This is a genomic window from Rothia sp. HMSC066H02 (assembly GCF_001814995.1).
Classification (GTDB): domain Bacteria; phylum Actinomycetota; class Actinomycetes; order Actinomycetales; family Micrococcaceae; genus Rothia; species Rothia mucilaginosa.
On sequence record NZ_KV818688.1, the window covers coordinates 1 to 57,671 of the forward strand.

At 60.0% G+C, this 57,671-nt stretch carries 54 protein-coding genes (1 of these 54 running past the window's edge); 49 read left to right on the plus strand and 5 right to left on the minus strand.

Annotated elements, in window-relative coordinates; genetic code table 11:
- The 29 genes from HMPREF2999_RS09555 to HMPREF2999_RS07455 all read left to right on the plus strand — a co-directional run.
- The coding region (locus tag HMPREF2999_RS09555; RefSeq protein ID WP_210399545.1) for a hypothetical protein at positions 1-559 on the plus strand (559 nt) is incomplete at its 5' end.
- A 2-nt stretch (positions 560-561) separates the two neighbouring features.
- Entirely contained in the window at positions 562-885 is a 324-nt protein-coding gene (locus HMPREF2999_RS07310; RefSeq protein ID WP_246823099.1) for a VRR-NUC domain-containing protein, read from the plus strand.
- An 83-nt stretch (positions 886-968) separates the two neighbouring features.
- Positions 969-1,556 (plus strand): DUF7341 domain-containing protein, encoded by a 588-nt coding sequence (locus HMPREF2999_RS07315; protein ID WP_141757057.1) that lies wholly within the window; start codon positions 969-971, stop codon positions 1,554-1,556.
- Between the two features lie 217 nt (positions 1,557-1,773).
- Entirely contained in the window at positions 1,774-2,097 is a 324-nt protein-coding gene (locus HMPREF2999_RS07320; protein ID WP_070676444.1) for an HNH endonuclease, read from the plus strand.
- A 192-nt stretch (positions 2,098-2,289) separates the two neighbouring features.
- Positions 2,290-2,601: a hypothetical protein gene (locus HMPREF2999_RS07325; protein WP_070676442.1), complete on the plus strand. Its 312-nt coding sequence runs from the start codon at positions 2,290-2,292 to the stop codon at positions 2,599-2,601.
- Positions 2,564-4,012 carry a terminase large subunit domain-containing protein gene (locus HMPREF2999_RS07330; protein WP_083315098.1) on the plus strand — a complete coding sequence of 483 codons (1,449 nt, stop codon included), beginning with the start codon at positions 2,564-2,566 and terminating at the stop codon, positions 4,010-4,012. The genes HMPREF2999_RS07325 and HMPREF2999_RS07330 overlap by 38 nt, the downstream gene beginning before the upstream one ends.
- Positions 4,009-5,484, plus strand: coding sequence for a phage portal protein (locus HMPREF2999_RS07335; protein WP_070676440.1), 1,476 nt, complete (start codon positions 4,009-4,011; stop codon positions 5,482-5,484). Before HMPREF2999_RS07330 ends, HMPREF2999_RS07335 begins: the two co-directional genes overlap by 4 nt.
- Positions 5,485-5,510: 26 nt before the next feature.
- On the plus strand, positions 5,511-6,848 hold the full coding sequence (locus tag HMPREF2999_RS07340; protein WP_070676438.1) for a VG15 protein: 1,338 nt from the start codon (positions 5,511-5,513) through the stop codon (positions 6,846-6,848).
- Positions 6,841-7,176 carry a hypothetical protein gene (locus HMPREF2999_RS07345; protein ID WP_070676436.1) on the plus strand — a complete coding sequence of 112 codons (336 nt, stop codon included), beginning with the start codon at positions 6,841-6,843 and terminating at the stop codon, positions 7,174-7,176. Before HMPREF2999_RS07340 ends, HMPREF2999_RS07345 begins: the two co-directional genes overlap by 8 nt.
- 137 nt (positions 7,177-7,313) lie before the next feature.
- Positions 7,314-7,838 carry a hypothetical protein gene (locus tag HMPREF2999_RS07350; protein WP_070676434.1) on the plus strand — a complete coding sequence of 175 codons (525 nt, stop codon included), beginning with the start codon at positions 7,314-7,316 and terminating at the stop codon, positions 7,836-7,838.
- 31 nt (positions 7,839-7,869) lie between these two features.
- Positions 7,870-8,775 carry a phage major capsid protein gene (locus HMPREF2999_RS07355; RefSeq protein WP_070676432.1) on the plus strand — a complete coding sequence of 302 codons (906 nt, stop codon included), beginning with the start codon at positions 7,870-7,872 and terminating at the stop codon, positions 8,773-8,775.
- 26 nt (positions 8,776-8,801) lie between these two features.
- A complete protein-coding gene (locus HMPREF2999_RS07360; protein WP_070649335.1) occupies positions 8,802-9,248 on the plus strand; it encodes a Gp19/Gp15/Gp42 family protein in 447 nt (148 codons plus the stop codon).
- Positions 9,249-9,546: 298 nt separating this feature from the next.
- Complete coding sequence (locus HMPREF2999_RS07370; protein WP_070676428.1) at positions 9,547-9,795, plus strand: hypothetical protein; 249 nt, start codon at positions 9,547-9,549, stop codon at positions 9,793-9,795.
- Complete coding sequence (locus HMPREF2999_RS07375; RefSeq protein ID WP_070676426.1) at positions 9,792-10,226, plus strand: hypothetical protein; 435 nt, start codon at positions 9,792-9,794, stop codon at positions 10,224-10,226. Before HMPREF2999_RS07370 ends, HMPREF2999_RS07375 begins: the two co-directional genes overlap by 4 nt.
- Before the next feature lie 30 nt (positions 10,227-10,256).
- Positions 10,257-10,787 (plus strand): phage tail tube protein, encoded by a 531-nt coding sequence (locus tag HMPREF2999_RS07380; protein WP_070676424.1) that lies wholly within the window; start codon positions 10,257-10,259, stop codon positions 10,785-10,787.
- 167 nt (positions 10,788-10,954) lie between these two features.
- Positions 10,955-11,278, plus strand: coding sequence for a hypothetical protein (locus HMPREF2999_RS07385; protein ID WP_070649345.1), 324 nt, complete (start codon positions 10,955-10,957; stop codon positions 11,276-11,278).
- Positions 11,279-11,313: 35 nt separating this feature from the next.
- Positions 11,314-11,688, plus strand: a complete 375-nt coding sequence (locus tag HMPREF2999_RS07390) for a DUF5361 domain-containing protein (RefSeq protein WP_070676422.1) — start codon at positions 11,314-11,316, stop codon at positions 11,686-11,688.
- A gap of 21 nt (positions 11,689-11,709) precedes the next feature.
- Positions 11,710-15,075, plus strand: coding sequence for a tape measure protein (locus HMPREF2999_RS07395; protein ID WP_070676420.1), 3,366 nt, complete (start codon positions 11,710-11,712; stop codon positions 15,073-15,075).
- 20 nt (positions 15,076-15,095) lie between these two features.
- Entirely contained in the window at positions 15,096-15,950 is an 855-nt protein-coding gene (locus tag HMPREF2999_RS07400) for a phage tail family protein (protein ID WP_141757058.1), read from the plus strand.
- 10 nt (positions 15,951-15,960) lie between these two features.
- Positions 15,961-16,866 carry a hypothetical protein gene (locus HMPREF2999_RS07405; RefSeq protein ID WP_141757059.1) on the plus strand — a complete coding sequence of 302 codons (906 nt, stop codon included), beginning with the start codon at positions 15,961-15,963 and terminating at the stop codon, positions 16,864-16,866.
- Between the two features lie 2 nt (positions 16,867-16,868).
- On the plus strand, positions 16,869-17,975 hold the full coding sequence (locus HMPREF2999_RS07410) for a hypothetical protein (RefSeq protein WP_070676414.1): 1,107 nt from the start codon (positions 16,869-16,871) through the stop codon (positions 17,973-17,975).
- A 20-nt stretch (positions 17,976-17,995) separates the two neighbouring features.
- Positions 17,996-19,246, plus strand: a complete 1,251-nt coding sequence (locus HMPREF2999_RS07415; protein WP_070676412.1) for a hypothetical protein — start codon at positions 17,996-17,998, stop codon at positions 19,244-19,246.
- A gap of 11 nt (positions 19,247-19,257) precedes the next feature.
- The gene (locus HMPREF2999_RS07420) at positions 19,258-19,452 is read left to right on the plus strand and encodes a hypothetical protein (RefSeq protein WP_070676410.1); all 195 of its coding nucleotides are present in this window, start codon (positions 19,258-19,260) and stop codon (positions 19,450-19,452) included.
- Positions 19,453-19,936: 484 nt separating this feature from the next.
- Entirely contained in the window at positions 19,937-20,911 is a 975-nt protein-coding gene (locus tag HMPREF2999_RS07425; RefSeq protein WP_168165998.1) for a spherulation-specific family 4 protein, read from the plus strand.
- Between the two features lie 1,134 nt (positions 20,912-22,045).
- Positions 22,046-22,420 (plus strand): hypothetical protein, encoded by a 375-nt coding sequence (locus HMPREF2999_RS07435; RefSeq protein WP_070676404.1) that lies wholly within the window; start codon positions 22,046-22,048, stop codon positions 22,418-22,420.
- A gap of 8 nt (positions 22,421-22,428) precedes the next feature.
- Complete coding sequence (locus HMPREF2999_RS07440; RefSeq protein ID WP_070676402.1) at positions 22,429-22,914, plus strand: DUF2746 domain-containing protein; 486 nt, start codon at positions 22,429-22,431, stop codon at positions 22,912-22,914.
- Positions 22,915-22,954: 40 nt separating this feature from the next.
- Positions 22,955-24,289, plus strand: a complete 1,335-nt coding sequence (locus tag HMPREF2999_RS07445; protein ID WP_070676400.1) for a right-handed parallel beta-helix repeat-containing protein — start codon at positions 22,955-22,957, stop codon at positions 24,287-24,289.
- 9 nt (positions 24,290-24,298) lie between these two features.
- The gene (locus HMPREF2999_RS07450) at positions 24,299-24,880 is read left to right on the plus strand and encodes a peptidoglycan recognition protein family protein (RefSeq protein ID WP_070676398.1); all 582 of its coding nucleotides are present in this window, start codon (positions 24,299-24,301) and stop codon (positions 24,878-24,880) included.
- Entirely contained in the window at positions 24,873-25,106 is a 234-nt protein-coding gene (locus HMPREF2999_RS07455; RefSeq protein WP_070676396.1) for a phage holin, read from the plus strand. The genes HMPREF2999_RS07450 and HMPREF2999_RS07455 overlap by 8 nt, the downstream gene beginning before the upstream one ends.
- A 351-nt stretch (positions 25,107-25,457) precedes the next feature.
- Here the strand turns inward: HMPREF2999_RS07455 and HMPREF2999_RS07460 are convergent, their stop codons facing one another.
- A complete protein-coding gene (locus HMPREF2999_RS07460) occupies positions 25,458-25,928 on the minus strand; it encodes a hypothetical protein (RefSeq protein ID WP_070676394.1) in 471 nt (156 codons plus the stop codon).
- Between the two features lie 289 nt (positions 25,929-26,217).
- Complete coding sequence (locus tag HMPREF2999_RS07465; RefSeq protein ID WP_070676391.1) at positions 26,218-26,781, minus strand: hypothetical protein; 564 nt, start codon at positions 26,779-26,781, stop codon at positions 26,218-26,220.
- A gap of 350 nt (positions 26,782-27,131) precedes the next feature.
- On the opposite strand from HMPREF2999_RS07465, the gene HMPREF2999_RS07470 reads away from it, so the two are divergent.
- From HMPREF2999_RS07470 to hemW, 3 genes are all read left to right on the plus strand, one after another.
- The gene (locus tag HMPREF2999_RS07470; RefSeq protein ID WP_070676389.1) at positions 27,132-28,154 is read left to right on the plus strand and encodes a PAC2 family protein; all 1,023 of its coding nucleotides are present in this window, start codon (positions 27,132-27,134) and stop codon (positions 28,152-28,154) included.
- Between the two features lie 96 nt (positions 28,155-28,250).
- The gene (gene lepA / locus HMPREF2999_RS07475) at positions 28,251-30,092 is read left to right on the plus strand and encodes a translation elongation factor 4 (protein ID WP_371260001.1); all 1,842 of its coding nucleotides are present in this window, start codon (positions 28,251-28,253) and stop codon (positions 30,090-30,092) included.
- A gap of 178 nt (positions 30,093-30,270) precedes the next feature.
- On the plus strand, positions 30,271-31,557 hold the full coding sequence (hemW, locus tag HMPREF2999_RS07480) for a radical SAM family heme chaperone HemW (protein ID WP_070676387.1): 1,287 nt from the start codon (positions 30,271-30,273) through the stop codon (positions 31,555-31,557).
- Positions 31,558-32,231: 674 nt separating this feature from the next.
- On the opposite strand, the gene HMPREF2999_RS07485 is transcribed toward hemW, so the two are convergent.
- Together HMPREF2999_RS07485 and HMPREF2999_RS07490 are read right to left on the minus strand one after the other, a co-directional pair.
- Positions 32,232-32,651: a DUF4870 domain-containing protein gene (locus tag HMPREF2999_RS07485; RefSeq protein ID WP_044150421.1), complete on the minus strand. Its 420-nt coding sequence runs from the start codon at positions 32,649-32,651 to the stop codon at positions 32,232-32,234.
- Positions 32,652-32,914: 263 nt separating this feature from the next.
- Positions 32,915-33,784 (minus strand): DUF3097 domain-containing protein, encoded by an 870-nt coding sequence (locus HMPREF2999_RS07490; protein ID WP_070676385.1) that lies wholly within the window; start codon positions 33,782-33,784, stop codon positions 32,915-32,917.
- A 234-nt stretch (positions 33,785-34,018) separates the two neighbouring features.
- Between HMPREF2999_RS07490 and dnaJ the strand changes: the two genes are divergently transcribed.
- The 12 genes from dnaJ to HMPREF2999_RS09645 all read left to right on the plus strand — a co-directional run bounded on the left by dnaJ (position 34,019) and on the right by HMPREF2999_RS09645 (position 48,083).
- Positions 34,019-35,155, plus strand: coding sequence for a molecular chaperone DnaJ (gene dnaJ / locus HMPREF2999_RS07495; RefSeq protein WP_049346212.1), 1,137 nt, complete (start codon positions 34,019-34,021; stop codon positions 35,153-35,155).
- Between the two features lie 158 nt (positions 35,156-35,313).
- Entirely contained in the window at positions 35,314-36,081 is a 768-nt protein-coding gene (locus HMPREF2999_RS07500) for a 16S rRNA (uracil(1498)-N(3))-methyltransferase (protein ID WP_070676384.1), read from the plus strand.
- 82 nt (positions 36,082-36,163) lie between these two features.
- The gene (locus HMPREF2999_RS07505) at positions 36,164-37,291 is read left to right on the plus strand and encodes a PhoH family protein (RefSeq protein ID WP_070676382.1); all 1,128 of its coding nucleotides are present in this window, start codon (positions 36,164-36,166) and stop codon (positions 37,289-37,291) included.
- 3 nt (positions 37,292-37,294) lie between these two features.
- Complete coding sequence (gene ybeY, locus HMPREF2999_RS07510) at positions 37,295-37,816, plus strand: rRNA maturation RNase YbeY (RefSeq protein ID WP_005505992.1); 522 nt, start codon at positions 37,295-37,297, stop codon at positions 37,814-37,816.
- A gap of 9 nt (positions 37,817-37,825) precedes the next feature.
- On the plus strand, positions 37,826-39,292 hold the full coding sequence (locus tag HMPREF2999_RS07515; RefSeq protein WP_070676380.1) for a hemolysin family protein: 1,467 nt from the start codon (positions 37,826-37,828) through the stop codon (positions 39,290-39,292).
- A gap of 125 nt (positions 39,293-39,417) precedes the next feature.
- Positions 39,418-40,575, plus strand: coding sequence for a GTPase Era (locus tag HMPREF2999_RS07520; RefSeq protein ID WP_193389055.1), 1,158 nt, complete (start codon positions 39,418-39,420; stop codon positions 40,573-40,575).
- Positions 40,576-40,715: 140 nt separating this feature from the next.
- Positions 40,716-42,155, plus strand: coding sequence for an LCP family protein (locus HMPREF2999_RS07525; RefSeq protein ID WP_070676379.1), 1,440 nt, complete (start codon positions 40,716-40,718; stop codon positions 42,153-42,155).
- 400 nt (positions 42,156-42,555) lie between these two features.
- Complete coding sequence (gene leuA / locus HMPREF2999_RS07530; protein WP_049337604.1) at positions 42,556-44,304, plus strand: 2-isopropylmalate synthase; 1,749 nt, start codon at positions 42,556-42,558, stop codon at positions 44,302-44,304.
- A 184-nt stretch (positions 44,305-44,488) separates the two neighbouring features.
- Positions 44,489-45,391 carry a hypothetical protein gene (locus HMPREF2999_RS07535; protein WP_070676377.1) on the plus strand — a complete coding sequence of 301 codons (903 nt, stop codon included), beginning with the start codon at positions 44,489-44,491 and terminating at the stop codon, positions 45,389-45,391.
- Between the two features lie 244 nt (positions 45,392-45,635).
- On the plus strand, positions 45,636-46,484 hold the full coding sequence (locus HMPREF2999_RS07540; protein ID WP_044145830.1) for an undecaprenyl-diphosphate phosphatase: 849 nt from the start codon (positions 45,636-45,638) through the stop codon (positions 46,482-46,484).
- A gap of 158 nt (positions 46,485-46,642) precedes the next feature.
- Positions 46,643-47,959 (plus strand): cysteine--1-D-myo-inosityl 2-amino-2-deoxy-alpha-D-glucopyranoside ligase, encoded by a 1,317-nt coding sequence (mshC, locus tag HMPREF2999_RS07545; RefSeq protein ID WP_070676375.1) that lies wholly within the window; start codon positions 46,643-46,645, stop codon positions 47,957-47,959.
- A gap of 1 nt (position 47,960) precedes the next feature.
- Positions 47,961-48,083 (plus strand): hypothetical protein, encoded by a 123-nt coding sequence (locus HMPREF2999_RS09645; RefSeq protein WP_256370714.1) that lies wholly within the window; start codon positions 47,961-47,963, stop codon positions 48,081-48,083.
- Between the two features lie 118 nt (positions 48,084-48,201).
- On the opposite strand, the gene HMPREF2999_RS07550 is transcribed toward HMPREF2999_RS09645, so the two are convergent.
- Entirely contained in the window at positions 48,202-51,576 is a 3,375-nt protein-coding gene (locus tag HMPREF2999_RS07550) for a type ISP restriction/modification enzyme (protein ID WP_070676373.1), read from the minus strand.
- A gap of 275 nt (positions 51,577-51,851) precedes the next feature.
- Here HMPREF2999_RS07550 and HMPREF2999_RS07555 point away from each other — a divergent pair, with 275 nt between their 5' ends.
- The 5 genes from HMPREF2999_RS07555 to pafA all read left to right on the plus strand — a co-directional run.
- Entirely contained in the window at positions 51,852-52,940 is a 1,089-nt protein-coding gene (locus HMPREF2999_RS07555) for a tRNA (adenine-N1)-methyltransferase (RefSeq protein WP_070676371.1), read from the plus strand.
- Between the two features lie 144 nt (positions 52,941-53,084).
- Complete coding sequence (gene arc / locus HMPREF2999_RS07560) at positions 53,085-54,911, plus strand: proteasome ATPase (RefSeq protein ID WP_070676369.1); 1,827 nt, start codon at positions 53,085-53,087, stop codon at positions 54,909-54,911.
- A 114-nt stretch (positions 54,912-55,025) separates the two neighbouring features.
- Positions 55,026-56,837 carry a depupylase/deamidase Dop gene (gene dop, locus HMPREF2999_RS07565; protein ID WP_070676367.1) on the plus strand — a complete coding sequence of 604 codons (1,812 nt, stop codon included), beginning with the start codon at positions 55,026-55,028 and terminating at the stop codon, positions 56,835-56,837.
- A 194-nt stretch (positions 56,838-57,031) separates the two neighbouring features.
- Positions 57,032-57,226 carry a ubiquitin-like protein Pup gene (locus tag HMPREF2999_RS07570; RefSeq protein WP_005506016.1) on the plus strand — a complete coding sequence of 65 codons (195 nt, stop codon included), beginning with the start codon at positions 57,032-57,034 and terminating at the stop codon, positions 57,224-57,226.
- Positions 57,227-57,255: 29 nt separating this feature from the next.
- A protein-coding gene (pafA, locus tag HMPREF2999_RS07575; protein ID WP_070697759.1) for a Pup--protein ligase crosses the window boundary here: on the plus strand, positions 57,256-57,671 show its start. The gene runs 1,057 nt beyond the window's last position; 416 of the gene's 1,473 nt are visible here — the first part of the coding sequence; its start codon is at positions 57,256-57,258; its stop codon lies off the right edge, out of view.

The window sequence follows — 57,671 nt, forward strand, 5'->3', positions numbered from 1 at the left end:
TTCGCAGGTTATTGATGAACCCTTGCCGGCGGTGTACACCAACAGCTCTTTGCCGACCATCAGTGCGCAGCAGATGATTGACGAATTCTCTGCGCAAATCGATGCAGCCGAACTTGCCCTCATCAACGAGCAAGCATCCGCTGCAGAGGTCGTTGAAGAGCCAACCCCGGTATCCGGTGCACCGGATACCGGGGGAGACTCCAACGGCCATTTCGTCGTACCCAAAACCACCTCTCAAGACCCCTCACAGGATTGGGAGGAATTGGGAGGTGATTTGAATCAGGAGGGTGACGGATTCGAATCCGCCGGGTCGGGACGGGACGGGAACGGGCAGGGCACCGCTCGCGGTAGCGAGCAGAGTGCCCCTGTAACTGACCCTTCCGCTGGGACTCAGGCGGCGAATTCCTCCCAATTACTCCGAATCGATTTGAATCATGAGGGTGACGGATTCGGATATGCCGGGTCGGGTCGGGACGGTAAAGCCGATAAGAACCTAACCACTTCAGAATCGAAACGCCCTCGTCATCGCCGAGCTCGACCCCGCCGAACCAGGAGGTAAGCGTGAAAGCGCAAGACTATTTGATGCTCAATGCACGAACCATGACTGAAGCTCAATTCCAATCAGCAATCATCACCCTGGCAACCCGCCTGGGATGGATGCACTACCACACCCATGACTCCCGCCGGTCGCCGGCTGGTTTTCCTGACCTGGTACTCGTCCATCCCATCAAGCGGCGAACCATCTTCAGAGAATTGAAGGCGATGAAGGGGCGAGTTTCCGCAGCACAAATCCAGTGGCTCGATGCGCTCGCTTCGGCTGGCCAGGACGCTGGAGTGTGGAGACCAGACATGTGGACCGCAATCGTGAAGGAGCTGAGTCAATGACTGAGCAAGATGTCGCTGAGATGCGCCGCCGGGTGCGAGCCATCCTGAATGTCTTGGCCTTTGCCCATGTTCGAGCTGAGGATATGGGGGCATCAGCTGAGGCGCTCGAAGATGCTCCGCTGGAAATGGCGTTGCTAGATCAGCTTCGGCAGGCGGTCGTGGAGCAGGGTACCGAGCACGGGAAAGGTTCTTCATCTGCCGGGGCGCGCTCGCCTCTGGATGTTGCGGCGTTGGATTTGTGGACTGCGGTGGGTCGTTCTGCTGCGGAGACTGCGGCAGCTGTTGGGGTGCCGGCGGGGAAATCTCCAGCTGACACTATGCGTGCCGTCATGCCTCATATCGCTCATACTAGTCTTCCTGTTCTGGTTTGGATTGGCGAGGAATGGAGCGAGTGGCAGTCAAAGATTCAGGAGTATCTGCAACCTACCCGCCGCACGCCGATAGACCGTGCGTGCCCTGTCTGCCACCAGAAGCTCCGAATTTGTCGAGATGAATTCGGTGCAACAGTACAGAAGCCATGCCTGGTAGCTGTCTGGGACGTTGAGGGGGAGCAGGTTCAGCGCGTCGAATGTTCGGCTTGCTCGGCAATCTGGCCGCGTGCTTTCCTGTGGAATCTGCTGTCTGCGGATGAGGAGGAGGAGACGCTGGTTAGACTGTCCTCTGGCGGGTGACGCTGGTAGTTGCACAAGGGGGGATGATGACGCTAGACTGTCTCGCTTACCACTGGTGTGTCCTCTGCCTAGCAGGGGGGGGGTGGTAATGAAGCGGGAGACATGTTCAGTCGTGTCGGATTCTTCCTCTGGTGGGGGAGGAGGGAAAGCAATAGCCTCCCCCACCAGGTACCAGCCCGCAAGCTACAAATGAATAGTGGAAGAAGGAGGAAGCGTAATGGCAACCAGTCGTACCGGTACCGCCCGCTGGAAGAACCTCCGGAAGCAGGAACTCGCCGCAGCTTTTGAACGCGGCGACATGCGCTGTCCTATTTGTTTCGTTGCCTATGATTGGCACAGGTCGAAGCAACCGAATAGTCCCGAGCTTGACCACGTGACAGCTCACGCTGAAGGTGGCAAAGATGTTGTGGAGAATACCCGCGTCATCTGCCGCCAATGCAACCAGAGACTCGGCGGAAAGCTTGGAGGTAAACGCTCTCAAGCTCGCAAGACGATTAGAGTTGCTGAACCGATTCGACCGAAAACAACGCTGATCCTTTAGCCCCAACCACACACCCCAGCCGGTGACCTCTCACCGCTATAAGGGGGACATTATCAACCGGGGCAAACCACCTGAAGCAAACAGGACCAGGGGGGTACCCCCTCCCCCGGAGGGTGAGTTCGCGCCCTCCGGCGATAGCGATATATCCACAGCAAATTTCCACATAATACGGGTTCGACAAGGAGTGATACCTTGAGTAAAGGCAAGCCTAAGCAGCTCGAACCTATCGATTTTGAGGGAGCCACCCAAGAGGAAGGCTCCCTTTCTCATGCCACCGCAAACGGCACCCGCCTCGACAGGCTCCGTGCCCTGCGCAGCAAGCTTGCCGCGCATATTGACAACCCGAACACACTGGCCCGTGACCTAGCCGCGCTCGCACGCCGATTCCAGGACCTCGACAAGGACATCGAGGAACTCGAACAGCTAGAGCAGCAGTACGGGGCAGAGATTGAAGGAGAGCACCATCATGAAGAAGATGCCCCCTTCGACCCGTCCACTCTCTGAGGTCGCCGCACAGCTCAAGATACCTGCTGGAATTGTGGCGACCGGTTGGCCGTCCATTGCTCGGCAGCTAATCAAGATGGCCTACCCGCTCGATAGTTGGCAGGTGGATATTGGCCGACTGGTTTTCGCGAAGCGCAAGGACGGGTTCTATGCCGCAGGCGTGGGTGGCGCCGCACTGAGCCTGCCTCGACAGGTCGGTAAGACTCATATGATTGCTGGCTTTATCTTCGCTGCATGCATCGCTTCTCCAAATACGCTCGTCCTCTGGTCGGCGCACCGCGCTCGCACCCACAACGAAACTTTCCAGTCTATGCAGGGCATCGCGGCTCGCCCGGCGGTTGCCCCGTTCATCTCCCATGTCCGCCGCGGCGCCGGCCAGGAGGCCGTAGAGTTCGCGAATGGTTCACGAATTCTCTTCGGCGCGCGCGAATCCGGCTTTGGTCGCGGCTTCGCGAAGGTGGACATCATTGTGCTGGATGAGGCGCAGATTCTCACCGAGAAGGCGCTCGACGACATGCTCCCTGCGACCAACGCCGCACCGAACGGCTTGGTGCTGATGATGGGCACCCCGCCGAAGCCGACCGACCCAAGTGAGGTGTTCACACGCCACCGTGCCGAAGCGCTCGCTGGAGACCGCGACAAACTCTATGTGGAGTGTTCAGCAGACCCCGGAGCCCGAGCCGACGATAAGAAGCAATGGGCGAAAGCCAACCCGTCATTCCCGACCCGAGTTAGCGCCGTCGCAATCGAGCGCATGCGCAAGAACCTCACCCCCGATTCATTCAGGCGTGAGGCACTCGGCATCTGGGACGAAGCCGCCGCAACCCAGTCGGCTTTCACCCCCGAAGCATGGCACGCCTGCGAGGGCGAAGCACCCAAGGAAGGCCGCACCGTATTCGGTGTGCGATTCTCGCCCGACGGTATGGAGGTCGCGCTCGCTGTGGCGCGCCGCCCGGATACCGGCGGCCCAATCTTCATCGAAGGCCTGCAATCTATGCCTCTGTCTCACGGCACCGGCTGGCTCGTAGACTTCCTCGCTGAACATGCCTCCCGCGCCGCCCAGATTGTCATCGATGGTAAGGCCGGCGTCGGCTACTTGACGAACGCGCTCCGTGAAGCTGGCGTGAAATCCAAGACGCTCATCTGGCAGCCCTCGCTAGACCAGGTCATCGTTGCTCACGCAATGGTCGACCAGGCAGTCATCGGCAAGGACCTCACTCATAGCAACCAGCCTGAGCTCACTCAGCAGGTGCTCTCATGCACCCGCCGAAAGATTGGCAACCGAGGAGGTTTCGGCTGGCAAGCAGCAGAAGGTGGCAGTGTCACGATGTTTGAAGCCGCCACGCTGGCTTATTGGGCTGCACGCACTACCAGGAGAAACCCCGCACGGAAACAAAGGATTAGCGTATGAGTGACTTCTTCCCTATCCCCGCCGATGGTGGGGATATTTTTACGCCCACCGAGTTGGCGCAGCTACGGCTCATGCGAGACCAGCTACAGGCCAAGCGCGCCAGGAACCGGGTGCGACAGAACTATTACGACCAGCGTGTAGGGCTCAAAGATTTGGGTATCTCGATTCCTCCGCAGCTGCGGAATATCGATTCGGTGCTCGGGTGGCCTGCCAAGACCGTGGATGTGCTCGCTGACCGTATCCGATTTGAGAAGTTCATCTCGACTCATGAGAGCAATATCGACCCGTTTGGTTTGAATGAGTTGGTGGCGCAGAACGATTTTCAGGAGGTGTTCGCCCAGGCGGCATCCTCCGCTCTGATCAATTCGTGCGCGTTCATCACGGTCACACAGGGCGATACTGAGGCGGGCGAGCCGGAGGTTCTTTGGCTGCCGCGTAGCGCTCACTGGGCTACCGGATTGTGGGATCAACGCAAGCGCTCGCTCGCCGCCGGGTTGTCTGTGACTCGTACGGATACGGACGAGTTTGGGGACGTGACGGTGCGCGAGGTAACCGTGTACCTGCCGGATAAGACGGTGGTGCTCGGGTTCCCTGCGGCTGGTGAGCGTGCTGAGGCTACCGCTGTTGTGCTGCCGAACCCAGTGGGGCGTCCTTTGATGGTTGCTCTGGTGGTGGGGGCTGACCTGCGCCGCCCGTTTGGGCGCTCGCGGATTACGCGGGCGGTCATGTCGCTAACGGATTCGGCGGTGCGTACGATTGTGCGTTCCGAGGTTGCGGCGGAGTTTTTCTCGACGCCGCAGCGCGCTATTTTGGGCGCGGACCCGGAGGCGTTGGAAGCGTCGAAGTGGGACGCGGTCATGTCGAAGATGCTCGCGATTAGTAGGGATGAGAACGGTGAGTTGCCGCAGATTCAGCAGTTCTCACAGATGTCGATGCAGCCGCATACTGAGCAGTTGCGGCAGTGGGCGGCGTTGCTGGCGGCGGAGTCGTCTATCCCGTTGGATGAGCTTGGTTTTCCTTCTGATAACCCTTCGAGTGATTCGGCGATTCAGTCGCAGCGCGACCCGTTGCGGCTGGCGGCGGAGCGCTGTATCAGGGGGTTCCAGTCTGCGTTGCGTCAGGTTGCTGTGCTGACGGTGGCTTTGCAGCATGGGTGGGAAACCGCCCAGGAAGTAACAAATGTACAGGCGCACTTCGCGCCGACGGTGCATGTATCGGATGCGGCTGCGGCGGATGCTGTGCTGAAGCAGGTGCAGGTCATGCCGTGGCTCGCGGAATCCGGCGTGGTGTTGGAGAAGCTCGGATACAGTGCGGCGACGGCGGAGCGGCTCATGAACGATAAGCGCCGCGCTGAAGGCGTCCAGGCTCTTGGGTTCTATAAGCAGTACAAGGAACGCAAGGATGCTGAGAAGGCGCAGCAGCAGGAGAAGCTCGCGAAGCAACCGCTGGGTGAGTTTGAAGTAACAGAATAACGGAATGATGGCGAGGTACCCCCGGTATGGATATGCAGGATATTAGGTACCTCGCCGAAGGTTTGAACGGTATCGTGGCGGAAGCTACAGATCTGTTTGAGGCACGCATCAGGGAGCTTGTTGAGCAGGGTGCACCGTGGGAACTGGTGCGTGAAGAAGCACGCCGCATGTTCATCTCACTGGTGGACGGATACCGTGTGCAGGCTGAAGCTTCGGGGGAGGAATGGTACCGGTATCTGCGGGAGCTCGCTGTGGGGGAGGCCGCTGGGTTGCCTTCTGTTGAGGTGCCGATGGTGGAGCACAGGAAGCTGAGCTCTGCTGTCTGGTGGGCTTCGCAGTGGCTGGAAGAGCCGAACGTGGATGTGGAGCGTGCACTGGCGGTGCTATCCGAGCGACTCGACCAGTTCATCAAGCATGCCGGGCGTGAGAAGGTCACGCAGCTTGCGATGGCTGATCCGGTGGCGAAGCGTTTCGGACGCGTGCCGGTGGGTTCCACCTGCACCTGGTGTGAGATGCTCGCTTCGCGCGGGTTCGTCTACACTAGCCCTAAGAGCGCCGGTCTGTTTATGCGGTTCCATTACAAGTGCGATTGCCAGGTGGTGCCCGGGTTTGAGGGCAAGAACCCGGTGGAGGGTTACGATCCTGGCGTGTATAAGGCTCGGTATGATGCGGCTGTTGCGGCGTTGCGTGCGGAGTCGAAGCCTGGAACACGCTTTGTTGATCGGCACGTGGCGGTGAAGATGGGGGAGATGTTTCCCGAGGTGTACCGCCGTAAACCGGCGGATCAGGTATGGGCTGGTGAGGATATCCCTCTTGGAGATGGTGTTGCTGCGCGTATGGCGGCAGAACACACCAAACAGGATGCTCGAGCATTACAGCGCTGGGCAGAAGGTAAACAGCCGGGTGGGACACCGGATTATGTGCGGCTGCAGAAGGCGATTCTGGGTGAGGTTCCCTGGACTCCTGAGCTGAAGAAGTTTCGTCGTGAGCTGGATAGCGCAATTGACCGGTCGGTGGCTTTGGAGCCATTTACGGTCTCGCGGTGGGCTCCGTTGGAGACTTTCGGCGTGGGCAAGGTTGAGGACCTGTACTCGCTTCGGGGTTCTTCCATGGAACATAGACCGTATATCGCTACTGCTGATAAACCTAGTGGGGTAAAAACTGGCAGCGGACGAGTTCAGATGCGCGTGTATGTTCCCGCAGGGTCTGGGCTCGCACCGGTATGGGAACACACAGAGAAATATCGGGGGCAGCGGGAAGTTCTGTTATTACGCGGTGGTATGCTTGACATAGTAAAGGTCAGGCGTATGCCTGACGGTTCCCCACTGGTTTTTGCATATTATCAGGAGATTCCCCATGAGTAGCGCGAACGCAGAAAAAGCCTACGATTATCGTGAAGACCCCGATTATTGGCGTGCCCCGTTCGATTTTACGAAGCCCACGTTTGATGTAAATACTCCGGAGGGGTGGAAGCGAGCTGAGTTGAATGGGCGTTATTTTAATGCTCCGGCTGCGCGCCCCGGTGCCGAGTATGAGTGGGGTTTAGCAGAGATTAAGCGTAGGTATGAAGCTAAGGAATTCCCCTTCGACGATAGCGAAGTAACCCTTTTGTATCGTGAGAAGGTAGCTAATGGTGAGTTGCCGGATGTTTATGCCGGCACTCCATACGATTTGGCGCTTCTGCCTTTCTAACGTAGTTTTCCCTTTCCGCCCGGGGTTTTGGGCGGCATAACCGAATATAGAACATATTTTTTACAACACCACCCGTGTAGACGAGTTTTCGTCTGCACCGGGTGGTGTTGGTGCTTAACGAAGCAAGGAGCAACCCTATGAGTGAGAACACCACAGTCGAGACGGCAGAAGCCTCCGAGCAGCCGCAGGTAACCCCCGCGGATGTCGCGGCGGCGCAGCACGAGCACATGGAGGAACCCGCGTTCCGCACCATCACCTCACAGCGCCAGCTTGACGCCATTATCGCCGAGCGACTCAAGCGTGAACGTGCAAAGTTTGCCGACTACGCCGACCTGCGCGAGAAGGCTGCCACCGTGGACGAGCTGACCACTCGTGCCGAGCAGGCAGAAGGGCGTCTAGCCGAGCTCGAGCACGCGGAGAAGGTGCGCGGATGGCGTGAAGCCGCCGCCACCGAGTACGGTGTTCCCGCTTCCGCCCTGCGCGGGGAGACGCAGAAGGAGCTAACCGAACACGCGGCGCTCCTGTCTGAGCTGCTCCACGGCGGTGCTACCGGTGGTGCGGCGGGTAACCGCACCGTCATCAAGACCGAGGGTGAAGGGGCGGGGCTTGCGCTCAATGGCGACCCGCTACTGGACAAGCTCAAGGGCGTCCTCGGCATCTAGCTAATCCTCTTCTAGGAAAGGAAAACACGTTATGGCTATTACCGCCGCAACTAAGACCAGCGACCTCGCCGGGTTTATCCGCCCCGAGATTGCACAGGCATACTTCGCAGAGGTTCAGAAGGCCTCTGTGGTGCAGTCTCTGGCACGTCAGGTGCCGCTCTCTGTCTCTGGTGAGGCTATCCCCGTCCTGACTGAGAAGCCCACCGCCTCCTGGGTGGAAGAAGGCGCTAAGAAGCCCACCACCCAGGCGGGGCTGACCATGAAGACCATGACCCCTAAGAAGATTGCCGCCATCGCGGTGGTCTCCGCCGAGGTCGTCCGTGCGAACCCCGGTAACTACATGGAAGTCCTTCGTCAGGAGATCGCTGAGTCGTTTGCTCGCGCGTTCGACGTTGCCGTTATTCACGGCACCTCGAACCCGTTCGGTGTTGGTACTAACCTCGCCTCCACCAGCAAGACTGTGAAGCTTGGTACTTCTCCCGCGAATAAGGGTGGTATCTTTGCTGACCTGAACTCGGGTCTGGATCTGCTGGTGAAGGACAAGAAGAAGCTCAACGGCTTCGTGTTCGATGACGTTGCTGAGCCGCTGTTTAATGCCTCGGTGGATGCTAACGGTCGCCCGCTGTTCGTGCCTGAGCCGACCGTGGCAACCGCTGCTGTGCGTTCCGGTACCGTGCTGGGTCGTCCTGCTTCGTTCGCTGATACCGTGGCGAACGGTACCACTGCCGGTTCGGTGGTCGGTATCGGTGGTGACTTCTCGAAGGCGCTGTGGGGCACTGTGGGTGGCATCAACTTCGATGTGTCCACCGAGTCCACCGTGACTATCGGTAACCAGCTGGTCTCTCTGTGGGAGAACAACCTGGTCGCGATTCGCGCCGAGGCAGAGTTCGGTTGGCTCATTGAGTCCAACGCCCACTTCGTGAAGTACACCCTCTAACCTGGGTTGGAGGTGTGTGACCTGTGATGATGGATGATTTTCCCGAGGTCACCGTGGAGGCGTTGCGGGCGCGTTGGCCGGATATGCCGCCGGGCTCCGAAGAGCATGCTCGTGTCCTTCTTGAGGATGCGGGCGTGCTCATCCGTGCGGCAGCGCCCGGCTGGTTCAACCTGCCGGCAGAGGCTATCACGATTGTGGCGTGCCGGATGGTCAAGCGCGCCATGGCTGCAGGGGCATTCGTGGAGGGTGCGTCATCTTTGACGCAGACGGCGGGGCCTTTTAACCAGCAGGTTAGCTTCGCGAACCCGAACGGGGATTTGTATCTATCCCGTGCTGAGAAGAAGCTGCTCGGGGTCGGGTCGCAGCGCGCCACCACCATTGACCTATTCCCTGCCTCCGGTTGCGGGATGGGAGGTGAAGGGCATGGGGTGGCTCAAACCCCGGTTCACGGTTTCACACTCGGCCTGGACTGAAGAAACACCTGATAGTTGGGGTTCCCATACTCGGGGCTGGAGTGCTGCAGTGCAGGTTGAGGTGTTTGGGTGGGCTTCACCGGGCGCGGATTCTGAGATTCGGGATACCGCTACCGGAGTCCACCGTGATCTTGACCTGTACGCTCCAACCGGGTTCACCCGCCCTCGCGACAGGGTAACCGTGGACGGGGTGCTGTACGAGTGCGTCGGCTGGCCAGAAGACTACACGCACGGCCCCTTCGGATTCGAGGCGGGTTACCGTATCAACCTTAAACGAGTGGAAGGCTGACAGACGAGTATGGGCAAGACGAAGGTGAAGCTGACGTTGGCAGGATTCTATGGTCTACGCACCAGCCCGGAGATGCTTGCCGCCCTGAACACGGAGGCGGCGAAGGTTCAGGCTCGCGCCGGTGCCGGGTTCGCGTCCTCCGCGAAAGCTGGCGCGAAAACAGCGGTGGCGCGTGTCTACCCAACCGGTGCCGCTGGTGTCCGGGCGGAAGCTAAGCACGGTGCCCTGTCCAAGGCCGTAGGCGGGTGGAACCGATGACACCGCAGATTGGTTCTGGCCGTTTGCATGCTCCGGATGTGTTCGCAGCGCTCCGCAAGGAGGCAAAAAGCTTGTGGGGTTCCCCGGTGTATGTAGCAGAGCCGCCAAACCCACGCCCGGCCGGCGTGTTCGCGGTGCTCACCCCTTCGGGTGGTGCCGAGGGGTCCCCGGCGCATGGGCAACGAGCATTCATTGCCGATGTGTGGGGTTCCACCGCGCAGGATGCATACAACGCTGCGGAGATGTTGCGAGGTGCGCTGCGTAGCATCGTGAACCAGGAGATCCTCGTAAGTAATGGACAGAGCGTGCTCGTCTACGGTGTGGATCCTGTGGGGGGTGTGGTGTGGATGCCAGACCCCGATGATAAGATTCCGCGATTTCGGATGAACTTCACGGTGACGTACCGGAACACGTGGATAGACCTGTTATAGCCCCTGTTGTGGGGCAGGAAGGAGCACGTTATGGCGCTTGTTGCTGATAATGTGCGTGTCGCTGTTACCGGCGGCGTTTACGTTGGTGCCATCGGCACCGCAACCCCGGCTAACGCGACCGCCCCGGTGGACGCGAAGCTGAAGGACCTCGGCTACATCAGCGAGGACGGGGTGACTCAGAGCATCGACTCTGACACCAGTGAGATTAAGGCCTGGCAGAACGGTGACGTGGTGCGTGTCATCCAGACCTCGCACAAGGTCACTTTCCAGTTCACGCTCATCGAGACGAACGAGGAAGTCCTCAAGCTGTTCTACGCGGATACCACTGCGAACGGGTCGCTGGTGCGAATGACCGGCGCACAGTCCCCGCACCAGACGTTCGTACTGGACGTACTGGACGGCAAGAAGGTTCTGCGTATCGTCATCCCCGACGGTCAGGTAACCGAGCGTGGCGAGGTGACCTACAAGAACGGCGAGGCTGTCGGCTACCAGGTGACCGTCACCGCGTACCCTGACTCGCAGGGTGTGAAGGCGTACAAGCACCTGGGCACCAAGCTCTAAGAGGCTGGTTTAGGTTTGCGGCACGCCCCCTTCTTCTGGTTGTGCATTGTGGTTGGCTCCCTTTGAGGGTTTCTGGAGCCACAGGCCGCGCACACCAGAGGGGCGTGCCGCGCTCGCTTCCCCAACGAAACCCTACCCGATACTTTTGATTTGGAAGGAAACCCCTCATGTCGGAGAAGAACTACGCGTTTACCCGCACCAGTGACAAGAAGGCTGCAGGTGGCGCGCCGGTTGTGAAGGTGAAGCTGCGCGGCAAGACCTGGCAGGTAGACCCCGCCGCGCTGGATGATGCGGAGCTGATGGAGCAGCTGCTCGCGATTGACGAAGGCAACCCCAAGGGTATGTTCTCCGCGGTGGAGTCATTGCTCGGTGCCGAGGCAAAGCAGGACGTGTTCGAGACGCTCCGCGACCCTGAGACCGGGCGTGTACCCATGACCTTGTTCACCGGGTTCTTTACCGACATGATGAACGCTTTGAACCCAAACTCCTAAAGCTCGCGGCTCTCCTGCGAGAGAACCGCGAGCTTGTGGAGATTGACCTCATCCGCTACTACCATGCCCCGTACGCCGCCCTAGCCGCGGAGTATGGGGCACAGTTGGTGGCGGCGATGGTCGTGAACCTGCCGTCAGATTCGGCGACCATGCGGCATTACGCGCAAGGTTGGGGGCTGGAAGCCCAGCTACTGGCCGGGGTGTTTGACCGGCTGGTCGAGGCGAACTGGCAGCGCAGTGCAGACGGGCAGAAAGGCCGGAACAAGCCGAAGCCTCTGCCTCGCCCCGGTGTGCAGGGCGCTGGTGTACGTGTCGGTTCGGGCAGTATGAGCCTGGACGAAGCGAAGTACTGGCTGGCGCAGCGGCGAGCCGGCGGTGGTGCCGTGGTGGGGCAGGAAACAATCAAATAACCGGATAGAGGAAGTGATGATATGGCTGGCGGGTATGAGCTTGCGAAGGCATACGTGACTGTGCTCGCCTCGACCAAGGGCGCGGGCGCACAGATTGTGTCTGAGATTGGTGATGCTGGCGACCGCGCAGGTTCGCAGGCAGGTACTAAAGCATCCTCAGCGTTCGGGCGTATCTTCTCATCTTCCGTTGCTCCACTGGTGGCGAAGGCTATCGGCGGAATCAGCATCGGCTCGGTCTTTGGCACCGCGTTTACGAAGGGTTTTAACCGCCTGAAGGCTATTGATGTAGCGCAGGCGAAGCTCCGAGGCCTGGGTAACGACGCTGATGCGGTGTCGGTCATCATGCAGAATGCATCTGCATCGGTGAAGGGCACGGCTTTCGGCCTGGACGCAGCGGCAACCGCCGCAGCTGGCGCGGTTGCCGCCGGTATCCAGCCGGGCGAACAGCTTGAAGCTGTCCTGAAGTCGGTCTCAAACTCTGCCGCTGCGTCTGGCTCCAGCATGGAGGAAATGGGCGGAATCTACGCTAAGGTTGCGAGTGTCGGCAAGGCACAGAATGACGTCCTCGCACAGGTCGCAGACCGAGGAATCCCGATCTACCAGGCATTGGGTAAGCAGCTTGGCGTGACGGCAGAAGAAGTTTTCAAGATGGCCTCTGACGGCAAGATCAACTTCGAGCAATTCGAGAAGGCGATGACCTCCGCCGCCGGTAACGTCGCATTCGAAATGGGCAACACGCTACCTGGCGCGTTCGCCAACGCACAGGCCGCGCTCGGTCGCTTCGGTGCAAACATCCTTACCGGCATATATCCCGCGCTCACCAAATTCTTCCTGGCATTCCAGCAGTGGATGAAGCCGGTCGAAGCATTCGGTAAGGTTATCGGCGCACAGATTGGGGCGGGTATCACCAAGGCTGGAGAAGCCATTAGCGCCTTTGCTGCGGGCTTCAAGTCCACCATGGGCGATGGTAAGAGCTTCACGGTCACCTTCGAGATTATCCGTGAAGAGATTGCCCGGTTTGCCTCCGCGTTCCAAACCCAAGGCGCGGGCATTGTCGGTGTAGCCCAGAAGGTAGGGGCATTCCTTGGGACCGTCTTACCTCCTCTGCTGCATTCCTTCGTCTCGGTTGCACTGAATATTATCCGAGTGGTGGGCTCCCTGGCGGTTGCGTTCAAATCCGTACTCCCCAGCTTCAGTGGAGCAGGGGACGGCGCAAACGCAGCAACGAGTGCATTCGATATCCTCGAGTCTTCTATCCGTCTACTCTCAACTGGCCTCTTCCAGCTCTCCCAGTTCATCGAAAACCATCAGCAGGGAGTCGGCCGGCTCGTCCTCGCACTCGGGACCGCCGTCACCGCATACAAAGGCGTGACAACCGCAATCGGGCTGGGAAAGAGCGCCATCGAATCCTACAACACCGCTATGGGCGCCATTTCGTCGGCCAAAGACACCGTCATGGGCGTAGCCGAAGGATTCAAAATGCTAACCAGCGGAGCAGGCTCCGCCCGAGAAATCGCAGAACTCGGAAGGAACTACCAGCTGGGTGCAACCGCCGCCTCCGTCTACGAGGTCGCAGTCCGCGCAGCAGCTACAGCACAAACCGCCTTCAACACCGCCGCCGCAAACATCGCAGGCAACCTCTCCAAAGCATTTGGTCTGATGAAGGCTAATCCCTTTACCTCTCTGGTCGGTGCTATCGGCATCGTAGCAGGTGCGCTCGCCTACTTCTTTACTCAGACGGAGACTGGGCGCGCCGCGTGGGAATCGTTGATGCAGGCTATCCAGCCCGCACTGAACACAATCCTGCCACTCATTGGCCAGCTGGGCGAGAAGCTCATCCAGTCACTGCAACCGGCACTTCAGCTCATCATCCCCGCCCTGCAGCGGTTCGCAGTCATGGCAACCCAGCTATTCACTGAGGTTGTCCAGGCTGTCCAGCCAGTCATTGACAGGCTTATCCCGCTCATCGGTCAGGCAATCGCGGCACTCATGCCCATTCTGACGCAGATGGGTGCGGCGCTCATGGCGTCCCTGGGACAGATTGGCCAGCATCTGGCGCCGTTGCTCCCGATGATTGTCCAGTTCGGCACCCAGATCATGCAGGCGCTCGCTCCGGTGGGAGAACAGCTGATGAATCAGCTTGTCCCTGCGCTCGCTCAGCTGGGAGCTGCGGTCATGGCGATGCTCCCGCAGATTATGGAGATTTTCCGTCAGCTGGGGGAGATGTTGCTTCAGCTCGTGCCGGTGTTTGGTCAGATTGTGGCGGTAGTCGTGGATTTGGGTACTCAGGTGCTCGCTGCGCTGCTGCCTGCAATTCAGAGCCTTCTGCCAGTGCTTGCGGCAATCGTGGGGGCGGTGGCAGGTGTTGTCGTTGTCCTCGTGACCTCGCTGATTCCTGTCTTCGCCTCCGTGGTGCAGGCAATCGTCCCTCTCATCACGACGCTGATTGACATTCTGGTGCCTGCAATTCAGGCGGTCCTGAATGTGGTCACGACCGTGGTGCAGGCAATCGTCCCGATTGTCCAGGGCGCCCTCAATATCGTCGTCGGCATCATCAAGACGGTGACCGCAATCATTAAGGGCGACTGGAGCGCCGCGTGGGAGGGCATCAAGCAGATTCTCTCCGGTGCCTGGGAAGTCATCAAGGGCATTGTCGTTGGTGCAATCAACATCGTTAGCTCCATCATCACGAACGCTGTGAACCTGATTCGTAGCATCTGGGATGCCGCCTGGAACGGTATCGGACGAATCGTCTCAACCATCTGGGAAGGCATTAAGAACGGCGTGGCTGCAGGCATCAACACCGTGGTCGGATTCTTCCGCTCGATGGGCACCGACATCATCGGCGTGGTGCGGGGCATCCCTGGTCAAATGATCTCTATCGGCCGCGACATCGTGGGAGGTATCGCATCTGGTATCCGTAACGCCGCCGGCGCGGTGATGGATGCCGCCCGCAGTGTCGTCAACGCTCTGCCTGATTTCGTGAAGTCTGCTCTAGGAATTCACTCGCCGTCTCGTGTCATGCGTGACCAGGTGGGCGTGTGGATTCCCGCGGGCATCGCCGCCGGTATCGACAAGACATCCGACATGGCTGTGGACGCGGTGCGGTCGATGACGGACGCTGCTGTTGAGGCGGCACAGGATGGGATGGGTTCTCTCTCGATGGCGCTCACCCCGGGCGCCGTCAGTGGCGGGTTCAACATCGGTGGAGTTGCCGCTGGTGTGGGTCGCGCTTCGGCACGCGCTGCTGTGGCGACCCCTGCTGTTGGTAGGGCGTTGCATGTGCATGTGAATGCTGGTGAGGAGATGGCTCCCGAGCGGTTCGGTCGGCGTGTTGGTGAGGCCATGTCGCACCAGCTGAGCGGTTTGGAAGGAGCGTTGCTTTGATAGGTAAGGATGGGCTCCGCGTGGAGCTGACCGGGGCGCACGGCACCCTGGTACTCACCACCTTTGAAGAGCCGGCAGGAGACTTGGAAGTGTGGGTAACCGACCTGGCGGGCTGGGTCGGCGGCGTTGGAGTTGAGTCTGATGATGCGCAGCGTAAGCTCGGGCACGGCATGGTTCACGCCCCGGCGCGCCGTACCGGGCGCACGCTCACGCTCAAAGGTAGCGCTGTGTCGAACACGGGCGTGCAGGTGCGCGAGCTTGCCGACCGGTTCGTTTCATCCCTGCTGTGGGATGGCCGGCTCGGCACGCTCCGGGTCGCCACGGACACACTCGACCTAACGGGAGAGGTCCGGCTGGATGGGGACGTGAAGGTAGAGTTCCTTGGGGATTCCGCCTTTCTGTTTGAGGTGCCACTTTTTGCACCCGAGCCGTGGCTGTACGCGCCACCGCGCACCTATCAGCTTTACCCAGCCGGCGCGGGGGTTGGTTTGCGATTCCCGCTGTTCGTGCCTGAGCAACCTACACGCGGTGTGCTCTCGTTTGGCTCGCAGGCCCCGATGACAACCTCGATCGTAAATGAAGGCAACGTGGATGCCTACCCGGTTTATACGGTGCGTGGAGATTGGTCTAGCGGGTTCCGCATCACTGCGGAGAACCGGATTATCGAGTACCCGTACGCGGTATTGGCAACCGCGCCAGTCACAATCGATTGTGCCCGAGGCAGGTTGCTGATTGGTGGCGTGGACAGGACGAGTGAGCTGGTGTCGCGCGAGTGGCACAAGATCCCGCCGCGTGCCGGGTTCGTGCCGGTTGTGCAGGCGCTCGCGCCGGCGACCGGTTGGGTCGATGTAACCGCACGCTCAACATACATTTAGGAGAGAACATATGAGTGTTGGTTTTGGAATGGCGCCGGACGCGCAGGGGAACGGAACCACCCCTGACGACCTCCAGGCGGTGCTCGCGGCGCAGTACCCCGAGCCGGGCATTATCTCCGGCTGCACTGTGGCTACCCGCTCCAGCATGGAATACACCATCGCCCCGGGCGCAGTCGTGGTACATATCGCGCCGAGCCGTGCGGTGCTAGTGCCGGTGGTCGGGCAGACCATCACCACGCGCCCTGCTCCCGCGACCGGCGCTCGCACCGACTACGTTTATGTGGAGCAGCAGACCCAGCCCGTGAACGGATCCATTAGCGCACGAGTCGCGGTCGGTACCCAGGTGCCGGACAACGCGGTGGTAATCTCCAAACGCGAAATTAAAGCGGGCATGACTGGCACGAACGCCGCACCAGAGACCGCCAACGTGACGTTCGCCCGCCCCATCGGCGGCACCCTCGGTGTGCTGTTCTCGCACAAGACCGAGACGGACGTGGTACACGACAAGACGGACGGCGTGATTACGCGCGGCAAGGGCATGTTCTTCCTGCCCACCGACCGTACCCTCGATATTCGGCTCACCTCGTCCATTTCCAGCGTTGCCGCCAACGTTGCGAAGGGAACGCTCTCCACCTCCGCAGCTTCCAGTTCCCCGTCCGACCGGGGCAGCGTGAACTATGACATTTGGATTGACAATAAGTTGGTGCTACGTCGCGAGCGAGTCTTCACCAACGTGTGGGACACCGTCGATTATTCGGACGTGGTGGTGCTGCCGAAGGGCTCGCACACTATCCACTACACCGTGAGCCTGCGTGTGTGGGGTTGGGAGAAGTGGACCACCCGCTATGAGGGCTTCGGAGCGAAGTACCCCTCGGATGTTCTGCGGGTTATCGATATGGGCGTGGCGAAGGAGTAGCTGTGGGATTCAGGCTGTACTGGCTGGATACGGTGACCGGTGCGGTCGGTTCCCCCATCCAGGACGTGACCGCATGCTCCTGGGCAATAAGCCTGAACAAGGTCGAGGAGCTTACGTTCACGATTCCGAAGCGGAGCTTGGCAGGGCACCAACGCACAACCTATGAGCCGCTCACAGGCGGCGTGCTCCTCACCCACACCGGGCAGGACGGCACCGAGTACCCACTTATTGCCGGCCCCATCATCGATTGGGGCACCGAAACCGGCACAAACCTGGAACTCAAGTGCGCGGGTGTGCGTGAGCTGTTCGAGCGCCGCACCATCTGGGACACCCTAACCTACAAGACCATGAGCCTGGGCGAGATTGCCTGGGCTCTTGCTGTTCACGGCATGAACCGCCCCGGTGGCGGACTACCGGTGGTGCACGGCGTGCAGGGTGGGCTCGGGGCACAGACCAGAGAACGTACCTATGAGCGGTGGAACGTCTCGAACAACCTCATCGGCAAACGCTGGAGCGAGCTGTCGGCGGTTATTAACGGCCCCGATATTATGCTGCGCCCTCGCTGGAAGAGTGAGGCGCACACTCATATTGAATGGGTGTTCATGCACGGGGTTGAGGAATACCCGTTCATCGCGCAGAAGTTCACGCCGGACTTCGACACAACCGCGCTCGCCGCAGCCGACATTGAGGTGAAGGTTACCTCCACTGGTAAGGACATCACGCACCGCATCTGGTGCACCGGTGCAGGAGAAGGCGAAGGTACCGCCATCGCTTGGGCGGAGAACCTTACTCAGGTGTGGCGCGATCATGCACCGTTTGTGGAGGGCATCATCACCGATGCAGACCAAGCCGACACGTTCGTGCTGAAGCAGAAAGCCGAAGGCGCATTGGTGGCGCGGGCAAAGATGATTGACCAGGTCACCATTGAGATGGGCACCGACAGGCTCGGTGCACCGCTCGGATCGTGGTTTGTGGGCGATACCGCCACCGTCACCCTGGCAGGTTGGTTGTCGGTGCCAGATGGGACGCGGCAGATGCGCATCATCAAGATGACCGGTACCCTCGCCGGGTCGGTGACGCTGGATTTTCAAGAAGCATCCTGGCAATAAAAAAGACAGGGAGGTAACCGGTGGTTGATTATATTGACCAGCGCCCTACGCCCGCGCAGGCGGTGGACACGCTACGTGCGCAGCTCATTAGGGCGCGGACACCCGCGTCCACGCCGCACGGTATTAAAATCGCGCGCCAGAATGAAGCGACCCTGTACCTGGATTCCACTGGTTCGGCGCGCCGCTGGGACGGGGACACGCTCGCGAACTTCGATGAGCGTCTGTCCGAGGCGGGCAAGGTCGTCGTGCAGGCGCGGCAAACTCTGCAGAAGGCAGAGCTTGGGCTGGTCGAGGCGGAGTCCCGCATCCAGGCAGTGGAGCAGCAGACAAGTAAAGACGCCATCACCAAAAAGGCGGTGGCGGGGCTTAAAGGTTTGTCGGAGCCGTGGATTGGGCGGGACATGATTGTGCCCGGCACGATTGATGTGCGGCGTTTGAATGTGACGCAGGAGTTGGCTGCGCAGGTGGTGCGCGCGATGAGTGCGGAGACGAAGAATCTGGTGGTGACCGAGGACGCGATTTTGAACCGAGCCACGATTATCGAGGGGCTGGTGACTTCGAAGGTCGCGGCGAAGCTGGTCACGAGTGGTCTGCTTCAGACGACGGAGGCGGAGCGGCGCGGCCTGAAAATCAATTCGTCAGGCATCGCCGCATACAACCACTTGGGTGAGCAGACTGTAAAGATTGACGCCAATGGTGTGGAGAACGAGTTCCGCGGTACCTTCCACACCTCCGACAAGTCCAAGCCTGGTCTCTCGATTTACACCACCCCCGGTCGCGGTCCAGCGGGGAGCATAGACTCGGTCATCGAGATGCGCACCGGCGCGAGCGATGCCACTACACCCTCGGGTGTGGTGCGCATGAATCCGCAGGGTGCGCTCACCCTTGGTGTGCAGCCCTCGGGTACGAACCCCGCCGATGTGAAGGGGCTCGTGGTGCTCCCTGACGGGGATGTGACCGTGCAGGGGCGCATGATTATGAACCAGGGCATGTACCTGCGCACTCTCATCGAGCAGTCCGAGACGACCATCTTCATCGCTGTTGGGCCGCTGGAGATCCCGCGCCACTCTGCAGTGCGGAGGCGCATCACGTTCCGTGAGCAGGTGCAGCTCCCTGTGGTGGTTACGCAAGCCGGTAACTCGATCTGGCCGATTGTGTCGAACGTCTACTCAAGTTCCAGAAGCCACGTTGAGGTGATTGTGCACAACGTGACGAATGAGCTCATCCGGGATGCGTGGGTGGATGTCGTCATCCTGCCTATCAAACGATAAGGAGAAACCTAGTGACTTTGGAGCAGTGGCAGGCTAAAGCCCTGTACCTTCAGCAAGAGAATGAGAAGCTGCGGCGCGAACTGCTGGATGAGCGGATTCTTGCCGGTGTCATCCGCCTAGAATCCCCTGAGACCACCCCGGCACCACCGGAGCCGGTGGTAGGTGAGGTTATCGACCCAGGCGCACGGGTGGGCGATGAGCTCTAAAATCGAGGTGAACTTCGGCAAGACCGGGTACCCGCCCGGCACCACCGGAGCCGTCGCGTTCATCCCCTCACACCCCGGCGTTGAGCTAGGTACCGCCGAAACGACCGGGTGGCTCGGGGCAGGGCAGCAACTCTATGAGGATGCCACCGAGACGGGCATGGTCGAGCTGGCTGTGCCAGAATCTGGTGCAGTGTCCTATGACGTGGTCGCTTACCTCAAAGACGGCGATGGCGTGATGCTGGAGGGGCAGCCCGTACAGCGTCTCACCATCCAAGCCGGAGACGGCCCCGTGACGCTGCAGGACGCGCCACTGCTCGTCCAGGCAGGGGAGACCGTAACGACGCAAACCTACGCACGCCCCTCCTGGGCGTCCAGTCCGGTAGAAGCACCCGCTCCAGCGCCGGTACCGCGCCCGGATAAACCCGGTAGTGATGATGGAGGGCATGTTGCCCCGGTTGCGCCTACGGTACGTCCCATCCTGGACATGTCCGAGGTCCGCGACTATGTAGATAAGCAGCAGCGCATTCTGGATGCGAACCGCTCCTACCGGGCACGGATGCGCTCGATTGTGCCGCCCACCTATTTTTATCCCGACTACTGGAAGCCGGTCGCGGAGCAGAATTGGCACACCATGGCGCAAGCCTCCGAAGTCTGCCCGTTCCTCATCATTAACCCGGCGTCTGGCCCTGGAGAAGGCCCCGGCTCCCCGCAGCACAAGGATTTCACGAATCAGCTCAAGCTCAACAGGGGTGAATACGGGCAGAAAATATACGGCTACATTCGGACGGGCGCATCGATTGGGCAGCCCCGCGACCTGGAGACCCTGTTCGATGAGGTGCGCAAGTACATCGAATGGTACGACGTGGACGGCATCTTCTGGGATGAGGCGTATAACGGCTGGGGCGACCAGGCAGGCAAGGAAGAATTCCACCACCGCATCGCCGACCGCTTCAACGCGCTGTACCCGTGGATGCCCACAATCGTGAACCCCGGCGCGAACACCACCGCAGGGATGGTCGGCACTGGCTGGCACATGATGACCTTCGAGAACGAAGCATCCCTGTATCTAACTGATAAATACCTCGTGCAGGAGCATTATAAGGGGCAGCCGAGGCAGATGTTCTGGCACTGTATCCACGACATCGCAGGGTTTGAACAGGCGGTGCAGGTACTACGCCTGGCGGACACCCTGAACGTGGGCATCCTTTATCTGACGGACGACACGATCTGGGAGGTCAGGGACGGAGTGCGTTCCAGGACGGCGAACCCGTACGACAGGTTGCCTGCCGCGTGGCTGTGGAGGTTGCAGATTGCGTGGGCGAAGGGCGAGCTGGATGATTACCTCACCCAGGTTGATATTCTGCGGCAGAACCTCGCCGTGCTCGAATCTGTGGGGGCTCCGGCGGAGGCGCTAACTGCTGCGAGGTTGAAGATCCAAGCAATGACAGGAGGGAACTAGATGGGTGTGAGTGACACCGTGAGCGAGTCCGGTTTTGTGCCCGCTTATGGGCTGGTGACGGCGAAGTTCGTGACGCACCAGCGTGCGGCGGGCGGTACAGCGGATGGTGTGCCGGTGCAGGGACGTGTGGTGTTTACGCCGACTACGCGGGTTGCGGATGCTGAGACGAAACGAGTTTTTGTTCCTGCGCCGGTGACCGGCTGGCTGCGTGACGGGGTGCTCTGGGACGCGCCGCGCGGCGGGAACCAGGGGGTGCACCTGATGGCTCCGAGCCCGGGGGCGGTGCCTTCTGAATGGGGGTACCGTGTGGAGGCACAGCTGCGGGATGTAGCGGGATGTGCCGCGCAGCTGCCGTACCCGAGCATTTATGTTCGCGCGGGGGAGACGCTAAATTTGGCGGAGGTTGCCCCCGCCGGTGCGGAGAGTACGATTCCTGCGCCGGTACCGGTGAAGGGTGACCCTGGCGAGCCTGGCCCCAAGGGTGAGCGTGGTGAGGCTGGAGAGCGAGGCCCCAAGGGCGACCCTGGCGAGCCTGGCCCCAAGGGCGACCGTGGCGACCGTGGCGAGCGTGGAGAGCCCGGCCCCAAGGGCGACCCTGGCGGGCTGGACGCGGAAGCAGCCGCACTTGTGCAACGCCTCGCCTCCGGGGCAACCCCGCGCGATACTGGCTGGCGACGCGAAGAGTCCCCAGCCATCGCCGCCGGAGCTCTTTTCTACCGTCGCGTCGGAGACTGGTGCATCATCGCCGTCCGCGGCGGCCCATGGGACACTATCACTGTCCACGACCGCCCCGACATCACAGATTCGAATTACCACGACAGGGGCGAAAAGATTCGTCTCAGCAACAACGTTCCACCCGGGTGGCAATCCAACAATCCTGTACTAGCCCCCGTGGTCACAGACACGGGAGAATCCCGAGGGATCATTCTCCTCCACTCAAGGGGCGACGGGAATCGTATCACCTGGCGCCGCGGGACCCTTAACCTTTCCCTACAAAACCGCAGCAACCTGCGGTGTGGCCTGCTCATCTACCCAGCCTTCGACCCGTTCCCGACCGCACTGCCGGGCACCCCAGCCTAAACGTGGTGCGGGAACACCAAAAAATTATTCACTTAGAAAGGACGGTAACCAGACATGGCTACCATCGCACAAGAACTTGCAGCCTCCCAGGACGCCGACCTGCTCAAGCGCGCCATCCAGGCCGCCCAGCGCCAGCGTATCCCCAACGCCCAGTACTCTGTCGAGGCAAACATTGGGCTACTCGTCTCCCTGCCCGCCGGGGCAGGCTCCACCCAGACCATCGCAGACGAACACGCCTACGCCGTCACTGAGCATGCCAGGGCAGTGGCTGCACTAGATGAGGCGCAGGCCGAGCTGAACGCCAAGCGTGCCGCGCTTGCTTCTCCAGGTGCGGACCCGGCCCGTGTGACGGATGAGTACATCATGCACGCCATTGGGGTTCTCTTCAAGGCGCCCAACGCCGAAGAAACCACCACTGTGGGAGAGTAGGCGCGGTGATGTTGCCGGAGATTCCCCGCATCGGGCACCCGGTGCTGGACGGCATCATCCAAGCCGTCGTCTCGGTCGGAGCCGTGCTTTTCTCCCTGCTGATTGTCTGGCTTAAGTGGGGTGCCCCGCAATGGGAGCGTCTGAACTCCAAGGTGCGCTCCATCAAGGAACAGACCAACAACAGCCATGAGACAAACTTGCGTGATGACCTGGATAAGGTTCTTGCGCAGGTGAAGCAGGTGAGCGAAGCGCTGACACAAATGCAGGGCGAGACGAATACCGCCCTGCTGAACGTGGTGAAACGCTTGGATACCATCGCCGAGGACTTTACTGCAGCTCGCGCCGAGCACGCCGATTTTCGGCGAGACATTGGCGGGCTGCGGGAGGAGATGCGGCATGCGCGCAAGCGCCATGATGCCAGCGAGGACAGAATTACTGCCATCGAAACATTGGGTGGCTCATCTTTTGCCCGCGCTATGAAGAAGGAAGATTAGCCCCCCATGTGGGGGCTTCAACGTTTAAGAAGGAGTAGCGATGAGGTATCTCGTAGAAGTTATTGAGGCTGCACCGTCGCCGCAAGGTCAGCTGGCTCAGCCGCAGTCAGTGCCGGCACCTGCACCGGCTACTCACCGCACTGTAAATGTGGTGGAAGCGGGTGCTGACCCGACCGGCGCAGCGGATTCGACTGCCGCAATTAACCAGGCTATCCGCCGTGTTCATGAGGCTGGCGGCGGCACCGTCCACCTGCCGGCAGGTAGTTATAAGGTGTCCGCGCCGTTCATTGAGCTGCTGGGCGGCGTTCACCTGCAGGGTGCTGGTCGCGAATCGACCATCATCTTTGCGGACACTGGCGCAGGGGCGGAGCAGAAGACGGCGATTATCCACGCGGGCACCTGGTTCACCCCGCGTGTTGGCAAGGACAATCTGCTGATGGGTGTCTCTGACCTCTGGATCAAGAGCTCGCATGCTCGTCCGTCGCATGTTTCGTCGGCGACCCCGCGCCCTGGTCAGGACGGCATGAACCCGAATATTGGCGGCATCCTCCTGCACACTGAGTTGGGGGATAACCCGCCGGAGCCCGACGGTACCCACCGCATCGAGAACGTCCTCATTTGGGACACCGCATTTGGTGTGGCTGTGCTGGGTCTGGACGACCAGGGATGCCAGCTGCGGAATGTCCGTGTCCGCCGCACTCTGGGCACCGGCGTCGTCATTGGCAAGTCACCGGAGCACATCACCTCTGTGACGGCTGGTCGCCGTGAAATTGGTGCAGCCGACAACATCCTCGACTGCGTGGACGTGTCAGGCGCGAATATTGCAGGCGGCACTAATGCCGGCTTCGAGATTTACGCGACCAATACCACTCTGATTGGTTGCAAGTCCTGGTACAACCGCCGCTCGATTCACGGGGCAGAGGGACGACCCGGCGGCATCTGGGACACCTCTAATATGCACCGCTTCACCGCCGCCGGCGCAGGCTTCTTCATCCGCGGCGGACGCAACATCCTCACCGCTTGTACTGCTCAGGAGAATGGTGGCCATGGCTTCGTGCTGGTTGGTCATTCCTCGCAGGTCACCGGATGCCGCAGCGCTTCCAGCTCCTGGCACGACTGCGTCAGCGGTGAAGCAAAGCCCGCAGAGGCGGCTGACTTCTTCGTTACGAACTGGGCTCACCACCTCATCCTGAGCTCGAATATCGCGCAGGCGGAGTACAAGGGTAAGACACCCCGATACGGCTTCGCCATCGAGAAGTGGGCACACGACATCAGCGGCACCTCAAACATGACCGTAGACATCCCCACCCCTCACCGCGCCACCGACATGGGCGTGGCTGTGAAGCTGGAAATCAACACCAACACCATTAATTAAGGAGACATTGTGCAGTACACCGACATCACCGAATACAACGCTACCTCGTTCACCGAGGCAAACCGCACCATCGCCGACATTGACACCATCGTCATCCATCATTGGGGTAATGATGGTCAGCGTTTCGAAGACGTGTGTAATTTCTTTGCCGGCGGCCCCGGCACCTCCGCACATTTTGTGGTGGAATCGGGTCGCTGCGCCCAGCTTGTGGAGTTCAAGGACATCGCCTGGCATGCAGGCAATTGGGCGGCAAACCAGCGCTCGATTGGTATCGAGTGCCGCCCCGAGATGAGCCCCGAAGACTTCGAGACCGTTGCCCAGCTCATCGCCGATATCGAAACCTACTACGGCCGCAGTTTCTACGTGCATGGGCATAAGGACTTCTTCAATACCGCCTGCCCGGGGCGCTGGTATGACCAGTTGGGCCGCCTCATTGACCGTGTGAACGCAATCAAGGAGGGTAAGGTTGAGCGCGGCATCGAGGGCGTCCCCGCGCCGCTGGACAAGGCTGAAGTTTCGGCTCTGCGTGCGTCGTGGGAGAAGCTGCAGAACGCGGTAGATGAGCTCGGTAAGGAGATTGACCATGCGTAAGATGTCCGCATCTCAGGCAGCGGCGTTTCGTAAGTCGCTGTATGCGTGGGCTCCTGTAATCTCTGGCTTGCTCACCACATTTGGTGTTGTTACCGAGCAACAGGCTGCAGCGGTAGCGGGTGCGATTATCTGTACTGTCACGACCGCGCTTGCGTACTTCAATACGGACCCGAGCCTGTACAGCGACAAGGCGCCTTCTTCAGAAGCTTCTTCAGAAGTCGAATAAGTGCGTCAAAGTGGGGAGTAAATGGGGACCAACCCCAACCTCCCCCTATTTCTGCCCCGGAATATCAAGGAAGTCAGGCTTTTTCATAAACAAGGCTTTCTAAAACTTGCGGGGTACCTAAGTACCTCTCTGGTTTAAGGGCAGAGACCCCCTGTGTTCCCCCTCCTCTAAGGGGAACGCAGGGGGTCTCTTTTATCTGCTTACCTGCTGTAATGAATAGCAACTCAAGGGGGAGTAAGAGGGGGGCAAGCTGCCTGCCATATATGCCCGAGCAATTACTGCTGTAGCCACCTGTTTCAATATCGTCAAACTTACGGAAGGTCTGCTGATTCTTGATGTTGAAAGCTCGAACTATCGAGGAATCTCGACAAAGAGAGTTTCTTCCTTCCCACTGACTTTGATTCGGAGCTCCAGACTCTTAACGGTTACATCATGAGGTAGAGAGAAATTAACTGGATTGCCGCGGTGCACCTCCGCAGGTAACTCAGGAATATCGCAGTAGCGGACAAAGAATTCCTGCAGATTCATTACCTCAAGAATCGTGACAGGGTGCCCAATGTTATTACGCAATCTGTAGCGTTCATGATCAGGGTGGTTCTTGTTTTCATGAACCAGCTCCAGGATAGGCCGGCGTAGGCTGGATGCAATATCTGACATCTGCGCGAGCAATTCCTCTGCCTGTCGGGCTCGTTCCTCTGCCTCCGCTTTCGCTTTCTTGGAACCAATGGATTGATACCACGCGATAAAGGCGCAGATAGCCGAAATGATAGCTGCAAGTGCCGACAGGCCAGCAAAGAAATTGGAAAATAATTGTGAGTCCATACTTATCATCCTAATCAATACGCCCCGCTATGACAGGAAACACTATAGCGGGCTAAAGACTATCCACAACCGCTCACAGGTGAAGTATTCACATCTGATGACTCGTGACTGAATTTTTCCGTACCCGAATTTTGGAGGGAGTCATGCCCGTATAGTGGGAAATATCGGCAGCGCTACACCCTCTCCTGCGTACTGTAAAAATAGCCCTGCACCTTTATCAGTACGGAGCTATCTATTAGGAGCCAGCGGGCCCTTTGCTGGTATGCCGTATGCCGGCATAATCAATTTCTTAGCCAGATTTACCTGGAATCTGAACGTAGATAGGTTCATCCCGACCTGCGACCTGAAGAACTAGATTTGATGGTAAGGGCTTCCTCGCCACAGCACCTAGACGGATGTCGAGTGATTCACCTGGGTTGAACTGCTGGTTGATATCATTGCACCGAACAAATTCATCCTGGTTTACAACTTTAAGCACGTTCAAAGACTGCTCGGTAATATTTTGTAGCTTATACCGCATGCCCTGGACATGAGTCAGCTGAAATTTAGAGCGCCATAGGTTAGCTGCAATCTTAGACTGCGATTCGGACTGGCTTTGCTGCTCCGAGACAATCTGTTGCATCTGCTCGAGTAACTTCTCAGCCTGATTGACCTTTTCTTGTGCAGCTTCTGCAGAGCGCTTAGCCGCATCACGCATATCTAGAGCTGCCTTATGCGCTTCGTCTGCCTTTGCCTTAGCTTCCTTAGAACCAATAGCCTGCCGCCTTGTATAAATAGCCGCAATGACGGTAGCGAGTGCTGATATGCCAGAGATAAGATTTGCTATAAATTGTGAGTCCATATCAGCCATCATAACCAGTTACATTCAACCAGGGCAGGACATAGGGCAACAGGTGAGAAACTAAACGCAACTGCTGGTGAGTGATGTGTTCGTCTCTGATGACTCGTTACTGAATTTTATGCCCAATCCTATGCAGGCGCCCGCCCGGTGACGAAACCGCTTGCGGGTCGCGTGGAAGCCCGTATAGTGGGAACTATCGGCGGTACCGCACACCGCCCGCGCCCTAGCAATAGTGCCGTATAGACGGCACCGGGGGAGTGAGCATCGCCGATACACACTACACAACCACCGACAGTTCACCGGCAACTTTCCATACACCCCCCCCATGTACCCGGTGAACCGACCACGAGCTAAGGACAACGATGAGCCAGCCGAACTTCCCGCCCGCCCGACTCTTTGACGCTTTCGCCAAGCCCGCCTCCACAGAACAGCCCGCGAAGAAGGGACTGCTCGGCAAGCTGCGCCTGAGCGAATCCTCCGAGGAGGACAACTACACGACCGTCATGCTGGTCGGTTTCAACTCCGCGAAGGAACCCCCGGGCAACGGTGAGGACGCCCTCGACGTGATTCACCGCGCGTTCGACCCGTGCGATGAGAGCCCCGGCTTCGACATGGACGACTTCTACGACTATGCTTCCGTCGCCCCGCAGCTGCAGAACAGCGACGACTCCGAATCCACGGTTCTGGTGTGGCCCAAGATGTTCTACAACATGGTCACCATCCCGGAGCGCCGCCTGCGCCTGCTCGTGGTGACCGGACCCGCTCCCAGCCTGTGCCTGCGGCGGTTCATGACCCGCTTCTTCAAGTACGTGAAGAAACTCCACGTGGACCACGCGATCTTCGTTGAGACCTTTGAGGATCAGGTGGCGCACACCCGCCCGTACCCGTACACGCTGACCACTTACGACGAGAAGCTGGCGGCTATCCCCGGTATTCTGCACGAGTACTTCACCGGTTCTACCTCGGTGACGATGGCGATGTCTGCGCTCGCCGCCGAGCACGGCCTGTCCTCCTCGGTCATGCTGCGCATGAGCATCCCGGGGTATTTGAGCTTTGATCAGCAGAACCCGCGCGCGGTTGTGAGCCTGATCGAGGCGCTGGAGGTCATCCTCGGCATTAAGGTCGAGTCGGAGGAGTACGACCGCCTGCGCGCCCACGCTGATGAGTGGGAGGCGGAGCTCGCCGAAGAAATGGCGAAGGACTACGAGAAGGTTGAGCTGGTGCGTGAGATTGAGCAGAAGATGGATTCGACTCTGCGCACTGTCTCCGGCGAGGTGATTGCCGAGGATATTGAGGGCTACCTGGATTCCCTCAGCGGCGCCTCCGAGGGCGTAAACCCTGCCGATGATGGTGCGGATTCCGCGGAGGATTCTTCGGAACGTTAGGTCCGTTCGCACATATGGCGCGGGTATGGGAAAATGATAGGTAACTATGCCCATACCCGCAGCCAGCATCTCGAAAGGATGATGTGATTGGCACCCATGTCGAAGAACCCGCCCGTTCCGGCGGCGACCGACCCCGCGATTATTCGCAACTTCTGCATTATCGCCCACATTGACCACGGTAAGTCCACCCTCGCAGACCGTATGCTGCAGGCCACCGGCGTGGTTGCCCCGCGCGATATGAAGGCGCAGTACCTGGACCGCATGGACATTGAGCGTGAACGCGGTATCACCATTAAGTCCCAGGCTGTGCGCATGCCCTGGGACGTTGACGGCACCTCCTACGCGCTGAATATGATTGACACCCCCGGCCACGTGGACTTCACCTATGAGGTGTCCCGCTCCCTGGCTGCGTGTGAGGGTGCGCTTCTGCTTGTGGACGCCGCTCAGGGTATTGAGGCTCAGACCCTGGCGAACCTGTACCTGGCGATGGAGAACGATCTGACCATCATCCCGGTGCTGAACAAGATTGACCTTCCCGCGGCTCAGCCCGATAAGTACGCTGAGGAGCTGGCGAACCTGATTGGTTGCGAGCCGGACGAGGTTCTGCGCGTATCGGGTAAGACCGGTGAGGGTGTTGAGGCTCTGCTGGACCGTATTGTGGAGGCGATTCCCGCCCCGCAGGGTGACGCATCCGCCCCGGCGCGTGCCATGATTTTTGACTCGGTGTACGACTCGTACCGCGGCGTGGTCACTTATGTGCGTGTTGTGGACGGTAGCCTGCAGCCGCGTCAGAAGATTAAGATGATGTCCACCGGCGCTGAGCATGACCTGCTTGAAATCGGCGTGATTTCCCCTGAGCCCGTCCCGTCGAAGGGCTTGGGCGTGGGCGAGGTGGGTTACCTCATTACCGGTGTGAAGGATGTCCGTCAGTCCCGTGTGGGTGATACCGTCACATCCGCCGCGAAGCCTGCGCAGGAGTCCCTGGGCGGTTACGAGGACCCCAAGCCGATGGTGTTCTCTGGCCTGTTCCCGATTGACGGTTCGGACTACCCGGCGCTGCGTGACGCGCTGGATAAGCTGAAGCTTAACGATGCCGCGCTGATCTACGAGCCGGAGACTTCTGCCGCGCTGGGCTTCGGTTTCCGCTGTGGCTTCCTGGGTCTGCTGCACCTGGAGATTGTGCGTGAGCGTCTGGAACGCGAGTTCAACCTGGACCTGATTTCGACCGCGCCGAACGTTATTTACGACGTGGTGGACGAGGCTGGCAACGCTAAGCGCGTGACCAATCCGAGCGAGTTCCCCGAGGGTAAGGTCGCGACGATTCGTGAGCCCATGGTGGCGTGTACGATTATTGCCCCGAGCGAGTACATTGGCGCGATTATGGAGCTGTGCCAGGCTCGCCGAGGCCAGATTGGCGGCATGGATTACCTGTCCGAGGATCGTGTGGAGATGCGTTACCGCCTGCCCCTGGCGGAGATTGTGTTCGACTTCTTCGATCAGTTGAAGTCCCGTACCCGCGGTTACGCGTCGCTGGACTGGAAGTTCGACGGTGAGGAAGAGGCCGACCTGGTGAAGGTCGACATCCTGCTGCAGGGTGAGAAGGTGGATGCGTTCAGCGCCATTACTCACCGCGATAAGGCGTACTCGTACGGCCTAATGATGACTTCTAAGCTGCGTGAGCTGATTCCTCGCCAGCAGTTTGAGGTACCGATTCAGGCGGCTATCGGTTCGCGTATTATTGCCCGCGAGAATATCCGCGCGATGCGTAAGGACGTTCTGTCCAAGTGTTACGGTGGCGATATTTCGCGTAAGCGTAAGCTGCTGGAGAAGCAGAAGGAAGGCAAGAAGCGCATGAAGATGGTCGGTCGTGTGGAGGTTCCGCAGGAAGCCTTCATTGCGGCACTGTCTTCGAGCGAGGAGAAGGAAAAGAAGAAGTAGCCTTTCGCCGCTTCGTAGCTTTTCCGGCTGTGTGCCGACCTGTTTGTGTGGAGAACCCGGCTGGTGCCCCGTGTACCGCCGGGTTCTCTGCACGCTGTCTGTTGATGCCGCCCGCGTAGCCGCATGTGCCCGCCATATTGTTGATTCACGACCCGTACACCTAGTCCCAGGAGGCAGAATGCCCGCCCAGCCCACCGGCGACCCCGCACCCCGCGACGGGCGCATCCCCGCCACCAGCGCGGCAGGATGCGAAAACCGCGACTTCAGCCTCTACGTACACATCCCCTTCTGCTCCGTACGATGCGGCTACTGCGACTTCAACACCTACGCCACCGAAGACTTCGGAGACGGCATCGGCCTCGGCACCTACGCCAACGACGCCATCGCAGAAATCCTCTTCGCCGCCCGCACCCTCGAAGCATCCGGCGTCGCAAAACGCCCCATGCACACCGTCTTCTTCGGAGGCGGCACCCCCACCAAACTGCCCGCCCGCGACCTCGTGCGCATCCTGCAGGCAGCCATCGACGTATTCGGCCTCGTCGAAGGTGCAGAAGTCACCACCGAAGCGAACCCCGACTCCGTGACCCGCGAAGACCTGCAGACCCTCAAGGACGGCGGCTTCACCCGCGTATCCTTCGGTATGCAGTCCGTCGTGCCCGAGGTGCTGCAGGTGCTTGACCGCACCCACACGCCCTCCAACGTGCCGAAGGTTGTTGCCTGGGCCAAGGAGGTCGGCCTGCAGGTGTCCGTGGACCTGATTTACGGTTCGCCGGGGGAGACCCTGCAGCAGTGGGAGCGCAGCGTTCGCGCCGCGATTTCCTACGAGCCCGACCATATTTCGGCGTACTCGCTCATCGTCGAAGACGGCACCAAGCTTGCCGCGCAGATTCGCCGCGGCGAATACACCATGCCCGATGAGGACCTCATGGCGGACATGTACCTGCTCGCCGAGGAACTGCTCACCGAAGCCGGCTACCAGTGGTACGAGGTGTCCAACTACTCGCGCAGCGAGGACACCCGCAGTGACCACAACCTCGCCTACTGGCGCAACCAGGACTGGTGGGGCATCGGCCCCGGCGCGCACTCGCACGTGAACGGTATCCGCTGGTGGAATGTGAAGCACCCGGTGCCGTACGCGCAGAAGGTGCGTGCGGGGGAGTCCCCGGCGGCGGCACGTGAGGTGCTGGACACCGCCACTCGTGCTTTTGAGACGATTATGCTCATGATCCGTGTGCGTGAGGGCTTGGCGATGCGCGAGCTGCTCGCCGTGCACGATGAGGCACAGCTGGGTGCCTCCCTGCGCTGGCTGGTTTCTCAAGCTCTGATTGAGCCTGATGCTTTGAATCCTCAAGCTGAACCTGACCCTGAAGCTCACGTGCGACTAACCCTCAAGGGTCGCCTGCTGGGCGATGCGGTCACCCGTGAGCTGCTCCCGGAGGTCTCGGAAGAGCACGAGGAGCACTAAGAAGCATTGGTCTGACAAGGGGCTTTTCAATCGGGGCGGCGTTCCGATTCTGGTCTGTCGCAGCTCCACTTGATGCTTTTCTCTGACGCTGCCTGCGAATGGCGTGCGCCCCGGTATTGCCGTAATATTTCGGTGATTTCGGGGCGTTTTTGCGGGTCTCAAAAAACTTTTAAAAAAATTTTTCGGGGCTATTTGGAGGGGATTTAGGGGAGCATCACACCTTACACCGGCGTGCTAATTGTTCGCATTTGTGCTGGACTAGCCGAAAGAATTTTCCACTCCTTCATACCGCTTTTAGAGTGCGTATTTTTCGAATACTTTCCTGAGAAAAAATTTTCCAAAACACCCAATTTCAAGTTGTGGTTGAAGGTTACGCTGTGCCATAATAGGTCATGGCAGGACGGTATATGTCTAACAGCGTGTTCTCGTCTTTGCTGAAGTTGAGTGAATACGGTTGTGGGCTCCTGGTAACAGGGGCCCACGATCGTTTAACAAAGATTATCTACAGCACCATTCGGTAGAGTTTGCAGCAATTCACGCGCACTGGGCAAAGAAGCCCCACTTAAACGTAGAACGCCCCGCACACAACGTGCGGGGCGTTCAAACGTAAAAGCTATCAGCGCGGTTCTGAGACAGCGCGGTTCTGAGACAGCGCGGTTTAGGACCGTCAGTTCTTAGGACTCTGCGGATTCTGCGTTCTCGGTGGAGTAGAAGCGGTCCAGCAGGCGCGGGTTAATGCGGTAGCTGTACGGCTCACCGCGGTTCACCTCAATACCGGCACGCAGCGACGCAATAGCCATGAACAGCCACACGAGCGCACCCAGAACCATGGCAATGTTGCCCATGCCGGGCAGGAACGACACAACCCACAGCGCCACCAGAGCGATGGAGGGCAGGAGGGTGAAGTTCATCGCCTCGCGAGCTTCCTGCTCAGCGAAGGGTGCGTTATTGCGGCTGACGTAGAAAACCGCAGCGGAAGGAATGATGCCGAGAATACCGCCGAAATGCGCGAGGGTTGCACGGTTGCGGTCCTGAATCACGCTGATCTTACGGGTTTTCTGAGGCCCGGTTGCCGGGCGAACATCGTTAGTCACGAAAATCCTGGTTCGATAGAAGTTTCTTGTGGCGATCACCTAAGCCGGTGGAAATACCCTCCGAAGAGGCAAATCGTTTGAGCGGTGGTGACCTAAGAGTGTAGTGATGTTGCGGCAAAACCCACAGGGGCAATGCCACACGCTCAACTATTGTACCGCTTTAGGGGACAAAACCCACAGGATAATGCCCTCGGGGGAAAGGTTCTGAGCAAATTCACACCTGCGCCCGCAGACGGGGGCGCAATAGCGGGTCTCGGGTGCGGTTAGGCGCCCGGCTCGGTGAGAAAATCGATGAGCGATTCGACCGGGCCGAGCAGTGTCGGATCCAGGTCAGCGTAGGAGTCAACGCGGGAGAGAATGTGCTTCCACGCCTGTGCCACATCCGCCTGCGTTTCGTGCGGCTGACCCAGACGACGCAGCGTGCCCTTCTTGAAGTCCTCACCGCGCGGCACCTGTGGCCACGCCTTCAAACCCAGCACCGAGGGCTTGACCGCCTGCCAAATATCGATGAACGGGTGGCCCACGATCTTCACGTGCCCGGCGGCACCCGGCACAGCCATCGCCTCGGCAACAATGTGCTGCTCTTTCGTGCCCTCAATCAGGTGGTCGACCAGAATACCCAGGCGGCGGCCCGGGCCCGGCGCGAACTCACGAATAGCACCGGCAAGATCATCCACGCCGTGCAGCGGCTCCACAACAATGCCCTCAACGCGCAGATCGTGGCCCCAGACCTTCTCGACCAGCTCGGCGTCGTGCAGACCCTCAACCCAGATGCGGGAGGCGCGCGCCACCTTAGCCGGGGCGTTCTTCACCGCAATAGAACCGGAACGAGAAATCGTGCGCTTCGGCTCCTTCGCCGCCACCGGGGCGACAATCTCAACGGGCTCACCCTCAATCAGGTAGCCCGGACCCAGCGGAAAATTCTTTACGCGGCCCTTCGCGTCTTCGAGCCCGAAGAACAGGGCACCGCCGATGCGTTCAGCCTTCACGACCTCACCCACCCAGCCGTTAATATCCTCAATCAGCAGGCCGCGGCGCAGCGGCACCTTACGCGGGGCCGGCGCCTGGCGGCTCATGCGGGCGGCGTTTAGATCCTGGGCACCCCAGCCGTAGGGGGAATGGTGGGTACTCAACGTATTCTCCTTCGGGGCAATCTTCGCAGGCGGTAGGGGCACAGATACGGTAGGACTACGGAGCCGATTTCAGGGGCACACGCGCCGCAGATTAAGCGGATAGCGGGAGCGGCCCCTTTCAGCCTAGCCATTGTATCGGCTCGCGTACACTATCCCATAGAATTGATACGACTGTGGTGGCGGCGCACTCATCGAGCGCCGTCACCATCTTGAGAGGAACAGGAACACAGACACATGAGCCACTACGAGACTCTCGGCGTATCGAACGACGCCAGCCCCGAAGAAATCAAGAAAGCCTACCGCAAGAAGGCGCGCCAGCTGCACCCGGACGTGAACCCCTCCGAGGATGCTGCCGAAGAGTTCAAGCGAGTCACCCTCGCCTACGAGGTGCTCTCCGACCCCGAAAAGCGCCGCAACTATGACACCACCGGCGACGAACAGGGCCGCGCAGGCTACCCCGGAGGCGGCGGCTACCCGGGCGGCGGATTCAGCGGCTTCGGCGGTTTTGAGGACCTGCTGAACATGTTCACCGGCGGCGCCGCGGGCGCACGCGGCCCCGCATCCCGCGTGCGTCAGGGCCAGGACGACCTGATTACCGTCTCCATCAGCCTGCAGGACGCCGTGTTCGGCGTCGAGAAGACCATCGAGCGCCGCTCCGCCGTGACCTGCAAGTCCTGCAACGGCGAAGGTACCGCCGAGGGCACCCAGCCCGAAACCTGCACCACCTGCGCCGGCCACGGCTACATGCAGCGCCGCGTACAGTCCATCCTCGGCACCGTCATGCAGCAGGTCGAATGTCCCGACTGCCACGGCTACGGCACCGTCATCAAAACCCCCTGCCCCGAATGTCACGGCCAGGGCCGCGTGCGCGAAGACGTGCCACTGACCTTCACGATTCCCGCCGGCGTGCACGACCAGGCACGCATCCGCCTGCGCGGCAAGGGCGAGGCCGGCCTGCACGGTGGCCCCAACGGCGACCTGTACGTCGACCTGAACGTCAAGCGCGATAAGTACTTCAGCCGCGAGGGCGACAACCTGGCCACCACCGTGAACATCCCCATGGCCGCGGCGGCACTGGGCACCGTCATTCCGCTGAAGACCTTCGACGGCGACCAGGAAGTCAGCATCCCCGCCGGCACCCAGAGCGGCGACACGATTACCCTCAACGGCCTGGGCGCGACCGTGCTCGGCACCGAACGCCGTGGCGACCTGCTCGTGCGCGTTCAGGTGACGACCCCGACCGACCTGACCGAGGAACAGCGCGAGCTGCTGCGCCAGTTCGCGGCCCTGCGCAACGAGCCGCTGAACGAAGGCTCGCAGGTCAAGCAGCGCGGTGGCTTGTTCTCCCGCCTGAAGGACCAGTTCAAGTAAATCTCTGTAGCGGATGCGGTACCCGCCGGGCCTTTCCGGTGGGCGCCGCATCCGCCGTGTTTATGCGGGGACGACCCCGAGACGGCGACCGCGCCTCGTAGCCGTGTTGAACCGCACCTCCCGCACGAAGCACCGCCCATAAGAACCCAAGGAGCACTATGAGCGCCCCCATCTTCTACATCAGCGCCGAAGAGTACGAGACCCTCACCCCCGGCGCATCCTTCGAGCTGGACGGCCCCGAGGGCAAGCACGCCCTCGTCAAGCGCATGGAAGTGGGGGAGAGCATCGACCTGGGTGACGGCACCGGCCGCCGAGCCGTGGGCACCGTGCACTCCCTGACCGACCGCGGTGTCATCGTGCGCGTGGAGCAGCTCCGCGAGGAACACACCAGCCCGCGCATCTACCTGGTGCAGGCGCTCGCGAAGGACGGTCGCGACCTGCTCGCCATTGAGACGGCGACCGAGCTGGGCGTGTACGGTGTGCTGCCGTGGAGCGCGGACCGTTCGATTGTGCGCTGGAAGGGAGAACGCGCCGCCAAGGCGCACACCAAGTGGCAGAACACCGTCACCGCCGCGGCGAAGCAGTCCCGCCGCGCGCTCATTCCCGAGGTGTACGACCTGTACAGCACCACCGACCTGGTGGAGCTCATCGAGGAGGTCACCGGGCAGGGTTCTGCTGTGTTCATCCTGCACGAACAGGCCACCGAACGCCTGAGCACTCAGGCCGCCAAGCTTGCGGGCGGGGAGAACCTGCCCGAAGAAATCTACCTGCTCGTCGGCCCCGAGGGCGGCATCAGCGACCGCGAGGTGCAGCTCTTCACCGAGGCCGGCGCACACCTGGCGCTGCTGGGCGACGAGGTGTTGCGTTCTTCCACCGCCGGGTCCGCCGCCATGTGCACCCTGAACGTGGTGCTGGACCGCTGGTAGAGCGCCGCCGCTAAACCCGGCCGGGGCGTGACGCATCACGCACATCTATACTTGTAAATACATCACTAGCCAAGGAGCCCATATGACTACCTCCCGACCTCTCTCGACCGCGCGCACCGTATCCTTCAAGAGCGCCGCAGAGATGATTGCGGTGCTCGGCCCGCAGGACGCGCATCTGGCAATTATCGAGGACTACTTCGAGCAGATTAGCCTGCGCCCCAAGGACCTGGACGTGCTCATCACCGGCCCCTCCGAGGCCGTCAACACCGCCGCAAAGCTGCTGAACGAGCTGCGCGTGCTCTCCAGCCACGACACGCAGATTACCGTTCAGGTGATCCACCGCCTCATGGGCATGCTCGGTGACGAACTGAGCAACCCGGCGCACTCGCTGTCTACGAGCATCCTCTCCACCCGCGGCACCACGATTCGCCCCAAGACCATTAACCAGAAGAAGTACGTGGACGCTATCGACGCGAACACCGTGATCTTCGGTATCGGCCCGGCGGGTACCGGTAAGACCTACCTCGCCATGGCGAAGGCTGTGCAGGCGCTGCAGAGCCACGAGGTGAACCGCATTATCCTCACCCGCCCCGCCGTGGAGGCTGGCGAGCGTCTGGGCTTCCTGCCCGGCACCCTCAACGAGAAGATTGACCCGTACCTGCGCCCGCTCTACGACGCACTGCACGACATGCTCGAGCCCGAAACCATCCCCAAGCTCATGGAGGCGGGCACCATCGAGGTCGCACCGCTGGCGTACATGCGTGGCCGCACCCTCAACGACGCGTTTATCATCCTAGACGAGGCGCAGAACACCACCGCCGAACAGATGAAGATGTTCCTGACCCGCCTGGGCTTCGGCTCGAAAATGGTCATTACCGGTGACATCACCCAGATTGACTTGCCCGGTGGTGCCGCGTCCGGTCTGAAGCAGGTGCGCAACATTCTGCAGGGCGTGGAGGATATTCACTTCAGCATCCTGGAATCCTCCGACGTGGTGCGTCACACCCTGGTCTCGAATATTGTGTCCGCCTACAACCAGTGGGGTGAGGATCAGAAGGCTATGGAACGTAAGCGCAACCGCAAGGTCAAGCGCGCTACCATCGAGGCTGCGGCCGAGAAGCTTCTGGACCGCGCAGGCATCAACGGCGGCTCCGAAAAGAACGTTGAGAAGAACACCGAGAACGCACAGAGCGCGCAGGAAGGACGCTAAACGGTGGCAGAGATCGAATTCGACTGTGAAGAACCCGCAACCGGTGCCGACCCGGCAACCGACGCCTTCATCCGCGAATCTTTCGAAGCGGTAGATACCGAGGTGCTCACCCGCCTCGTCGAGCACGCCTTCAAGCGTATGCACCTTGCCGATGACACCTACCTGTCCATCGCCATCGTGAACGAAGACGAAATGGAACGCGTGCACATCGAATGGATGGACCTGCCCGGCGCAACCGACGTGATGAGCTTCCCCATGGACGAGCTGGAACCGGGAACCCCCGAAAACCCCTCCAGCGGCATGCTCGGTGACATTATCCTCTGCCCGCCCGTCGCCGCACGTCAGGGCGCAGATGCAGGTCACAGTACCCTCGATGAGCTGTGCCTGCTCACCACCCACGGCATTCTGCACTGCCTCGGCTACGACCACGGCACCGCCGAAGAGGAAGCTGAAATGTTCGGCATTCAGCGTTCCATCCTTGAAGAGTTCCTGGGCCGCCCGGCACCGGTCGAAACCCGACACTAGGGGAGCGGCGTGGACATTCTACTCACAGCCCTCCTCGCCGTTCTCGCGCTCTGCCTGACCGTGGTCGCGGCAATCGCCGAAACCGCGTTCACCTACCTGCCGCACAACGAGGCTGAGGAAGCGGTGGAGGCACACCCGGACACCCTCGGCGCCCGCGTCCTGCAGCGCACCCTCGACGGTGACTCCGAAGCGTACACGCACCCGCTGCGCCTGACCCGCCTCATTGCCGCCGCCGCCGCGGTGCTCGCCACCATGACCTGCCTGCTGAACCTGGTCGAGGTGCACGCGCTCGCCGTCGTGCTGACCCTCGTGATTGTTGCGCTGGTGGGCTACCCGATTCTGCATGTGCTGGCGCGTGCTCTGGGACGTAACCGTCCGGTCGCGTCGATTCGTGTGCTGGCTCGCCCGGTGCACTACCTGTCGGTTCTGCTGAGCCCGGCGACCGGTCTGCTCGATAAGCTCAGTGTGCGCCTGGCGCCGGAACGTTCGGCTGAGGCCCCGGTGGGCGTGTTCGATGAGGAGGAGCTGCGCGAGTTCCTGGACCGCGCCTCCGACGCTGAAACCATTGAAGATGACGAGGCGCAGATGGTGCAGTCCGTCTTTGAGATGGACGATACCCGCATCCGTTCGCTCATGGTTCCGCGTACCGACATGCTCACCGTCAGCCGTGACACCCCTCTGCGTGAGGCGCTGAGCCTGTTCCTGCGTTCGGGTTATTCGCGTATGCCGGTGATTGGTGATTCGAGCGATGAGATTCTGGGCGTGCTCTACCTGAAGGACGCGATGCGCGCCTTTATCCTGCATTCGGAGTCTCCGGAGGGTACCGCCCTGCCGACCGTGATTGAGCTGATGCGCCCGGCTCGTTTTGAGCCCGAGTCGAAGCGCGCCATGGACCTGCTGCGTGAGATGCAGCGTGAGTCCACGCACGTGGCGATCATTGTTGATGAGTACGGCGGCACCGCCGGTCTGATCACGCTTGAGGATCTGATTGAGGAGCTGGTCGGCGACATCTCTGACGAGTACGACCACGAACGTCCCGAGTACACGCTGAATGATGACGGCACGTTCCGTCTGTCTGCCCGCCTGGGTATTGATGAGCTGGGCGAGATTTTCGGTCGTGAACTCGAGGATGAAGATGTTGATACGGTGGGCGGTCTGCTCGCTAAGCATCTGGGCATGGTGCCGATTGTCGGTTCTGAGATTGAGATTGACGGCATTCATATTCGTGCGATTGGTTCGTCGGGCCGCCGCCACCAGGTGGATATGTTGCAGGCGTGGTATGAGCCGCCTCATGATGAGCAGCAGAACGCTGAAGGTTCCGCGGCATCTTCCTCGGAGCCTAATTCCGCGGAGGCCGCTGACATCTTCACCGTGGATACGGAGCCTCCCGCTGTGGCTGAGCCGCACGCGCATCCGGATCTTCCGGGAGATGCTACAGAGGCTGAACCGGCAACCGATCAGCACGGCAACCGCTAGATATCGAACATAGACGCCGCATTTTCCCTAACACACTTTGAGTCGGCCGCCCCGCCCCGGAAGGCGCAGGCAGATGAAGCTGGCACCCCATACACCCCGCACGGGATTTGATAAGGAGAAACACAATGGACCAGGAGTACACCCCGCTCGATTTGAGCACTCTGGACTTGAGCACCCCGCTGCCGACCTACCCGGCGGATTTCCGTTCGGGTTTCGCGTCGCTGGTGGGCCGCCCGAATGCGGGTAAGTCTACTCTGACGAACGCTATGGTCGGTCAGAAGGTGGCTATTACCTCGAACCGTCCGCAGACGACCCGCCACACGATCCGCGGTATTGTGCACAAGGACGAGTACCAGCTGATTCTGGTGGACACCCCCGGTATTCACCGCCCCCGCACTCTGCTGGGTGAGCGTCTGAACGACCTGGTGGCGAGTACTCTTTCGCAGGTGGATGTGCTGGGCTTCTGCATTCCGGCGAATGAGAAGATCGGTCCGGGTGACCGTTACATTGCGTCGCAGCTGGTGGCGTCGAGCAATAAGCCGGTGGTTGCTATTGTGACGAAGGCTGACACTGTGAGCTCTGAGGAGCTGCGTGAGCAGCTGCTGGCTGTTGAGGCGCTCGGCGAGGAGGTCATGAGCGCTGAGCGTGCGGCTCGTGCTAAGCGTGCCGCACATCGTGCGAAGCAGAAGGGTAAGGGCCCCAAGGGTAAGGGCGGCAAGAATGATGCTGTGCCTTTCGCGAAGGGTTCGGGTCCTGCGGCTAAGCGCCGTGCCGGTGAGGTTGCTGAGCCGATGCCGGTTGACGGTAAGGGCGGCTGGGCTGCGATTATCCCGGTGTCTGCTGTGAAGCATTTCCAGGTGGATGCGGTTGCTGACCTGCTGGCGCAGTACACTCCGCTGTCGCCGCCGCTGTACCCGGAGGGTGAGCTGACCGATGAGCCCGAGGCAACCCTCATTGCGGAGCTGGTGCGTGAGGCTGCCCTGGAGGGTGCGCGCGAGGAGCTGCCCCACTCGATTGCTGTGACGGTTGAGGAGATGGAGTTCCGTGAGGGCCGCCCGGCGGATAACCCGCTGCTGGATGTACACGTGAACCTGTTTGTGGAGCGTGAGTCGCAGAAGTACATCATTATCGGTAAGGGCGGCTCGAATCTGCGCAAGATTGGTACGAAGGCTCGTGAGCAGATTGAGGCGATGCTCGGTACCCGCATTTATTTGAATATTCATGTGAAGGTTGCGAAGGAATGGCAGTCTGACGCGCGTGCGTTGAACCGCCTGGGATTCTAGTAGGCATCCTTAGTTTTCACCCGGTGGCTTGCAGAAATATGTGCATGCCTCCGGGTGAAACTTTTCACTCTCATTCGGCGCTCATAGGGAAGAGTGTTACTCTGAGAAAGCACTTGCTCACCGGCAGAAAGAGAAAAGGTATGCCCCAGGCACCTCGTTTACGAAGCACCGGTCGTCATATGCGCACGACGGTGATGACTTCAAACCGCAATAAGTGGATTGCTCTGCTTACTGCTTGCATGCTCGTCATTGTTGTTGGCTTTGGTGGCGTGTTGGCTCTGCGTATGCGCAATAATCTGCATACTCAGGAGCTGAACATCAGCAATTACAAGGACGGCCTGGAGAACGGCGCCTTGGACATTCTCGTGATTGGATCCGATACCCGTAAGGGTAATAACGGCGCGTACGGTGATGAGGATGACCGCAATTCTGAGGCTCGCGCGGACGTGATGATGCTGCTGCAGATCAGCAAGGACCGTAAGAATGTGAGCGTGCTGTCGTTCCCGCGTGACTTGATGGTTGATGTGCCGCAGTGTACTGATCCTGAGAGCGGTACCGTGTACCCGGCTGAGGAGAACGTTCAGATTAACGAGTCTCTGTCTCGCGGTGGTGCCGGTTGTACTGTGGCGACCATTAGCAAGCTGACCGGTGTGAATATTGACCACTTCATGTTGGTGGACTTTAACGCTGTGAAGGAGCTGTCGAAGGTTGTTGGCGGCGTTCAGGTGTGTGTGGACGCTCCGATTGATGACGAGTACAGTGGCCTGAAGCTTCCTGCCGGTACTTCTTCGGTTGAGGGTGAGCAGGCTCTTGCGTTCTTGCGTAGCCGCCACGGCTTCTCGGATGGTTCCGATATTGGTCGTATTCAGGCTCAGCAGGGCTTCATGTCTTCGCTGCTGCGTAAGGTGAAGAGCGAGGGTACTCTGTCGAATCCGGGCCGTCTGATTAACATTGCTGAGGCGATTACTCAGAACGTGACGGTGGATAAGAATCTGGGTAATATCAGCACTCTGGTGGGTGTTGGTGCGACTCTTGGTGGCGTGGACCTGTCGAACGTTGTGTTTGCGACGGTGCCGACTGAGCCGTGGAGCCAGGATGCGAACCGCCTGCAGGTTTCTGCGGATGCTGCGAACGTGTTCCAGCGTCTGCGTGACGATAAGTCGCTGAAGGAGGAGAAGGCTCCGGAGGCGCCGGCTACTTCTGCCGCTCCGGTTCAGCTGGACCGTACGGTTCCGGTGAGCGTGTACAACGCGACCGGTCTGGATGGCCGCTCGGCTACGATTGCTTCGGTGGTTGAGGGCCTGGGCTACACGAATGTTACTCCGGGTACTTCGGCTAACCCGACGAACTTCACCACGGTCTTCTACTCGACCGGTTACGAGGCGGAGGCGAAGGAAATCGCCGCAAAGCTGAACGTGACCCGAGTGGTGGCGACCGAAGAGGTTCAGGGCGTGTCGGTGACTATCGGTACTGACTTCCCGTCCGGTGAGGCGATGGAGAAGCAGGAGGCTGCGATTGCGGGTAACGCAACCGGTCAGACTGCTGATCAGAACAAGTGCCAGACTGCTTTCGCCTACTAGGTTCTAGCTAGGGCATAGCGCAGATGCGTGAATTTTGAGTGAGGGGCGTAGCGCCAGAAATGGTGGCTGCGCCCCTTTACCGTTAATTCTTTCCAGATGATGGACGGCTTCCCGGGTGCCCTGCCGCCGCCTCCGAGCGCTGTGATAGCGTGGAGGTATGACTATTCACGGTGAGAGCATGCGCGGGGTTACCCGCCAGGCAGTGAACCTGCTGCTTATTCGCCGGAACGGGGCACGCTAGAATCTGCCGCAACCGTTCCGGCTTTTTGACGCGGCATCTCACCTTTGCATCCTTTCTGATGCACCGCCTTGACCACGGCTGCCGGGGACCGATACCCGGCACGGTACGAGCCCCACAATTGGGGTAGAGCGAGACGGACCAACCAACAGGAAATTCATCATGAAAAACCACCAGAAGCCCAGCCCCATGCCGGTACACAAGTACCGCCCTTTCCACGAGCAGATTGTCGTTGACCTGCCGGACCGCACCTGGCCGGATAAGGTCATTGAGAAGGCTCCGCGCTGGTGCGCAGTGGATCTGCGTGACGGCAACCAGGCGCTGATTGATCCCATGGACACCGACCGTAAGCTTGCGATGTTCAAGCTGCTGGTGAAGATGGGTTACAAGGAAATTGAGGTTGGTTTCCCTTCGGCGTCGCAGACTGACTTTGATTTTGTGCGCACTCTCGTTGAGGATGGCCACATTCCTTCGGACGTGACCATTCAGGTTCTGGTGCAGGCGCGTGAGCACCTGATTGCCCGCACTTTTGAGGCGATTGAGGGTGCACCGCAGGCGATTGTGCACTTCTACAACTCGACCTCTGTGCTGCAGCGTCGCGTGGTGTTCAACCAGGATCAGGAGGGCGTGCTGGATATCGCCCTGCAGGGTGCGCGCCTGTGCCGCAAGTACGAAGAGCAGATGATCTCTGACACTAAGGTCATCTACGAGTACTCGCCCGAGTCTTTCACCGGCACTGAGCTGGAGTACGCGGCTCGCGTGGTGAACGCTGTAGCTGAGGAGCTGGAGGTTGGTCAGAACGGCCGCGAGCTGATTGTGAACCTGCCCGCTACCGTTGAGATGGCTACCCCGAACGTGTACGCCGACTCTGTCGAGTGGATGCACCGCAACCTGAACCACCGCGAGCACATTGTGCTGTCGCTGCACCCGCATAATGACCGCGGTACCGGCGTGGCTGCTGCTGAGCTGGGTTACCTGGCGGGTGCTGACCGTATTGAGGGTTGCCTCTTCGGTAATGGCGAGCGCACCGGTAACGTTGACCTGGTGACTTTGGGTCTGAACATGTACACCCAGGGTATTGATCCGCAGATTGATTTCTCTGATATTGACGGTATCCGTAAGACTGTTGAATACTGCAACCAGCTGAAGGTGCACGAGCGTTCGCCGTATGGTGGCGATCTGGTGTTCACCGCGTTCTCTGGTTCTCACCAGGACGCTATTAAGAAGGGCTTTGAGGCTCTGGAGCGTACCGCTGCTGAGGCGGGTAAGACCGTGGATGAGGTTTACTGGGAGGTTCCGTACCTGCCGATTGACCCTCGCGACCTGGGTCGTACCTATGAGGCGATTATTCGTGTGAACTCGCAGTCCGGTAAGGGCGGCATGGCGTACCTGCTGAAGCAGGATCACGGTCTGGATCTGCCGCGTCGTGCTCAGGTTGAGTTCTCGAAGATTGTTCAGGCTCGTACTGACGCTGAGGGCGGCGAGATGACCAGCGAGAAGCTGTGGAACATCTTCGCGGATGAGTATCTGCCGGCTCCGGATCCGCAGAACCGTTGGGGTAAGTACCGTATTGAGTCGATTAACATTGATTCGGCTGATACTGGTGCGACTACTCTGCGTGTTGGTCTGAACATTGATGGTCACACGTACACTCGTTCGGCTTCGGGTACCGGTCCGGTGGATGCTCTGCAGAACATCCTGTCGGGCGAGGGCGTGGATATTCGCGTGATGGATTATTCGGAGCACACCATGTCGTCTTCGTCGACTGCTAATGCTGCGTGCTACGTTGAGGCTGCTGTTGGTTCTCGCGTGCTGTGGGGTATTGGTGTGGACAGCTCGACGACTCGTGCGGCTTTGAAGGCGATGATTTCGGCCGTGAACCGTGCGCTGCGTGATGAGCGTCAGGCGTAGGCGATAGCCGTACATATTTCGCGCAGGTTTGCGGGTGACTGCTGGCGGGTGACCGTTAGCCGTGCATGATGTGGGGGCGGGATGCATACTGGGAGTATGTATCCCGCCCTTACGCGTTTAATGTGCGCAGGTGTTGTGTGCATCAACGTGCTGTGGGGCGAATAGTCTGCAGAGAGGAACTCTCATGAAAAGCTACGCGATGGTGTTTAGCCCCGTTGATGCGGCGGGCACCGATTCTTCTGTTCGTGCCTGGAATTATGAGCTGCGCGGTGGTGATGATACTGCTCTGCCTGCCGGTTCTGCCGAGGTGTGGGAGGCTGGCTGGGTGGGTTCGACTGGTCCCGGTATTGAGCAGGATCAGTGGCCGCGCAGTACGTTTACTGGTTTGCCGATGCAGCATATTTTTACGGTGAGGTTGCCGGGGGAGTACCTGCCGGATGCGCAGAAGTATCCGGGTGTGGTGGCGTTCTCTTTCTTCGCTGGTGATGGCCAGTTCGCTGAGGATGAGGCGACTGAGGGTGTTGCTAATGCTGCTAGTGACGACCCGTTTGAGGTGCAGTATGCGCAGGCGCGGGTGCATCCGTATCAGTTGTTGTTGCGCGATATTTTGGATGCCGAGTTTGCGGTGCTGTACCTGAGTGAGGAGGAGTTCTCGTCCCGTACGGAGCCGCCGCAGGATGTGCGCCGGCCCGGTGAGCATCGTGGTGAGGAGGAGAGCTTCAGCGCCTGGGCTTTGGCGGATCGTCAGCAGCCGCTGGATCGTAAGCCTGCTCATGTGGGGTGGGTTCCGACGGATGACCCGAATGCCGGTAAGGTCCCCAGCGATGTGTTTGAGAATGTGGACCCGCAGACTGGTTATCTGAGTCCTTTCGATTGGGATGCTGAGGATTCGGCGTGGTTTGAGTGGGCGAAGCCGCTGATTGCGGTGGGTACTCACCTGGGTGGCACTCATTTTTATGCGCAGGCTCTGCCGGATGATCTGACGGCTCGTTATATTGAGTTCGATGAGTTTGATGTGCTGAATTTTGGGTGCGGTAGCGCTGTTTTTGATTTTGAGACTGGTGTTTTCGACTGGTCGTGCGGCTAGTACGCTTGCACCGGAGAACGCGCCGCTGATGCGCCTTCGCCGCGCCGGAGAGCGCGCATTTGAGGTGTTTGCGCGGCCTCCTTGAACCGTAAATGAGCCGTGGATAAGCCCCGGTTGCACCGCGGTGTACCTCCTGAAACGGCACCCTGAGCGTTTCACAGTGTGGACGGGGCAGTTTGCGGAGGTTCCACATCACCTTCGGTGAACCGCCCCGGGCGGGCGCGCCTCCTGTATCCTTGAATGCGTGGAATGGATTCAAGCAATTATTTTGGGCTTTGTTCAGGGCCTGACCGAATTTCTGCCGATTTCGTCATCGGCGCATCTGAACATTGTTGGCCAGATCCTGCCGGAGAAGGCTGACCCGGGCGCCGCGTTTACCGCAATCACCCAGCTGGGTACTGAGACCGCGGTCTTGATTTTTTTCTGGCGCGATATTGTGCGCATTGTGAAGGCGTGGTTTGGCGCTCTTACCGGCCGCGTACCGCGCAACGACCCGGATGCCCGCATGGGTTGGCTGATTATTATTGGCTCCCTGCCCATCGGCGTTCTGGGTCTGCTGTTGGAAGACTACATTGACACCCAGTTCCGTAGCCTGTGGATTGTGGCGACTATGCTGATTGTGTTTGCTGTGTTCCTGGGTCTTGCGGACCGTTTCGGCCGCGAGCAGCGTGAGCTGAAGGACCTGACTTTCCGTCACGGCCTGCTGTACGGTTGCGCACAGGCGCTGGCACTGATCCCGGGTGTTTCTCGTTCGGGCGGTACGATTACTGCGGGTCTGTTCATGGGTTACACCCGTGAGGCTGCGGCACGTTACTCGTTCCTGCTGGCCATGCCTGCCGTGTTCATGTCTGGCCTGTACAAGACCTTCAAGGTGGTCACCGGCGAGGAGGCGACCGGCTACTACGGTATTCCCTCGACTATCGTGGCTACTCTGGTTGCGTTTGTGGTGGGTTACCTGATGATTGGCTGGTTCTTGAAGTACGTGTCTTCGAAGTCCTACGGCATTTTCATCTGGTACCGCATTGCGCTCGGTATCCTGATTTTCGTTGGTCTGGGCACTGGCGTTCTGAACGCTACTTCTTCGGCGTTCTAAGGCTTTAGCCCTCAGCGTGATATGACATACCCGTCCGTGAGTTTCTCACGGGCGGGTATTCTTATTGGAGTAGATTTTTTGGCACCCGCATGCCTTGAGGTTGGGCGGCGGGTGTGGCGCGTCCACCGGTTGTGGGCGTTTTTACGGAAAGGAACCCCATGCGAGCTTGGGATGCCCCCGCCTCTGTGACTCTGCCCGGTCAGGCTGCGCTGCCGCGTATTTTTGATACCGCGGCTGGTGAGATTGTTCAGGTTCAGGAGGATAAGGCGGCGAGCCTGTACGTTTGCGGTATCACCCCGTACGACGCGACGCATATGGGTCACGCCTCCACCTATGTTGCTTTTGACTTGCTGCACCGCGCCTGGCTGGATGCGGGCGTGCCGGTCACCTACGTTCAGAACGTGACCGATGTGGACGACCCGCTACTGGAGCGTGCGACCGCGACGAATGTTGATTGGCGTGAGCTGGCTGAGGATCAGACTGAGCTGTTCCGCACCGACATGAAGGCGCTGAACGTGATTCCGCCGGCGCACTATGTGGGTGTGGTGGAGTCCATTGAGTGGCTGTTCCCGCTGATTGAGGATTTGCTGCGCCGCGGCCTGGCGTACCGCGTGCCCGGTTTCACGGACGAGCAGGGTGTGGTGCATCCTGACGGTGACGTGTACCTGGATTTGAAGGCTGTGCGTGAGCTGCCCGCGAACGCTGAGGGCTACTCGTGGGCACCGGGCGAGGTCTGCCACTTGAGCCGTGATGAGATGCTGGAGATTTTCGCTGAGCGCGGCGGCGACCCGAACCGTGCCGGTAAGCGTGACGCACTGGATCCGCTGCTGTGGCGTGTTGAGCGTGAGGGCGAGCCGAGCTGGGATGCCGGCGAGCTGGGCGCGGGCCGCCCCGGCTGGCACATCGAGTGCACGATGATTGCCCGCCGTTTTGTGGATGGTTCGCTGACCGTTCAGGCTGGCGGTAACGACTTGACGTTCCCGCACCACGATTTGGGTGCGGGCCATTCGTGGGCTGTGTCTGCACGCCCGCACGCTAAGCATTACGCGCACACCGGCATGGTCGGTTTGGACGGCCACAAGATGAGCAAGTCCCGCGGTAACCTGGTGCTGGTTTCGCGCCTGCGTGCGGCCGGTGAGGATGCGAATGCGGTGCGCCTGGCGATTATGGGTCAGCATTACCGTTCGGATTGGTTCTGGACTGATGAGCTGTTGGAGCACGCGAAGGCTCGCCTGGATACGTACCGTCATGCGGTGTCGGTGGCTAAGGGCCGTGAGGGTTCCGAAGGTGTCACCGATGAGGCGGCTGTTGAGCTGCTGACCACTGTGCGTGAGGCACTTGGCGAGGACCTGAACGCTCCGGCGGCGTTGGCGGCTGTAGATGCGTGGGCTGTGAAGGCTCTGGCGGACACCACCGTCGGCGGTGGCGCGCTGGTGCGTGACATCCTGGCGGCACGCCTGGGCGTGGTCCTCTAAGATGGCTTCGTCGGTCATGGAGGAGCTGTACGCTCTTCGCCCGTATGACCGTGAGACGGTCGATGCGCTCGCCGCAGAGATGTTAGTTGAGGTTCGCGCATACGAGGCGCAGAAGGAAGCGTAGGGCTTCTGAGAGCAATATGAGCTCAACAAAGGGGTGGGTGATCCTGGAATAGTCCAGGGTCACCCACCCCTTGTGTTTAACCGGTTATAGAACCCGATGACTGGTAGCTATTGAGCGGCTAGTCTTCGGTGTCTACAAATTCCTCACGGAAAATCTGTTCACCGGCGAGAACCTCTTCAAGGAGCTTTTCCTGCGCGGGTTCCAGGTGCACCAGGTGCGTGAGAGTGTAGAGCAGACGCTCGTACTCTTCGCTCCAGGCAAGCGGCCATTCTCGCTGAACAATGTCGTTGAGCGAGGAACTCCACTTTGTTTCCGGATCCTTGAGGCGGTACTTAGCCCACATACCTAGTACCCGATTACCACCGACGGTGTAATCGAAGACGCGCTTTTCCACGTTCTCGCAGCGAGCCTCACCGAAGGAGACGGTGCCCATTACGGGGTTGTTCTCTTCCTCAGAGAGGCCATTGACCGGGTCGGGGGAGAAGCTGGGCTTCTTCTCCGGCATCGTCTTACCCATATCCTGGATGGAGTACGGCAGGGTGTAGTCTGCACCTTCGGGAAGCTGGTGCAGGCGCTCCATACCCGGTAGCGGTTCACCGCGCTCACCGTAGGTGTGTAGCCACACAACCTGCTTGCCGAGCTGAACGGCACGTTCCCAGAGCTCCGGGTCCGCAGTGAGGGGCACGCGAATACCCGCATGCTGGAGCGGCTTGTCAAAGGTGTGCACGTAGCCGGGGTGTCCGGTGAGTGCCGCCAGGTAGTAGACGAGGTCGCCGGGGGCATTAGCTCCGAAGCGTTCGCTCAGAATCTGAGCAGCAGCTTCAGTAAGGTTTGGTGCGCCAGCCTCGGTCAACGTGGGGTGGACACGGCCTCCTTGGCTGCCCTTGAACCCATGCATATCTGGGATTAAGTAGTGAAAGTACAGTCCTGGCCCCATACCCACGTATTCATTGTGAAGCTCAGCGATAAATATCTGCTTAGCAGTACGATAACCCCACAACGCTGGTCTAGGAGTATCAGCAAGCCGAGAATCAGCAAAGACATACTGCCGGTCAAAAGCTCGGTATCCCACCGGTACAATATTCGGTGCGTCCGGAATGACTTCGCGAGCAATCTGATCGTTCAGGCTTTCACGGCTCCCCTGGAACGTATCGGTACCCGGAAGTGGCTTCTTAGCCTTTGTAGTCTTTGCATCACGTGTTTCTTTGAACCGCTCAGCACGTACTTCCAGATCGTTACCTTCGATGAGTTCCGCCCAACGTTCCTGTAGCACACTTTCAGAGGGCGCGTAAACCCAAGTTCTATTGGGCTTTACACCAGGAAAACAACTAGCGTAGAGATCCGGTAGCTCAGGGTAACTATCCCAATCATCATCCGCCTCAGGAGCGAACTTATCGCCCCAGCCGGAGCGTACCGGTTCAAACTCTGAGCTCCCCAAATCGAGAGTGGCAAGAGCATGCATTTTCTCCGCAAAGGTACCGTGCAGGGCAACGTAGCGAATATCCGCGGGGGTTTCCTCATCGGTATCTTCTTCACGCAGGAACATCGCGATAGATACAGGGGTCTCGATAGCGAAAATAGCATTCTTCGCTGGAGGTTGCATACCTTCAGGGGTCACATTAATAATCCATCCACGGCTGGACGAACGACGAATATACTCACGCATCCCCGCGAATCCCGGGCCCTTCAGATATCCAGATGCGGTAATAAAACAGACAACACCTGCACGTTTGGAGCTATCTGACTGGCTCTCAAAAGCACGGAAAGAATCTTCGAAGACCTTCCAGAAAGCCCAACGCCAAAAGTAGACGTACAGGTTCTTCAGCACATACTCATATCCACCCATACCAGGAGCATGGAAGTCTTCCATAATGGAGGAGGAGTCGTCTTTGGAACGAGGTCCTGAATTGACCCAACCGCCCATTTTCTCCGCTTTAACTTTATACGGCGGATTACCAATGCATACCTGAATAGGCACCTCACGCTTTACCCTAGTTGCCTTATTCGACAACTGAGAAAGCAGACGCAGAGTATTACCGTTCACCGGCTTCTGCTTAGCGTAGGGGTCGCTCAGAGTATCCGCCACATAGAGATTCAGACCGTCCTCCGGAATGTCAGCACCCAGCTCCTTAAGGGTCTGGTTCAGGCGCAGCTCAGCCACGGAGAAAGGACCCGACTGCAGCTCAAAGCCGTACAGGTTCTTCGCCAGACGATTCAGAGCACGAGTGCGCGCAGCAGGAGAGAGGCTTTCCGCACTTGCCACTTTATGCATAACCGACAGCGGATAGGTGCCGGTACCCATCGCCGGGTCAATCACGGACACACCCTCACTCGCCAGACCGTGCTCCTTGCCCAGGTAGGTGCGCAGAGCGTCATCCACCAGGCGCACCATCTGGTTCACCACTTCAACTGGGGTGTAGTAACTACCAGTCTTCTTACGCTGCGCCGGGTTATAGACCTTCAGGAAGTGCTCGTAGAGGTGCAGATACACATCCGACTTGCCGCCAGAAATATCAGCCCAGGAAGCGGCACCCATGACACGCACAATCACGGCGAGAGCGTTATACAGGGAGCTCTTCTCATCCAGGTGCTCGGTCAGCAGACCCAGTGCATTACCCAGCAGACCGTGTTGGGAACGCAAACGACTCGCCATAGTCGAGAATGTCTCAAGACTTAGGTCGTGACCCTCTGAGAGGGCAACCACCAGCGAAAACACAACCGTCTGTGCAAAGCTATCGGCAAACTCTTCATTACTGGTACTCGGGGCGAGAGTATCGCGCCAATCCTTACGCAGACCCACCAGCGGGGGAGGAATCACAAAATCCTCTTCACCCTTCTTCTTAGCTTTCGCCTGATCCGCTTTATAGGTCTTTTCCTGCGCAGCAAGGCCCAAAAGCATCTCTTCACGGAGCAAAGCAGCAAGGGGAGCGAGAGTTTCCACCAACTGTCCAGCGCTCTTAATCGGAGCGGGGACCCAACGCAAAAAGTTGAGGAAGAACGTCGCGAGAGCATCCGGTGCGCTCAGCGTGCCACGGCCGCTGAAAGAACCATGCATATGCACCGCGTCATACCCGGTGCTCGTCAGCACCGGTTCGCCATAACGGTATAGGCGCCACTCGGTGCCGTTGGTGTACAAAAGGTTCGGAAGGTTCCGCAGACGCTGCCACTGCTTATACTCGTGGCTCTTCTTAGTGAAAGAAGCGGGGTCAATGTTCTTACCCGGAGCTTTCAGCTCCACGTAACCGGTTAAAACACCATCGACCATGATGGCGTAATCAGGGCGCACCAGACCCTCAGAAACTAGACCCCCCCCCGCTGTTTTCAGCGAGGTTTCACGGACGGTCACAACCTTCATCGAATGCAAAGCGCCAAAGTCCTGCAACAAGGTAGCGACCGGGTTCGTCAGCTGAGCCTCCGGTTCACCTTCCCCAACGCGCAGATTCTCCCGCACCTGCCTGCCGAACTCGGCAATCAGTGAGTTGAAATCAGTCACAATACTCTTTCCTTTGCCCCATAATTCGTGGGCACTAAGATGTTTCTGCCCGCAGAGGATTTCCGCAGACTCTCCTCAAGTCTAACCAAAAATAAGTACCCCTCATTGCTCAGCGGTCATCGCTTCATCTATGCCGCCGCATTATCACGCCCGCGGGGTAATGCGCCACAGCCGATTTGCAGACTCCGCTAAAATAGAAAAGGACTTTTTCCGTCCGCAGTTCGCCGCAAAGCGCGAACAGCACAGACTGACCCAAACCCGAGGAGAATCACCCCGTGAGCAGCGGCACCCACACCCCTACCGGCGCAATCAACCGCCGCGGCCCCTTCCGCCCCGGCGAGCGCGTCCAAATCACTGACGAACGCGGCCGCATCACCACCATCACCCTCGCCGAAGGCGGCGAATACCACTCCCACAAGGGCTTCCTCAAGCACGACGACCTCATCGGCGCACCCGAAGGCACCGTCATCCCCAACACTCACGGCATCCTCTACCAGGCACTGCGCCCCCTCTACAAGGACTTCGTGCTCTCCATGCCGCGCGGCGCAGCCGTCGTCTACCCCAAGGACGCCGCCCAGATCATCGTCAAGGCAGACATCTTCCCCGGCGCACGCGTCGTCGAGGCCGGCGTCGGCTCCGGTGCACTGTCCATCGCGCTGCTGCGTGCAGTCGGCGACTACGGTTGCGTGCACTCCTTCGAACGTCGTGAAGAGTTCGCAGACGTCGCCCGCGGCAACATTGAGACCATGTTCGGTGGCCCGCACCCGGCGTGGAAGCTGAGCATCGGCGACCTGCAGGACACCCTGCCGCAGGTTGAAGAGCCCGGCAGCGTCGACCGCGTCGTACTCGACATGCTCGCACCCTGGGAATGCCTGGACGCCGTTGCGGAGGCGCTCGCACCCGGTGGCGTGCTCATCTGCTACGTTGCGACCGTGACCCAGATGTCCCGCCTGGTTGAGGGCATGCGCCTGGACGGCCGCTTCACCGAACCCGAATGTGACGAAACCATTGTTCGCGGCTGGCATGTGGAGGGTCTGGCGGTCCGCCCCGACCACCGCATGGTGGCGCACACCGCGTTCCTGGTCGTGGCTCGTCGCCTGGCTGACGGTGCGGTACGCCTGGCGCCGAAGCGTCGCGCCTCCAAGACTGACTTCTCTGAAGAGGACATGAACGCGTGGATTCCCATGAACGTGGGTGAGCGTGAGGTGACCGATAAGAAGATTCGCCGCGCCGCACGCGATGCGAAGAACCTTGCCGCTCACGCCGCACGCGCGAACGAGATTGCGCTCGAACAGAACGGTGCCGCGCAAAACGGCATGGAGTCGGAGCAGAACGACAGCGAAGCATCTGAATCCGCCGAATAATTTGAACCACCTTTGACCTGCGGGGGCACGGGCGTTGCCTGGAGCCCCCGCAGTGCACTCACCAGGCTACTCGCTGTGCCCGATACCCACCCAGTACCCGCACCGAGTAGCCGCCGATTAGGACGAACAGCTAAAGGAGCTACCGTGTCCACCCACGAATCTGCAGATCAGGCAGGAACCCCCCAGTACGGCACCGCCCACAGTGCAGCCAGCGCGGCACCGCACTACTCGGCTGCTTTCGGGTCGACCTCCCTGCCCGGCAGTCAGCCCGTCAGCGCGCAGGAGTATGACGCCGTGCTGCGTCGACTCTCTGCGGCGGAGGCAACCCGCGACAATATGAGCCGACAGATTCGTGGTGCGGGGGAGAAGAACCGCAAGCTCGTTGAGGCAATCACCAGCATGCGCTACCAGGTGGAGCGTCTGCGCGCGTCCCTGTCGCAGAATGTTATGCCGCCGCTGAATTCGGCGATTGTGTTGGCGGTGCATGAGGGTCAGACCATGACCTACGAGCAGGTTGCGGACGATAAGACCCCCGCCGAAATTGACACCTACCTTGATGTTCAGGTGAGCGGCCGCATGATGCGTATTCCCGTGTCCCCGCTCATTGACCTGTCCACGCTGACCCCCGGCATGACCGTGCTGCTCAACGACAAGACGGAGGCGGTACTCGCCCTGGACACCGAACCCTTCGGTGACGTGGTGACCGTGCGCGAGGTGCTGGATGAGCAGCGCGTGCTGGTTGATACGTCCTCGGGTGCTCAGCAGGTGGCGCGCGTGGCTGGTTCCCTCGACATTGAGCAGCTGCGCACCGGTGACGCGGTCACCCTTGACACGCGCACCCGCATGCTGACCTCGCAGGTTCCCGCCTCCCGCTCGCAGGAGCTGGTTCTGGAAGAGATCCCGGACGTCACCTACGAGCAGATTGGTGGCCTGGGCGCGCAGATCGAGCAGATTCGCGACGCGGTGGAGCTGCCGTACCTGCACCCCGAGATTTTTGAGCGCTACCACCTGGCGCCGCCCAAGGGCATTCTGCTGTACGGTCCTCCCGGTAACGGTAAGACCATGATTGCTAAGGCTGTGGCGAACTCCCTGGCGGCTCGTGCGGCTGCGCTGAACCCGGGTTCGGCTACTCGCGGCTACTTCTTGAACATTAAGGGCCCCGAGCTGCTGGATAAGTTCGTTGGTGAGACCGAACGTCAGATTCGCGATATTTTCGTTGCCGCCCGTGAGAAGGCGGAGGCGGGCCACCCGGTCGTCGTGTTCTTCGACGAGATGGAGTCGCTGTTCCGTATGCGCGGTTCGGGTCGTTCCTCCGATATTGAGACGACCATCGTGCCGCAGCTGCTTGCTGAAATTGACGGTGTGGAGTCGCTGCAGAACGTCATCGTTATTGGCGCGACCAACCGTGAAGACCTGATTGATGCCGCCGTGATGCGCCCGGGCCGACTCGACCTGAAAATCCGCATTAACCGCCCGGACGCCGCCGGTGCGGCTGAGATTTTCGGCCTGTACCTGACCGAGGACCTGCCCCTGGACGCGGCGGAGATGGCTGCCGCCGGTTCGACCCGCGCCGCCCTGACCGCGATGATTGCGGCGGCGGCAGGTCAGCTGTACGCGCGCACCCCCTCCACGGCGTACGCTGTGGCGACCGTGGATTCTTCCATGGTCGTTGGTTCTGGTGCGAGCGCGAACCTGTCCACTCACACGCTGTACCGCGGCGATTTCGCGTCGGGCGCGGTGATTCGCAATATTGTGGACCGCGCGAAGAAGGCCGCGATTAAGGAGCAGCTGCAGGCGCTGACCGCCGGTGCGGACGCCTCGAGCGTTGGTATTGGTACCCGCCACCTGCTGGAGGCGGTACGCGCCGAGTTTGAGGATCAGGTGGACTTGCCGCCGCTGCCCGATATTGAGGATGCGCTTACCGTTGCCGGTGTGCGTGGCCGCTTGGTGTCGGTGGAGCCGCCGCGCTAAACCCGCGCCCACTCAACCGTGCGCTCAGCCCACACCCCGCGCTTATCCCGCATCAACCCAGCATTACCGCAGGTCCAAAGCCTTTGGATGGTATAGATTTTTCAGGAGAACCCCATGAACTCCACCCCCAGCTACGGCGTGCACCGCATTATGGGTGCCGAAACCGAGTACGGCGTCATCGCCCCCTCCGCGCCGGGCACCAACCCGACCGTGCTGTCCGCACTGGTGGTCAACACCTACGCCAAGTTGGCGTTCCGCCGCGGCGCCGCTTTCCGCGAGCAGCTGCAGCGCCGCGCCCTGGCGGATGAGCTGACCGCCGAGCAGGCACGCCAGGCAGAGAACTACTCGACCGCCACCCCCGAGGGTCAGTGGCTGGGTGAGTCCGAGTCGCCGCTGCGTGATGCGTTCGGTCAGGTTCAGGACGCCTCCACCGCCCACTCGAGCCAGATGACGCACACCCGCACCGAGCTGACCAGCGAAGACATCGCCCTGGAGATTATGCGCGAGGCGGGGGTTCAGGCACCGGGTGAGCCCGCCGAGCCGCGTAGCGCCCTGGATGCGCTCGCCGGTGTGCACGGCCGCGGTGGTTTCCCGGAGCGTTTGGATTGGGACCGCGTGACCATGAACGCGATTCTGCCCAATGGTGCGCGCCTGTATGTGGATCACGCGCATCCTGAGTATTCGTCGCCGGAGGTTCTGACCCCTGCCGACGCGGTGCTCTATGACGCTGCCGGTGACGCTCTGGCGTATGAGTCGCTGGTGGAGCTGGGCAACCACGCGCAGGATTTGCCGCAGGTGAAGCTGTACAAGAACAACACCGACTCTAAGGGCCAGTCGTACGGCGCCCACGAAAACTACCTGATTAGCCGTGATGTTCCGTTTGAGCAGGTTGCGGATGCGCTCCTGCCGTTCTTTGCGACCCGCGCGATTTTTACGGGTGCGGGCCGTGTGGGTATTGGTACGCACGGTGAGGTTCCGGGTTTTCAGATTAGTTCGCGTGCTGATTTCTTTGAGCGCACGATTGGTCTGGAGACCACGATTCGCCGCCCGATTGTGAATACGCGCGATGAGCCGCATGCGGATGAGTCGAAGTACCGCCGCCTACACGTGATTCCGGCGGATGCGAACATGTCGCACTATTCGAACCTGTTGAAGTTTGGTACGGCGGCGCTGGTGATGAACTTGATTGAGTCGCACAGCGAGCAGGCTCCGGTATTGCCGGGTGTGCGCCTGTCTGACCCGGTGGCGGCGATGCACGCGGTCAGCCACGATTTGTCGCTGTCGGTTCAGCTGCCGCTGGCGCCGTCTTCGGCGACCCTGCCGAACCCGGTGTCCACGAGCGGTTCGGCGAGCGCCCTGCAGATTCAGCGCGCCTACTATGAGGCCTCCCGTGCGCATGAGGAGTCGAACCCGGCGGGTGTGGATGCTGCGACCGCGCAGATTCTTGACCTGTGGGGTGAGGTTCTGGATGCCCTGGAAACCAACCCGCTCTCGCTGGCGGATCGTCTGGATTGGGTGGCGAAGTATGCGCTGGTGCGCGGTTATGCCGCTCAGGGCGTAGATTATGCGAATCCGAAGTTGAAGGCTTTGGATTTGCAGTACGCTGATATTGACCCGTCGAAGAGCCTGTATCACCGTCTGGTGTCGCGTGGCCGCATGCGCACGCTGTTCTCTGCGGAGCAGATTGAGCGTGCGACGACTGAGCCGCCGCGTGAGACGCGCGCATTTTTGCGTGGTACTTTGATGGCGCGTTGGCCGGAGGAGATTCTGGGTATTAACTGGGATACGGTGTCTTGCCGTGGCCGCTATTCGAAGGATCTGACTCGTTTTACGATGATGGAGCCGACCCTGTACGGTGCCGCCGCGGTGGAGCCGCTGCTGGATGAGGTAAACCATTCGGATGAGCTGCTGAACCGCCTGCGCTAGTAGCGCCTCACAGCCACAAACCCACATAAACTCATATTCTTCCCCGGGGCGGATACCCCCATTCGGAAGAGTAAAAACCACATAACCCACAGGTAGGGTGCAGGAAGGTCCGGGTACCAAAACCCTTACACCCCGCACCCGACCCCACTCAAAACTTATTTGTCCACAACCGAAAACCCCTTGAGGAGAGAACCATGAGCCGCGAACGCATCAGCGCACAGCAGACCGAAACCACCGCAGCCGAGCAGGAGCAGGAACTGACCCTCGCCGCCTCCCACGTTGTCTCTGACGTGAGCGAGGTCGACGACCTGCTCGACGAAATTGACGGCCTACTCGCTGAGAACGCTGAAGACTTCGTCACCGGCTTCGTCCAGAAGGGCGGCGAGTAACCGGCGCACCTGCGCGCCGGGTCAGCATCATGGAACACCGTATTTTCGGCATTGAAAGCGAATTCGGGCTCAGCTACGTCCCGCACGGGCTCGGTCGGCTGAGCATCGAAGAGTCCGCCGCCGCCCTTTTCAAGCCCGTCCTGGATCAGTGGCGTTCAACGAACGTCTTCCTGCCCAACGGCGGTAGGCTCTACCTTGACGTGGGGTCGCACCCCGAGTACGCCTCCGCCGAATGCGGCAGCATTGACGAACTACTCGCGCAGGAACGCGCCGGTGAGCTGCTGTTCGCTGATCTGGCGCGTACCGCCCGCAAGCGCCTGCTCGCAGGCTCGGAGGGCCGCCCCCTCGACGGTGAACTGTACCTGTTCAAGAACAACGTGGATTCGGCGGGCAACTCCTACGGCAGCCACGAGAACTACCTGATCAGCCGCAAACTGCAGTTCAA

Bases quoted from the DNA above. Each gene is read 5' to 3' on its own strand.
- HMPREF2999_RS09645 (WP_256370714.1), top strand. From the start codon at position 47,961: ATGGCTTCGTCGGTCATGGAGGAGCTGTACGCTCTTCGCCCGTATGAC.
- leuA (WP_049337604.1), top strand. From the start codon at position 42,556: ATGAAAAACCACCAGAAGCCCAGCCCCATGCCGGTACACAAGTACCGC.
- HMPREF2999_RS07375 (WP_070676426.1), top strand. From the start codon at position 9,792: ATGACACCGCAGATTGGTTCTGGCCGTTTGCATGCTCCGGATGTGTTC.
- HMPREF2999_RS07335 (WP_070676440.1), top strand. From the start codon at position 4,009: ATGAGTGACTTCTTCCCTATCCCCGCCGATGGTGGGGATATTTTTACG.
- dnaJ (WP_049346212.1), top strand. From the start codon at position 34,019: ATGAGCCACTACGAGACTCTCGGCGTATCGAACGACGCCAGCCCCGAA.
- HMPREF2999_RS07350 (WP_070676434.1), top strand. From the start codon at position 7,314: ATGAGTGAGAACACCACAGTCGAGACGGCAGAAGCCTCCGAGCAGCCG.
- HMPREF2999_RS07395 (WP_070676420.1), top strand. From the start codon at position 11,710: ATGGCTGGCGGGTATGAGCTTGCGAAGGCATACGTGACTGTGCTCGCC.
- HMPREF2999_RS07360 (WP_070649335.1), top strand. From the start codon at position 8,802: ATGATGGATGATTTTCCCGAGGTCACCGTGGAGGCGTTGCGGGCGCGT.
- mshC (WP_070676375.1), top strand. From the start codon at position 46,643: ATGCGAGCTTGGGATGCCCCCGCCTCTGTGACTCTGCCCGGTCAGGCT.
- HMPREF2999_RS07340 (WP_070676438.1), top strand. From the start codon at position 5,511: ATGGATATGCAGGATATTAGGTACCTCGCCGAAGGTTTGAACGGTATC.
- HMPREF2999_RS07570 (WP_005506016.1), top strand. From the start codon at position 57,032: ATGAGCCGCGAACGCATCAGCGCACAGCAGACCGAAACCACCGCAGCC.
- dop (WP_070676367.1), top strand. From the start codon at position 55,026: ATGAACTCCACCCCCAGCTACGGCGTGCACCGCATTATGGGTGCCGAA.
- HMPREF2999_RS07380 (WP_070676424.1), top strand. From the start codon at position 10,257: ATGGCGCTTGTTGCTGATAATGTGCGTGTCGCTGTTACCGGCGGCGTT.
- HMPREF2999_RS07435 (WP_070676404.1), top strand. From the start codon at position 22,046: ATGGCTACCATCGCACAAGAACTTGCAGCCTCCCAGGACGCCGACCTG.
- HMPREF2999_RS07465 (WP_070676391.1), bottom strand. From the start codon at position 26,781: ATGATGGCTGATATGGACTCACAATTTATAGCAAATCTTATCTCTGGC.
- HMPREF2999_RS07500 (WP_070676384.1), top strand. From the start codon at position 35,314: ATGAGCGCCCCCATCTTCTACATCAGCGCCGAAGAGTACGAGACCCTC.
- hemW (WP_070676387.1), top strand. From the start codon at position 30,271: ATGCCCGCCCAGCCCACCGGCGACCCCGCACCCCGCGACGGGCGCATC.
- HMPREF2999_RS07370 (WP_070676428.1), top strand. From the start codon at position 9,547: ATGGGCAAGACGAAGGTGAAGCTGACGTTGGCAGGATTCTATGGTCTA.
- HMPREF2999_RS07405 (WP_141757059.1), top strand. From the start codon at position 15,961: ATGAGTGTTGGTTTTGGAATGGCGCCGGACGCGCAGGGGAACGGAACC.
- HMPREF2999_RS07330 (WP_083315098.1), top strand. From the start codon at position 2,564: ATGAAGAAGATGCCCCCTTCGACCCGTCCACTCTCTGAGGTCGCCGCA.
- HMPREF2999_RS07460 (WP_070676394.1), bottom strand. From the start codon at position 25,928: ATGGACTCACAATTATTTTCCAATTTCTTTGCTGGCCTGTCGGCACTT.
- HMPREF2999_RS07355 (WP_070676432.1), top strand. From the start codon at position 7,870: ATGGCTATTACCGCCGCAACTAAGACCAGCGACCTCGCCGGGTTTATC.
- lepA (WP_371260001.1), top strand. From the start codon at position 28,251: ATGTCGAAGAACCCGCCCGTTCCGGCGGCGACCGACCCCGCGATTATT.
- HMPREF2999_RS07320 (WP_070676444.1), top strand. From the start codon at position 1,774: ATGGCAACCAGTCGTACCGGTACCGCCCGCTGGAAGAACCTCCGGAAG.
- HMPREF2999_RS07470 (WP_070676389.1), top strand. From the start codon at position 27,132: ATGAGCCAGCCGAACTTCCCGCCCGCCCGACTCTTTGACGCTTTCGCC.
- HMPREF2999_RS07535 (WP_070676377.1), top strand. From the start codon at position 44,489: ATGAAAAGCTACGCGATGGTGTTTAGCCCCGTTGATGCGGCGGGCACC.
- HMPREF2999_RS07385 (WP_070649345.1), top strand. From the start codon at position 10,955: ATGTCGGAGAAGAACTACGCGTTTACCCGCACCAGTGACAAGAAGGCT.
- HMPREF2999_RS07315 (WP_141757057.1), top strand. From the start codon at position 969: ATGGGGGCATCAGCTGAGGCGCTCGAAGATGCTCCGCTGGAAATGGCG.
- HMPREF2999_RS07445 (WP_070676400.1), top strand. From the start codon at position 22,955: ATGAGGTATCTCGTAGAAGTTATTGAGGCTGCACCGTCGCCGCAAGGT.
- HMPREF2999_RS07525 (WP_070676379.1), top strand. From the start codon at position 40,716: ATGCCCCAGGCACCTCGTTTACGAAGCACCGGTCGTCATATGCGCACG.
- HMPREF2999_RS07520 (WP_193389055.1), top strand. From the start codon at position 39,418: ATGGACCAGGAGTACACCCCGCTCGATTTGAGCACTCTGGACTTGAGC.
- HMPREF2999_RS07455 (WP_070676396.1), top strand. From the start codon at position 24,873: ATGCGTAAGATGTCCGCATCTCAGGCAGCGGCGTTTCGTAAGTCGCTG.
- HMPREF2999_RS07345 (WP_070676436.1), top strand. From the start codon at position 6,841: ATGAGTAGCGCGAACGCAGAAAAAGCCTACGATTATCGTGAAGACCCC.
- HMPREF2999_RS07505 (WP_070676382.1), top strand. From the start codon at position 36,164: ATGACTACCTCCCGACCTCTCTCGACCGCGCGCACCGTATCCTTCAAG.
- HMPREF2999_RS07425 (WP_168165998.1), top strand. From the start codon at position 19,937: ATGTCCGAGGTCCGCGACTATGTAGATAAGCAGCAGCGCATTCTGGAT.
- HMPREF2999_RS07440 (WP_070676402.1), top strand. From the start codon at position 22,429: ATGTTGCCGGAGATTCCCCGCATCGGGCACCCGGTGCTGGACGGCATC.